56 protein-coding genes (2 of these 56 only partly in view) are annotated in these 57,671 nt (G+C 44.5%); 27 read left to right on the top strand and 29 right to left on the bottom strand.

Annotation, left to right across the window (positions count from 1 at the left end; all coding sequences use genetic code 11):
* From cpaB to MKY12_RS22195, 16 genes are all read right to left on the bottom strand, one after another.
* Positions 1-467 carry the 5' portion of a Flp pilus assembly protein CpaB gene (gene cpaB / locus MKY12_RS22270; RefSeq protein ID WP_339310850.1) on the bottom strand. It extends 283 nt beyond the left edge of the window, so 467 of the gene's 750 nt are visible here — the first part of the coding sequence; its start codon is at positions 465-467; its stop codon lies off the left edge, out of view.
* A 27-nt stretch (positions 468-494) separates the two neighbouring features.
* A complete protein-coding gene (locus MKY12_RS22265) occupies positions 495-935 on the bottom strand; it encodes an A24 family peptidase (RefSeq protein WP_339310848.1) in 441 nt (146 codons plus the stop codon).
* Positions 932-1,270, bottom strand: a complete 339-nt coding sequence (locus MKY12_RS22260; protein ID WP_339310847.1) for a hypothetical protein — start codon at positions 1,268-1,270, stop codon at positions 932-934. Before MKY12_RS22260 ends, MKY12_RS22265 begins: the two co-directional genes overlap by 4 nt.
* 10 nt (positions 1,271-1,280) lie before the next feature.
* On the bottom strand, positions 1,281-1,490 hold the full coding sequence (locus MKY12_RS22255) for a mercury transporter (RefSeq protein ID WP_339310846.1): 210 nt from the start codon (positions 1,488-1,490) through the stop codon (positions 1,281-1,283).
* A 4-nt stretch (positions 1,491-1,494) separates the two neighbouring features.
* Positions 1,495-2,331, bottom strand: a complete 837-nt coding sequence (locus tag MKY12_RS22250) for a conjugal transfer protein TrbL family protein (protein WP_211720557.1) — start codon at positions 2,329-2,331, stop codon at positions 1,495-1,497.
* Positions 2,332-2,385: 54 nt separating this feature from the next.
* On the bottom strand, positions 2,386-2,616 hold the full coding sequence (locus MKY12_RS22245) for a DUF6133 family protein (protein ID WP_339310845.1): 231 nt from the start codon (positions 2,614-2,616) through the stop codon (positions 2,386-2,388).
* 64 nt (positions 2,617-2,680) lie between these two features.
* A complete protein-coding gene (locus MKY12_RS22240; RefSeq protein ID WP_197074276.1) occupies positions 2,681-2,905 on the bottom strand; it encodes a hypothetical protein in 225 nt (74 codons plus the stop codon).
* 119 nt (positions 2,906-3,024) lie between these two features.
* Complete coding sequence (locus MKY12_RS22235; RefSeq protein ID WP_339314947.1) at positions 3,025-4,623, bottom strand: type IV secretory system conjugative DNA transfer family protein; 1,599 nt, start codon at positions 4,621-4,623, stop codon at positions 3,025-3,027.
* Positions 4,580-5,095 carry a hypothetical protein gene (locus MKY12_RS22230; RefSeq protein WP_339310843.1) on the bottom strand — a complete coding sequence of 172 codons (516 nt, stop codon included), beginning with the start codon at positions 5,093-5,095 and terminating at the stop codon, positions 4,580-4,582. Before MKY12_RS22230 ends, MKY12_RS22235 begins: the two co-directional genes overlap by 44 nt.
* Positions 5,092-5,931 carry a hypothetical protein gene (locus tag MKY12_RS22225; RefSeq protein ID WP_339310842.1) on the bottom strand — a complete coding sequence of 280 codons (840 nt, stop codon included), beginning with the start codon at positions 5,929-5,931 and terminating at the stop codon, positions 5,092-5,094. Before MKY12_RS22225 ends, MKY12_RS22230 begins: the two co-directional genes overlap by 4 nt.
* 33 nt (positions 5,932-5,964) lie before the next feature.
* Positions 5,965-6,672: a hypothetical protein gene (locus tag MKY12_RS22220; protein WP_339310841.1), complete on the bottom strand. Its 708-nt coding sequence runs from the start codon at positions 6,670-6,672 to the stop codon at positions 5,965-5,967.
* Between the two features lie 23 nt (positions 6,673-6,695).
* Positions 6,696-7,346: a hypothetical protein gene (locus MKY12_RS22215; RefSeq protein ID WP_339310840.1), complete on the bottom strand. Its 651-nt coding sequence runs from the start codon at positions 7,344-7,346 to the stop codon at positions 6,696-6,698.
* A gap of 189 nt (positions 7,347-7,535) precedes the next feature.
* Positions 7,536-8,771, bottom strand: coding sequence for a MobP3 family relaxase (gene mobP3, locus MKY12_RS22210; protein WP_339310838.1), 1,236 nt, complete (start codon positions 8,769-8,771; stop codon positions 7,536-7,538).
* A complete protein-coding gene (locus MKY12_RS22205) occupies positions 8,752-9,234 on the bottom strand; it encodes a hypothetical protein (protein ID WP_339310837.1) in 483 nt (160 codons plus the stop codon). Before MKY12_RS22205 ends, mobP3 begins: the two co-directional genes overlap by 20 nt.
* Before the next feature lie 36 nt (positions 9,235-9,270).
* The gene (locus tag MKY12_RS22200) at positions 9,271-9,444 is read right to left on the bottom strand and encodes a hypothetical protein (RefSeq protein WP_339310835.1); all 174 of its coding nucleotides are present in this window, start codon (positions 9,442-9,444) and stop codon (positions 9,271-9,273) included.
* A complete protein-coding gene (locus tag MKY12_RS22195; RefSeq protein ID WP_339310833.1) occupies positions 9,434-10,420 on the bottom strand; it encodes a DUF3991 domain-containing protein in 987 nt (328 codons plus the stop codon). Before MKY12_RS22195 ends, MKY12_RS22200 begins: the two co-directional genes overlap by 11 nt.
* 196 nt (positions 10,421-10,616) lie before the next feature.
* Between MKY12_RS22195 and MKY12_RS22190 the strand changes: the two genes are divergently transcribed.
* The 3 genes from MKY12_RS22190 to MKY12_RS22180 are packed head-to-tail and all read left to right on the top strand — an operon-like array spanning position 10,617 to position 15,357.
* Positions 10,617-12,641: an AAA family ATPase gene (locus MKY12_RS22190; RefSeq protein WP_339310831.1), complete on the top strand. Its 2,025-nt coding sequence runs from the start codon at positions 10,617-10,619 to the stop codon at positions 12,639-12,641.
* Complete coding sequence (locus MKY12_RS22185) at positions 12,634-14,577, top strand: ATP-dependent helicase (protein ID WP_339314945.1); 1,944 nt, start codon at positions 12,634-12,636, stop codon at positions 14,575-14,577. Before MKY12_RS22190 ends, MKY12_RS22185 begins: the two co-directional genes overlap by 8 nt.
* A gap of 36 nt (positions 14,578-14,613) precedes the next feature.
* Complete coding sequence (locus tag MKY12_RS22180; protein ID WP_339310830.1) at positions 14,614-15,357, top strand: hypothetical protein; 744 nt, start codon at positions 14,614-14,616, stop codon at positions 15,355-15,357.
* 262 nt (positions 15,358-15,619) lie between these two features.
* Here the strand turns inward: MKY12_RS22180 and MKY12_RS22175 are convergent, their stop codons facing one another.
* On the bottom strand, positions 15,620-17,116 hold the full coding sequence (locus tag MKY12_RS22175; protein ID WP_339310828.1) for a hypothetical protein: 1,497 nt from the start codon (positions 17,114-17,116) through the stop codon (positions 15,620-15,622).
* 5 nt (positions 17,117-17,121) lie between these two features.
* Positions 17,122-18,189, bottom strand: coding sequence for a nucleoid-associated protein (locus MKY12_RS22170; protein ID WP_339310827.1), 1,068 nt, complete (start codon positions 18,187-18,189; stop codon positions 17,122-17,124).
* Between the two features lie 97 nt (positions 18,190-18,286).
* Between MKY12_RS22170 and MKY12_RS22165 the strand changes: the two genes are divergently transcribed.
* Entirely contained in the window at positions 18,287-18,475 is a 189-nt protein-coding gene (locus tag MKY12_RS22165) for a hypothetical protein (RefSeq protein ID WP_339310826.1), read from the top strand.
* A 129-nt stretch (positions 18,476-18,604) separates the two neighbouring features.
* Here MKY12_RS22165 and MKY12_RS22160 read toward each other — a convergent pair whose 3' ends face one another.
* From MKY12_RS22160 to MKY12_RS22135, 6 genes are all read right to left on the bottom strand, one after another.
* Complete coding sequence (locus MKY12_RS22160; protein ID WP_339314944.1) at positions 18,605-21,085, bottom strand: SNF2-related protein; 2,481 nt, start codon at positions 21,083-21,085, stop codon at positions 18,605-18,607.
* Between the two features lie 3,032 nt (positions 21,086-24,117).
* Positions 24,118-24,492 carry a TnpV protein gene (locus tag MKY12_RS22155; protein ID WP_339310824.1) on the bottom strand — a complete coding sequence of 125 codons (375 nt, stop codon included), beginning with the start codon at positions 24,490-24,492 and terminating at the stop codon, positions 24,118-24,120.
* Between the two features lie 763 nt (positions 24,493-25,255).
* A complete protein-coding gene (locus MKY12_RS22150) occupies positions 25,256-25,684 on the bottom strand; it encodes a DUF6075 family protein (RefSeq protein ID WP_339310822.1) in 429 nt (142 codons plus the stop codon).
* Positions 25,681-26,718: a ParB N-terminal domain-containing protein gene (locus MKY12_RS22145; protein ID WP_339310821.1), complete on the bottom strand. Its 1,038-nt coding sequence runs from the start codon at positions 26,716-26,718 to the stop codon at positions 25,681-25,683. Before MKY12_RS22145 ends, MKY12_RS22150 begins: the two co-directional genes overlap by 4 nt.
* Positions 26,708-27,499, bottom strand: a complete 792-nt coding sequence (locus MKY12_RS22140) for a ParA family protein (protein ID WP_339310819.1) — start codon at positions 27,497-27,499, stop codon at positions 26,708-26,710. The genes MKY12_RS22145 and MKY12_RS22140 overlap by 11 nt, the downstream gene beginning before the upstream one ends.
* Before the next feature lie 465 nt (positions 27,500-27,964).
* Complete coding sequence (locus tag MKY12_RS22135) at positions 27,965-28,255, bottom strand: hypothetical protein (RefSeq protein ID WP_339310817.1); 291 nt, start codon at positions 28,253-28,255, stop codon at positions 27,965-27,967.
* Positions 28,256-28,400: 145 nt separating this feature from the next.
* Here MKY12_RS22135 and MKY12_RS22130 point away from each other — a divergent pair, with 145 nt between their 5' ends.
* From MKY12_RS22130 to MKY12_RS22105, 6 genes are all read left to right on the top strand, one after another.
* Positions 28,401-28,613, top strand: a complete 213-nt coding sequence (locus MKY12_RS22130) for a helix-turn-helix transcriptional regulator (protein WP_076154267.1) — start codon at positions 28,401-28,403, stop codon at positions 28,611-28,613.
* A 588-nt stretch (positions 28,614-29,201) separates the two neighbouring features.
* Complete coding sequence (locus tag MKY12_RS22125) at positions 29,202-30,158, top strand: hypothetical protein (RefSeq protein ID WP_339310815.1); 957 nt, start codon at positions 29,202-29,204, stop codon at positions 30,156-30,158.
* Between the two features lie 152 nt (positions 30,159-30,310).
* Complete coding sequence (locus MKY12_RS22120; protein ID WP_339310813.1) at positions 30,311-31,459, top strand: AAA family ATPase; 1,149 nt, start codon at positions 30,311-30,313, stop codon at positions 31,457-31,459.
* Positions 31,449-32,213: a hypothetical protein gene (locus tag MKY12_RS22115; protein ID WP_339310811.1), complete on the top strand. Its 765-nt coding sequence runs from the start codon at positions 31,449-31,451 to the stop codon at positions 32,211-32,213. The genes MKY12_RS22120 and MKY12_RS22115 overlap by 11 nt, the downstream gene beginning before the upstream one ends.
* Positions 32,214-32,675: 462 nt before the next feature.
* Positions 32,676-33,644, top strand: coding sequence for an AraC family transcriptional regulator (locus MKY12_RS22110; RefSeq protein ID WP_339310810.1), 969 nt, complete (start codon positions 32,676-32,678; stop codon positions 33,642-33,644).
* 271 nt (positions 33,645-33,915) lie between these two features.
* Positions 33,916-35,148 (top strand): YbfB/YjiJ family MFS transporter, encoded by a 1,233-nt coding sequence (locus MKY12_RS22105; RefSeq protein ID WP_339310808.1) that lies wholly within the window; start codon positions 33,916-33,918, stop codon positions 35,146-35,148.
* A 182-nt stretch (positions 35,149-35,330) separates the two neighbouring features.
* Here MKY12_RS22105 and MKY12_RS22100 read toward each other — a convergent pair whose 3' ends face one another.
* On the bottom strand, positions 35,331-36,791 hold the full coding sequence (locus tag MKY12_RS22100; protein WP_339310807.1) for an RICIN domain-containing protein: 1,461 nt from the start codon (positions 36,789-36,791) through the stop codon (positions 35,331-35,333).
* Positions 36,792-37,124: 333 nt separating this feature from the next.
* Here MKY12_RS22100 and MKY12_RS22095 point away from each other — a divergent pair, with 333 nt between their 5' ends.
* The 5 genes from MKY12_RS22095 (at position 37,125) to MKY12_RS22075 (ending at position 43,733) form a co-directional block, all read left to right on the top strand.
* A complete protein-coding gene (locus MKY12_RS22095) occupies positions 37,125-39,092 on the top strand; it encodes an AraC family transcriptional regulator (RefSeq protein WP_339310805.1) in 1,968 nt (655 codons plus the stop codon).
* A gap of 65 nt (positions 39,093-39,157) precedes the next feature.
* Entirely contained in the window at positions 39,158-40,135 is a 978-nt protein-coding gene (locus MKY12_RS22090; RefSeq protein ID WP_339310804.1) for an iron ABC transporter permease, read from the top strand.
* On the top strand, positions 40,132-41,145 hold the full coding sequence (locus MKY12_RS22085; protein ID WP_339310803.1) for an iron ABC transporter permease: 1,014 nt from the start codon (positions 40,132-40,134) through the stop codon (positions 41,143-41,145). The genes MKY12_RS22090 and MKY12_RS22085 overlap by 4 nt, the downstream gene beginning before the upstream one ends.
* A gap of 9 nt (positions 41,146-41,154) precedes the next feature.
* Positions 41,155-42,012, top strand: a complete 858-nt coding sequence (locus MKY12_RS22080; protein ID WP_339310801.1) for an ABC transporter ATP-binding protein — start codon at positions 41,155-41,157, stop codon at positions 42,010-42,012.
* Complete coding sequence (locus MKY12_RS22075) at positions 42,009-43,733, top strand: ABC transporter ATP-binding protein (RefSeq protein ID WP_339310800.1); 1,725 nt, start codon at positions 42,009-42,011, stop codon at positions 43,731-43,733. Before MKY12_RS22080 ends, MKY12_RS22075 begins: the two co-directional genes overlap by 4 nt.
* Before the next feature lie 98 nt (positions 43,734-43,831).
* On the opposite strand, the gene MKY12_RS22070 is transcribed toward MKY12_RS22075, so the two are convergent.
* The 3 genes from MKY12_RS22070 to MKY12_RS22060 form a co-directional block, all read right to left on the bottom strand.
* Positions 43,832-44,494, bottom strand: coding sequence for an aldo/keto reductase (locus MKY12_RS22070; RefSeq protein WP_339310798.1), 663 nt, complete (start codon positions 44,492-44,494; stop codon positions 43,832-43,834).
* 81 nt (positions 44,495-44,575) lie between these two features.
* On the bottom strand, positions 44,576-44,770 hold the full coding sequence (locus tag MKY12_RS22065; protein WP_083684602.1) for a YuzF family protein: 195 nt from the start codon (positions 44,768-44,770) through the stop codon (positions 44,576-44,578).
* Between the two features lie 123 nt (positions 44,771-44,893).
* A complete protein-coding gene (locus MKY12_RS22060; protein WP_036724156.1) occupies positions 44,894-45,187 on the bottom strand; it encodes a hypothetical protein in 294 nt (97 codons plus the stop codon).
* Between the two features lie 257 nt (positions 45,188-45,444).
* On the opposite strand from MKY12_RS22060, the gene MKY12_RS22055 reads away from it, so the two are divergent.
* The 6 genes from MKY12_RS22055 (at position 45,445) to MKY12_RS22030 (ending at position 51,538) form a co-directional block, all read left to right on the top strand.
* Positions 45,445-45,762, top strand: a complete 318-nt coding sequence (locus tag MKY12_RS22055; RefSeq protein WP_076076112.1) for a PadR family transcriptional regulator — start codon at positions 45,445-45,447, stop codon at positions 45,760-45,762.
* Positions 45,759-46,319 (top strand): DUF1700 domain-containing protein, encoded by a 561-nt coding sequence (locus tag MKY12_RS22050; protein ID WP_076076115.1) that lies wholly within the window; start codon positions 45,759-45,761, stop codon positions 46,317-46,319. Before MKY12_RS22055 ends, MKY12_RS22050 begins: the two co-directional genes overlap by 4 nt.
* Entirely contained in the window at positions 46,309-47,067 is a 759-nt protein-coding gene (locus tag MKY12_RS22045; RefSeq protein ID WP_076076117.1) for a DUF4097 family beta strand repeat-containing protein, read from the top strand. The genes MKY12_RS22050 and MKY12_RS22045 overlap by 11 nt, the downstream gene beginning before the upstream one ends.
* A gap of 57 nt (positions 47,068-47,124) precedes the next feature.
* Entirely contained in the window at positions 47,125-47,901 is a 777-nt protein-coding gene (locus MKY12_RS22040; RefSeq protein WP_339310796.1) for an ABC transporter ATP-binding protein, read from the top strand.
* A gap of 3 nt (positions 47,902-47,904) precedes the next feature.
* Positions 47,905-50,316: an FtsX-like permease family protein gene (locus MKY12_RS22035; protein WP_339310795.1), complete on the top strand. Its 2,412-nt coding sequence runs from the start codon at positions 47,905-47,907 to the stop codon at positions 50,314-50,316.
* A gap of 574 nt (positions 50,317-50,890) precedes the next feature.
* Entirely contained in the window at positions 50,891-51,538 is a 648-nt protein-coding gene (locus MKY12_RS22030; protein WP_339310793.1) for a hypothetical protein, read from the top strand.
* Between the two features lie 235 nt (positions 51,539-51,773).
* Here MKY12_RS22030 and MKY12_RS22025 read toward each other — a convergent pair whose 3' ends face one another.
* Complete coding sequence (locus MKY12_RS22025) at positions 51,774-52,085, bottom strand: DUF6809 family protein (protein ID WP_339310791.1); 312 nt, start codon at positions 52,083-52,085, stop codon at positions 51,774-51,776.
* A 137-nt stretch (positions 52,086-52,222) separates the two neighbouring features.
* Here MKY12_RS22025 and MKY12_RS22020 point away from each other — a divergent pair, with 137 nt between their 5' ends.
* From MKY12_RS22020 to MKY12_RS21995, 6 genes are all read left to right on the top strand, one after another.
* Entirely contained in the window at positions 52,223-52,603 is a 381-nt protein-coding gene (locus MKY12_RS22020; RefSeq protein ID WP_339310789.1) for a hypothetical protein, read from the top strand.
* A gap of 200 nt (positions 52,604-52,803) precedes the next feature.
* Complete coding sequence (locus MKY12_RS22015) at positions 52,804-54,615, top strand: ABC transporter ATP-binding protein (protein ID WP_339310787.1); 1,812 nt, start codon at positions 52,804-52,806, stop codon at positions 54,613-54,615.
* Positions 54,608-56,377, top strand: coding sequence for an ATP-binding cassette domain-containing protein (locus tag MKY12_RS22010; protein WP_339310785.1), 1,770 nt, complete (start codon positions 54,608-54,610; stop codon positions 56,375-56,377). The genes MKY12_RS22015 and MKY12_RS22010 overlap by 8 nt, the downstream gene beginning before the upstream one ends.
* Before the next feature lie 107 nt (positions 56,378-56,484).
* A complete protein-coding gene (locus MKY12_RS22005; protein WP_339310784.1) occupies positions 56,485-56,931 on the top strand; it encodes a hypothetical protein in 447 nt (148 codons plus the stop codon).
* Positions 56,928-57,377, top strand: a complete 450-nt coding sequence (locus MKY12_RS22000) for a macro domain-containing protein (RefSeq protein WP_339310783.1) — start codon at positions 56,928-56,930, stop codon at positions 57,375-57,377. The genes MKY12_RS22005 and MKY12_RS22000 overlap by 4 nt, the downstream gene beginning before the upstream one ends.
* A gap of 248 nt (positions 57,378-57,625) precedes the next feature.
* Positions 57,626-57,671 carry the start of a glyoxalase gene (locus tag MKY12_RS21995; RefSeq protein ID WP_339310781.1) on the top strand. The gene runs 329 nt beyond the window's last position, so 46 of the gene's 375 nt are visible here — the first part of the coding sequence; the start codon lies at positions 57,626-57,628; its stop codon lies off the right edge, out of view.

Genomic DNA, 57,671 nt, shown 5'->3' with positions numbered 1-57,671 from the left:
TCTGGAGGCATGGTAGTCGTACGCATTTCTCCGTAATCTGAAGCGATAAGGGTTACGATATCTCCAGGTTGAAGTTTCCCGGATAGGCCTGCTGCAAGGCTCTTAATTGTGACGGACATGGCTTGTTTGTGCCCATCCAGTCGATTGAGGTAAGCATCTAGTGGATCAGCAGATAACTTGGCAGGGAGCAAATAGTCGCCGCTTTTGAGATCCACCGCCGCATATTGTCCAACGACGCTCTCCGTCGCTTTGAGAACAGCTTCAGGCAAATGGAGCTTTCCTACCTCAACGGTTTCTACCTGTTCAGACTGAATTATCGAGCCTTTGGCAACATCCTTGGTAATACGGATGATTGGAGTGGTATCGCTGGCTGCACGGTTTAAGAGTGGTGCAATACCAAAACAAATGATGAGAGAGAGTAAAATACAAGCTGCTCCTAATACAGAACGATTTTTAAATCTGTGCATAAAAGACAAGACCTCCTGAGGAAGGGTTTAGAGTTGGAGCGTGATAAACGCAAAAAGACCGCCGGCAGATAAAAAGGGAGCCAGCGGCAGAGACGTTTGTTTAGCAGATTGATAACCGGATTTGATACTGATACCTGCAGCAGCTAAAAGAACAAATGTTAATCCAATAATGCTTTGAATTATGCCACCTACAGGACCTAGTACAAAGCCACAGGCCGCCATAAGTTTGATATCACCGCCTCCGAGCTTGCCTTTGGAGATTACAGCCGCAACAAGGTACGGTATGCCAGTAAGGAGCATCCCGGATAAGGAGAAAAGAGGAGAGAAGTGTATGAATCCTAGAGTGGTAATAACTACGGAAAGAGAATCAGGGATCTGGCGAGTTTTCACATCCTGAATGCTGGCATAAGTCAGGAGCAAGGTAAGAAGTAAACCTTTCAGAAGGATGATATTTAGGGACAGACTCAAAGTTGCTCCTCCTGCCACGGCCATTCAGGTAGAGTTCTGTAGGGGTATACCTTTTGGCTTTTGGCAAAGCGAACCATGAAGCGTACTTGATCGAGAACAGACAAATTATTTCGGTCTTTCGTGGTCATCATCACTGAGGCGGAAACACCGGTTAAGAAAGTAACTAAGGCCATCGGCACACTGCCATTGATCAGCCAAAGAAGTAACGCCAGAAGTACAGTGAGCAGTGAACCGATAAAAGTCTGACCTAATTGCTGTTTGCCAAAACCGGGAAACCACTCGGCTTCCGGTTTCACACCCATCGGAATATACAACGTTTGCGATTCTTGAGTCATCTCATGCCTCCTACTGGTAATAGAGCAGAATGATATCCTTCACCTGCCAGATGCTTTCGGCAAGAATGTAAAACAGTACCACGTTTCGGCTGCGCTTCTTGTATTTCGCCGCTTCCTCGTCAGCTCCAGCCAGACGTACCATGCAATACACCAAGCGACAGGCGCAGCCAAGTCGGATTAAGGCGATAAGAGCTTGTGCCAACTCCTCCAGTGTATCCATCCAGTCACCCGGCTTTCGTCATTTTGCGGGCCATCCCTACGAGTTTGACGGAGTGATAGATATTGTTTACAACCCCGCCACCGCCACCTGATGTAATTAAAAAATCGGAGAGGAAGCGTGGTGTCTTGATCGCGAGCATCATACAGGCTAGTCCCCAGAAGACATGGGATTGTAGCATCAGCCCTACACCTAATTTGGCTAAGGCAATTTGAATGACTACCGTCAGCATGGATTGCACAAATTTCTGGGTATACGCCCGGAACACACCTCGGTCATTATCCAGTAATCCTGCGCAGGCCAGAGGAATGCCAACACGAAGGATGAACATTTCGAGTCCGCGCATGAGAAACTGGAAATACAGGATGAAGAAACAAACCACGAAGACCAATCCGAATAGTGCGGTCACAAGTCCGAGTGAGCTGATACTGTTAACCCAAACCTGCCAGTTGTAGTCGGTCGATTGCCCGATGACGACCAGTAACTGATTGGTTAGCTCTTCGACCATTTGACCGATCCAGGTATAGATGGTGGGAAAACAAATGGCAACAGCCATTGCCCTGAAAAAATTGGTCAGTAGAAACAGAGGTTCTTCATCCGGATCCCCATCGGTCCAAAGTACATAAATCTCAAAGCCCTTTTTCAGAAATTTGAGAATCATCACTGCAACTCCAAAGCCAAACAAAATATCATATAAGCTTTCCAGTAGATTCGTGCCGGTTGTAAGGGTCATGTATTTCTCTGCATACAACGAGATGGGGAGGATATCTTTTAATAAGGTGTCCATGTAGATCAGCGCCCCGTTAAGCAGAGCAACGACGAGCAACAGTAAGATCTTTTCCATCTGTTCCTCCTTTCTAAGAGAAGCGGCGTGACCGCCGCTTCCTCTGAAGGCTACTTAACCTTTGTAGTTGAACATCTCCTTGATCCGCTGAGTAAGTGTGGGCAGGATGGTTCCTTCAAACAGCAGATACAAACCGCCTAGCACAAGTGCGCCGATCACAACGGCCATCAGGATCTTTACAGCCGTATCCACGAAACCTTCCCCGCTTCGGTTGCTAAGTACTCTCTTTGCATTCCTCCCCATGTGAGCAAATATTTTTGGTACAGCCTTCATCCATTTTTTCATTATTCATAACCTCCAGAATTCAATGTGAGCATAGAAAAGAGCCAGCTGTGGTCAGCAAGCTCTTTTACTTGTAGTAACCAATAATGATATTAAGGGTGGCTGCGCCGAGTACCGCACCAATGCAGGATACAACGGCAACAATGATACGGTTGTTCCACTTTTTGGTGTCCATCTCATCCGCAGCTGAGCGTCGGATACTAAAATAAACAATGAGCAAACCGGAAACAACCGGAGCCAGAATCATCAACCAAGTTGTAACATCACCAATTAATTTCTCGGTCCCGGTCACCAGCTTGCTACCTTTAATGTCGCCGGAAGCATAAACGGATGCGGATTCAACCCAATTGTAGTAAAGCGTAAATAGTACGGCTGCTGCAGTTCTTATAACCGAAGAGAAGCGGCCGGACCTTAATCGTCGTCTGAACCCGGAGGGAATAATCCGCTTTGAGCGGCTGCTTGTTGCCGTTGTTCGGCCATCTGCCGGGTGATATCTTTCTGATAGTAGATCCAAATGTTCCAAAGTTTCACCTCCTCATTCGTATTCGTTCGTACGATTCGCCGCATTTCTCGTTCTTCTCTCACTTTGCGATTGTGCTCCTTGTCTCCAAGGCCCATCATCGCGTTAAATGCCCAGGAGGATAAATCGGGAGAATACATCATTGCGGGATGAGAACGAGAAAGTACAATCTGATAAGGGCGTGAGACACGGTGCACCTCGTCTACCGTTAACAACTTGCGCTCAAGCAGGTTTAAGCTGTGTGAAGTGCTGGGCGTCGAATATTTGCCATGCGATGCAGAAAGTTGGTAACTGGACGTTGTATATGTCCCGAGCTTCTCGCTGACTTCCCGCAACGTCTCAAGATCGTCAGCCTGCAGGTATATCCAGGTCTGACAATTGGATTTGATCGTACTGGCTACATGGTCGTCGTATTTTTCTTTCAATTGTTCAAAACTTTGTAGAAATAGGTTAAAGCGCATTCCACGCCCTCCGCCGACCGTCAACTTATTTGTGAAATCGGCAATGGGCGTAAAGTTACCAAACTCATCAAGGATAAAATTGACCCGTTGTTTTAAGCGTCCTCCACGTTTGTCTGCTTCGGTAGTTAACAGTTCGTACAACTGGGATACCATAAGCGAAGCCACAGGATAAAAGGTTGTCTTCTCATCGGGGAGGATAATAAAAAGCGCCTGTTTCTTATTGCCGATGTCGGCTAAAGAAAAGTCGCTTTTGTGTGTGATGGCATAAATGGATTTGGAGGTGAAGAGGCGCAATGTGGTCAACGCTGAGGTATAGAAACTACCTTTGGTGCGGGAGGGAGCAATGTCGGAGATGCTGAGCAGAGCCCGAGCAGGATGGTTCTGAGACAACCGCTTAATGTACTCCTGCATCGGTGTTTTGTTGCCGATTTGTTTGTTCATCTCCGCTAGAAACCAGTAGACATTGGTCATATTTTGAAACTCCGGGCGCTTGACGTTATCCCACACGACACTGAGGATCGAGGCGGCGATGACCGACATTTCTCCGTTGGTCCAGATTTTTTCACCCTGAGCTTTGCCTACCAGCACGTTCGTCATGTCCCAAGCGAGCATTTCTGCTTGCTCTTGGTCTCCAGCCAGCGTCGCGTCAATGATAGGCTGAAGCAGATTGTAATGGTGGCTCTTTTCAGGATGGCGGAAATCGAGAGCAAATACTTCGTAACCCAGCTTCTCCAGCAGGACGCTACTATAATGAAATAGCTCTGCTTTCGGATCAGAGATTACCAATGACTCTCCGGCTAATGCCAAGAGTCCGATGGATTGAAGGACCACTGTTCGAGATTTCCCGCTGCGCGTCGCGCCGATACAGAGAGAATGAACATCGTCCCCTATAAAGAAAAGACGCTCCTGGTTTCGTGCTTGTTGTAATCCTAGGACAATACCACCCGATTGGATCAGAGGTGGTGCTGCAGTTGGGCGAGGATGGTTAATCGCGGTGTTCACTTTCGGAATAGACTTCGGATGAAGCATTCTCACGGTGAAAGTCCTCCTTCAGATCGGTTTGTCGGAAATGCAGGTCGTCGTAACCGGATTGAATCAAATAGCGAATATAGGGATGATGCAGATCGAGCAATTCGCAGTCGAAGGCATGAGCCCATTCCTCTTCTAACAGCCAACGTGCAGAACCATGCTGATTTTGTCCCACCACTACAGGTGTTTCAATCCCGGGGGCGATTTGCTTAAGTTTGCTCTGATATGGCCGGTTATTGGAGACGAAAAAGAGAGCGGACAGGAGTAGAGTAAATCCTTGAAGACAAAGAAAAAGCAGAAAGTGAACTCTGCTAGAAATAAGACTACCCAGGCTTGCATTTAGGGAGGGGACGGTGAGGGTTGAAGTTGAACCGGATAAGTCACCATGCAGGGCCGTAGAGAAGAAGAGATTAAAGATGGAACCGATGGTTATTAAAAGCGTGCAAAGCAGCAGCTTTTGTTTCGTTTTCACCACTCTGGCTCTTCTGTGGGTTCAAAAAAATTATCAGGTCGTTCTCTCAGGGAGATAGAATCTTGATGGAATTGTGGGAATTCTTCGTATTGTTCCGTAACAGGGAAACGCGCTTCCTGATCCAGCTGTATTTGTAGAAAAAGTGATCTTGGTGCCGGCTGATCATAAATACGGCCCCATTCTTCAACATGAAGATTATGCATCGTTACATAGACGGGATGATCCTCACATAAGGTGTGCACCAAACTATCCTCGTTAATAATTTGTTCCAGTACAGCGGGGTGAGAAGCGGACAATTCATAAACCGGAATGGAGCAAGCATCTAGTGGATAAAAGAGATAGTTTTCTTGACCAGCTGCTACTTCCTGTGCCATCTCCGACAGACAGTGCTTTGCGATCGTTTGATGTACCGCGAGTGCCCACTCTCCGTCATGATTCACCATGGAGATCCCATTGTAGAACTCTTGGCTCTCCGTAATGTCTCCCCAAGGTGTAGTTGCTGGTGGGGGCATTCCACCAAAATACTCCGGAGCAAAAAACTCTCCATCCTGGGCCAGTTTTTCTGGCGAGCCGCACCATTCTTTAAATTCCGGATCTGTAATTGCATCTTTTTTGAGTAGTTCATAAGCAGGAATGATACTTTTAGCGTCGTCGAAATAAATATGATCACCTTGTGACTCTCCAGCTTGCAACGCTTCTTCACTGAGTACTTCTTTGGCATAATCAGCATCCACAACAATGCCGCTATTGTGTTCGGCCATCATGCCGTACACATGCAGGCCAATTTCCGCGCAGGTTAAAATATTACCCCATATCGAGCTTTCGGGCTGAGGCATGGACTCACTTCCTTCTATAACAAAGATGAGTTGTTACCGAGCATCTTCGGTAATTTCGAGCGTCTCCGAGTTACCGTCAAAGTCATGACTAAATTCATGTTCGTAGTTCAGGTGGATTTCACGATCTTTAAGCTCGGGCAGTAGTTCCTCCAATCGGTCGATCAGGATCTGGACCTGTTCGAATTGCTCCATAGTCTTGTCGTTGGGACTGATGAGGAATTTGACCATCTCATCATGAATGAGGATAAGCTCATTTTCGCTGAATAGTTTCTTACCATCTACCAGACCGCTGCGGACGGCAAAGTTCTCCATCGCCTCATTTCTGTCATAAAAATATTGGCGTTGTACCGGTATTCCATTCTCTGGAGCGAGACGGTAGGTCGAAAATACATATTCGAATAGAGGATGATGTTTGCAAGCTAGAATGACATCCCCGTATTCACTAAGCTTGTAGACACCGTTTGTGATCTTCTCATCCTTATCGGTGTATGGCTTTTCGGTACAAACGCCCAGCTGCAAAGCTGTTTTCCGTGCTAGGTCCGAAATGCTACTCATAAGCCGATCTGGGACAGTAACAAAAGGATTGCGGTCAATGCTGTCCATCCGAGTATAGAAGGCGATGATCTGATCCTTCAGATACAAATCTGCTAAATAGTCCGCAGATGTGGAACGCCGAACCTCAATCCCTTGCTGGGATAGGGCAGCAAAGAAGCTTTTATAAAATTCGCTTTTACTTTTCATTTGAGGCACACCTTTCAAGAAGGCTACTGTTCGTGATCCACTTCGGCTCGTATTTGAGGATAGAGGAGACTGGGAGAAGGGGGAGCCAATGACTCGATTTTCTGTAGAAGATGGTCAACGGATTGTTTTTCGTTATACCCTAATGTGGAATCATTGATGCTGCGATAGAGAAGAGCGGCGTAAAGAGAAGTGAGCTGATCGCTATCAAACAATCTATCCTTGTCGAGGAATCCACTTCGCATTAGAAAATCGTCTTTTGCCTTCTCATATTCATTGCGATAAAAATAATGCCCCATAGCAAATCCAGTCCGCTCGTTATTCATCTCCCACGTAACAAAGCGAAACTCACCGTCCCCATCGTAGCGGCCGGCTAACACATGATGGTTATATTCCAGCATGCTGCGGTAACTGTTTAAACTGGAGATTTCAAGTTGGGCAGCATTATGATAGGTGCTCTCTATTTCCCATACCTTTCCGACAATGTTTGGAATCTGATGAGCGAGTGCAGCTTCGGAATTAGCTGGATAATGAATTTCACCATTATCATGAATAAATGCGATAGGGTCATTCTTTTGAAGAACGGAGAGAATGGAGGACGATTCACGCTGGATATTCAAACCCAAACGGGAGAGTTCTGCTTCCAGCACCTCTTTCATTCGATTATTGATCTCCACTGGCGGATTGCTCCTTGAGCTGAGATGGACTCTCTTGTGAAGGAATTACTTGAGGTTGTTGATTCGGTTTGTCTTCTGAAGATGGTCGATGTTTCCGTGGAGTTTGACGCATCAGTTTCTCAAACGATTGCAGCTTTCCATTGGTAAAAAACATTTGATCATTCCCTTCGATGTGGTTGGAGACTCACACTACCTATCGAATCCTTTATCCTTATTCCGTAGGAGCCATTCTTTCTTAGCCTGCTTCGATAAGTCAACTCCCATTAGCTTGCTTTTGTCGTCGTAATCCATTTGGGCATTCATCGCCAAGCCTTCCATCAGGTTAAGCAGCTCAAGCACTAATTGCTCTGTCATGGCATACTGCCAATTAGCTTGTTTGATATTAAAGCTGGCATCCTTCTCTAGCTGGATGATGGTGCGAACCGTGGAGAGGATGCGGTTGGCGATACGTTTCTCTGCTTCAGCCTGATACTTAGCACGCTGCCTGTTCAAATGATCTGGATTAGAATCATAAAGCATAGCCAGGTTCATTTTGGCCTCAACGTAATCATCTACCATCTGAGCCAGATAACGATTCTCTTGCAAGATGTTCTGTACAAACTTATCCAGCAGTGTTTTCGATTCAGGAGGTAACAGCTTGTACGCAAGTCTTCCTGATTTTGGCATTTGTTGACGCAATTGAAAAAGCTGTTCAGCCAACTTCTTGACAGAAGAGGGCTCCACCAAATGATGTTTAGGAAAGTGGAGAAGAGAGTCTTCATCGTCAATTTCGAACCTCTGCTGGAATGCTCGAAATGCTTTTGGGTTCAACTGCTTCAGATAGTTCTCAAATTCAGATACCAATTGATCGGTAATTTCGGATACTCCAGATTTGGCCTGATCCCGAATGGCAATAAATTGTTTGATTTTATAAGCGAACGTGTCTTTAATCAGCTGTTTGCGAATGCGGTTGGGGACTTCGGGGGAAGTGTAGTTCTTCATGATTTCTTGTTTCTTGTCCCAGAACACTACATGAAGATGGGGGTGATCTATTTCGTTATGAAAGGCGGCAGCCCAGCTGAGGTTCTCTGTTTTAATCTGATTTTGGGCTGCAAGTGTGGCAATGTGCTGTTCGATATACTGCTGCCATGCCGTGAAGTTTGATAGTCCTAGTTCCATTGCAGTTTCTCTGCGGAAAGAAATAATGCCACGAAACATGTTTTTGCCTTGCTGCGAAATATCTCGGACAGTTCGCGCCACTTCTTGCCAGGAGTCAAATATCTGCATCTCGCCGGGCTTTAGTTTTCCGAATAGACCATGGTATTTCGCATCATGCCGAACTGCACCGGGGCGGGTGGCGATATAACCAATATGACAGTAATTGCTGACTGTAGTTTTGGGCTTATTGGGATGGAAGAAACGTTGCTTATAGATCAGAGCCGACATCGGTATCGCCTCCGCGCAGTCGCTCCGCATCCTGCTCAAAACCATCTCCGGAGAGGAAAAGCTTCTCCACATCTGTGAGCTTCATCTTCATGTATTCCACCGCAAGCTGCCGAGCCTTCTTCTCAATCTCTCGGAAAGTAGTGTAACGATTCACATCGATTAAATCCGCAATGATAGCAATGGTGGAGTAATAAGAAGCGGCGGACATGATGAGGTCTTTGCTAGCCAGTCCAGCTAACCGATTGCTCAAACCATTGATGGCAATGGTGATCTCCTGGCGGATAATAGTAGTGATGAAATCAATCTCTTCGGTATAGGCATCTACAGACATCCCCTTTTGAATAAAGGCACGTACGATATCTGCCATACTGAGATGCTTGGTAGCTGCATACTTTTTCAATGCTTCATATTGTTTCTTTGGGAGCTTGACAGTGATCTGTATGGTTTTCTCAGCTTGTGCCATGGCATCTCCTTCCCTTTGGGGTACTCTTAAGCGACATTAGTTTGCCGGGTGAAAATCACTAAAAATGTCGGTGGAAGCTCTGCTTCCACGCTGTTTTCTCGCAAAATGACATTTTGCTATTCCTGCCTTTACACCACCACCATCGGGCGGTGCCCTCTGGTAGTGGGACGGCAGTTCTCTTATCCAATGAGAAAAAAGTCTAAAGTTCATAATCACAATCCTCCTCATGAATAGGTGATTTCGCTTTGAGTGGGGCATGACGCATAGAAACCAGATCTATATTGAAATCCTTATTATGTGGTGTCTGGATACTGGTCTGATATCCTAACTCATCATACGTATGGGCAAATTTAAAGGCAGCCTCTTGTCCCCAATTGGGAGCCGGGCTGCCATCTCGATAAGTGGCGTTATAATCATTGTCTAAGCAGAAGATGATTTCATGAATAGTGTGTTGGGATAGGAAGCGCTCTAAGGCATTATCTGATAAACACCCGAGGGAAATTCGATGATCTGCTCGCCAGTCCAGCCCGTTCAGCTTGGTGAGTGTGGCATGGCTCATGGCGTCGATGGGGCTTTCACATACGTAAACCCGCGAACTGTTGTTACTACCAGGAATGAGAAAGGGGTAGCTTTTATCTGAATGTATTCGATCCTGCTTAAAAGGGCGATTAGGGTTGCAACCTCTCATCGAACAGTACTTAGGAATTCCATCAGGATCGTATCCGATGAAAACACAGTTTCCGGTTTTGGATTGCTGGTAAAGCTTTTTATCGTGCATGAGTTGGGACATGATTTCGGAGTCAATTCCTCGAACGTGTACGAGATACCAAGCGACTCGCCTATAGTTGGATGCCTTGTCTGGAAGGGTGAGTTGGCCGGCTGTTTGAGGAGAATGGAGCAGAGGAGTGAAGCGTGGGATTTCGCTCTCCAGTAGAAAAGCTATAGCTTCTTTGAAATTCATATTCCAGAATTGCATTACAAAGTCAATTGGGCAGCCGTGGGTATCAGTGGAAAAGTGATAGTACTTATTGCTGTCTTTGAAAAAGTAAAGACCGCCGCTGTGCTTTGCATGAAGAGCGCGGCGGCCACCATTTTCGAGGATGTAGCCATTGGACCTGGCAAATTCGATTAGGTTAGTATTGTTCGCTTTATCAATTTCTAATTTGGAAAGAGTATATTGTTTCATGCCTATCCTCCTATATAGATAAAATCCATAAAGAAACGTTACAAACTTCATTAAATAAATTATAGAAAAAGGAATAACTAGGAAATTGTCGAAAATAGTATTTAAGTCTTGCGAATTTGGGATGAAAGTCACGAATTTGTAAATTCTCTAATTATTAAAAGGCTAATATAGAACAATACTGAGGGGGATAAATATATTGCAAATATCTAAGTTGAGTTTAAAAAATTTCAGGAGTTTTGGCTATGAAGGAACAACAATAACCTTTAATAAAATATCTGGCTTTGTAGGAGAAAACTCTTCAGGTAAAACTGCATTAATAAATGGCTTAGTAAAGCTTTTTGGAGTATCTTCACATGATCGCACAATAGAAAAATCAGATTTTCATATTCCAGTTCATACTACAATCGAATCGATAAAGGAACATTGGCTATCAATTGAAGCTAGAATAGACTTTCCTGAATTATTAGATAGCTCACTAGATAGTCAAAGTAAAAATAGTTTACCACCATTTTTTAATCAACTCGTTGTACGTTCAACGGGAGAGGCACCTTATTTACGGGTGAGATTAACTGCTAAATGGACCGTAGGCAATACACCAGAAGGAGAAATTGAACAAAAGCTGCACTTCGTTACTGTAGCCGAAGGAATAGATGAATCTGATGAGGATCTTATACCTGTTACTCCACATCAACGTTCAGCAATACAGGTTATCTACGTACCAGCAGTAAGGGAACCATCAATGCAACTCAAAAATGCTTCGGGTACAATTCTTTGGAGAATCTTAAACAACATTTCTTGGCCAGAAGATATTGACAATACCATAAAGACAAAAATGGAACCTGTTAATGAATTATTCGATGAGATAGATGGGGTTGCTCAAATCAGAAGTGTTATCGGAGATGAATGGAAGAAATACCACAAGGATGTTCGATATCAAGATGCAAAGTTACACTTCAATAGCTCAACTTTAGCTTCAATATTAAAAAAGATTGAGGTGTCATTTTCTCCAACTCACGATTTAGGTGAATATAGCGTCGATAAATTAGGGGATGGACTTAGGTCTCTGTTCTATTTATCTTTGGTTTCATCATTGTTGGAAGCCGAGGTGAAAATCACTGGAAAGTCGAATGCCTCTCTGACCCTTCTTGCTGTTGAAGAACCAGAGAATCATATCTCTCCACACTTACTCGGTAGAGTTATGGAGAATTTAAAGGATATTTCAAAAAAAGAAAATGCACAAGTTGTATTAACATCACATAGTGCTTCAATAATCAAGCGAGTTGATCCAGAAGATTTAGCCCACCTGAGAATTGATAAAACTAGCTTCACGACTATTGTTAAGAAGATTGTCCTACCTAGTAAAACATCAGAAGCATACACTTATATTAAAGAAGCCGTGAGAGCCTATCCTGAATTATATTTTTCGAGATTAGTTATTTTAGGCGAAGGTGATTCGGAAGAAATTGTTATACCGAGAATATTGGAGATTAACGAAATATATCCTGATGATTATGGAATATCGATAGTACCACTTGGAGGAAGACATGTTAATCACATGTGGAAACTGCTCAATGAGTTAGATATTCCCCATATAACATTATTGGACTTGGATCGCGAGAGGGGGGGCGGTGGTTGGAGTAGAATTAAATATGCCATCAATCAGCTATTGTTAAATGGGCGAGATCGTGAAGATTTATTAAAGGTATTTTATCCAGAAGGTAATAATGAATGGAGAGAACAGATTCTTACTGATGCTGAACTTGAAGGCTTTGACGGATATTCTATGGAACCTGATTGGTTGAAATCAATGAATGATTTATGGATATCAAGATTAATGGAAGATAAGTACAATGTGTTCTATTCAGCACCGCTTGATTTGGACTTTCTTATGCTGGAAACATTCCCGGAGCCATATAAAAAAACAGTTCCTAGAGGCCCGAGTATCCCCAATCGGACCGATAATCCCGAGGGTTACAGCAAGAAAATAAAAGGTGGCATTATTGCAGCATTAAAAAATGAAAAAGCAACGGGCTACACTTATACAGAAAAACAGCATGAACTTATGGTTTGGTATAACACGTTATTTCTTGGGAGAAGTAAGCCAAGCACTCATATTGAAGCCCTATTGAAAATAGATAATGATGATTTGCAGATATTTATGCCTGAAGTTTTTACCAAGCTTGTTGAGAGAGTCAAGGAATTACTTGAAAGGAATGGATAAACTCATGTTGTATATTAGTCCGGAAAACTGGAGTCCAGCAGATGGATTTACATTAGAACCGGCTGCAGAAATAGCAGTTAAAGCTGAGATGAATAATCTTATTTTGGCTGGTCCGGGTGCGGGGAAAACGGAGCTACTTGCTCAACGCGCATGTTATCTACTTCAAACAAATTTATGTCCATCACCTCAAAAAATATTGGCAATTAGTTTTAAAACAGACGCAGCAGAAAACTTGAAAAAAAGGGTGGAGTTAAGGTGTGGTAAGGAACTGGCGTCGAGATTCGAATCAAGAACATTTGATTCATTTGCTAAACAACTACTCGACCGCTTTAGATTAGGAATCCCAGAAGCCTATCGACCAGGGAAAGATTACAACATAGCATTTTCCCAAAGAGAAATACAAGATATAGTCACTGGCTACATAAAAGAGCGACATCCCAATCGTCCTAATTGGCGACACGAAATTAATTTTAATATTTTATTTAGACGCTTGTCTGAGGATAGATTGCCTGTTTATGAAGATGGGGAAGACATCTATACTTGGATTTTAGTGAGGATTTGGGATATTCTAGCTCATGGAAGAGAAGGACTTTCAAGCACATTGACATTCCCTATGATTTCAAAACTTGCCGATTATTTACTGCAACATAATCTTTTAATTAAAAAGGCGCTTCAGATGACTTATAGTCATGTTTTTCTAGATGAATTCCAAGACACAACCTATCTCCAATACGAGTTAGTTAAGACGACCTTTTTAGGAACTTCTTCAATACTGACAAGTGTAGGAGACGATAAACAGCGAATCATGGGCTGGGCTGGGGCACTTTCGGATTCTTTTGAACAGTTCAAATGTGACTTTAATGCAGGTCAAATTGAACTGACCCAAAACCACAGGTCTGCACCCAGACTTATCGAAATTCAGAATGTTTTGGCAAAAATAATAAATGAAAATTCGACTGACGCTAGAGTTTCAAGCTCACACAGTGAGCAAGAAGGGAAATGTGAAGTTTGGAATTTTCAGACTCATATTGATGAAGCTATTTTTGTAGCTTCAAGTATCGTGAAAAGAATCCAGCATGGGGATATAACTCCTCGAGACATTTGTATACTTGTAAAGCAACAAGAACATGTATATGCAAGAGCAGTAATTGAAGAACTTGGACGACAAGGCGTTCACGCTAGAATTGAAAAAGAATACCAAGATTTGCTTGCGGAAGAATGTGTGCAACTAATCATTGATTTTTTTAAACTGGCAACAATGGAAAAAACTCGTGAGTCATGGTTAAGGGTATCAGAATTGTTAACTTATGTGCATGGGTATGATTTAGAACTAGACCATAAAAAAATACTAGGTATAGAATTAGAACTTAATGAACACATTTCACAAATGAAAAGCGATTTAAATGAATTATCTACCGATGTGGAACTTTGTGAGCTAAGAATTGGTGAGATTGTTGAGGGGGTTTTATCTTTTATAGGAATTGAAAAGCTATTTCGATTATATCCCAAATACTCGAAAGGATCATTTTTTAATAAATTAATTAAAGATACTATCAAGAAATTAGCCGATGCATATGAAAAATATTTAGATTGGAGCAATTCCATAGCTGATATTCTAGGACTTTTCAGTGTACCTATTATGACAATTCATAAGAGTAAAGGTTTGGAATATGACACAGTCATATTCTTAGGATTAGAAGATGATGCTTTTTGGACTTTTAGAACACAGAGACTTGCTGATATGTGTACATTTTTTGTTGCATTATCGAGAGCGAAGACACAATGCTTCTTTACATTTAGTAACTCAAGAGAAACATTACGTTATGGGGATATTCAAGTGAGGACTCAATCCAGTGTAAACATTTCATCGTTATACCAATTATTGAAAGATGCAAATGTTGATGTTAGAGAAATTACAGATATTAATGATATTTAATTACATTGAAAAATTGTGGGAGGAGGAAAGAGCAATATGAAAATCTTTGGAATTGACTTATCTATTATTATCATTGCTGTGATAACAGCTTATATAGGCTACCAATTTAACCATCGCGCCAAAAAAAGAGAAGTTTTCCTGAAGGAACTGAGCAATAGTTATAATGAAGTCTATTTTCCGATGTTTGAGCTGCTATCAGTCATTAATAAAACAGAAGATAAAAATCGGAAACTAGAGTTAACTGATTCTTTTATGGAGGAGTATTCTGGAACTAATTCAAAGATTCGTTTTATAGGTTCTACATTCATACTGGAATACTTTTATAAACTAAGAGAAGCCTTTTTCACCTACAAAAACGAAATTAACAGAACAAACGAGCGTGAGTTGTTGGAAAAAGTAAAAGGGCTCTATCTAAGTATTGAGGATGAGTATTGGAATGCTCATGATATTATCTATGAAGATTATAAGCAGTTTGTTAGCGATACATTTAATAATCCATTTTTTGTTGTTTTGGCAAATATTTTTAGGATCTTTTATCATTTATCAGTGTTTATACTCTGGATTAGTGCATTGGTTCTCTATTTTACTATTTCTCATTTGATTATCCCTATTGAATGGGTTCCTGAATGGTGGAGCATTGGCTTTGCATTATTATCATTACTTTTAGCAATCGTGGTGTTTGGTTTCATGTTGATGTTTAAAGAGATGGTAATGAAAAGAAATAGAAGAGAAAGTAAAGTTGTGAAAAACCTGAAGGAAAAGATAAAAAGGTTGTTCTGAACAAGTCGATAGAATCGTCGTTGTTGGTAAATGAGTAGAGGGGTTTATTGGTTGTTCTTGAAAAGTTAGGCGACTATTTTAAAAGTTTCCTTTAGTAAAAGTGTCTGCGAATTCGTTTGGTCTCCTTGGTTACGGAAAAATGTATGGAGCTTAGTCTTAATAATTTCCATCTACCTCCTACCTCCGCATCAGTAAAATCAGATGTGTGAAAAAGTGAAATGTAAATAATAAGAGAAGCATTCATTAATGAAAAATGCTTCTCTTATGTAATGCCATTTATTATAAAAATTATCATTTGATGGATGATAGAAAAAATCTTACTAATTACACCATGTAACATTAATCCAAAAGTAATCGCAGCCAAGCTAATTCCTATGCTCGGCCAAACAGTCCAATGAAGGTATCTCCTGAATATTTTTGTTTGCATAATAATACTGTTTCCTGTGATTTTATCTATACGGTCTTCAAAGAAGATTTTTTTGTAATCTGTAACTCGTTTATTATAAATTTCAATAATGGCTTTTTTATTGGCGTTAGCGAGTGTACTGTAATATATAGTAAGTGCAATTGAGAAAAAACTGTAAATATAAAGCACCCAAGGAATATATGCTTGATTCTCTGGTTTATTAAATCCAATAGCTGCAGTAATAGCAGTAGCAAGTAAGCCGAACAAATTCTTTGTTACAATATCAGTCAAACCCGATATTTGTTTGCTAATTTCATTAGAAGTTGTTCTAATAAAATCCTCTACTTGCTTTCTTTCGTCTAAATAAGACTTTACGCTTTTTTGAATGTAAACCCGGTAATTCTCTTTAACCATTTCAAATATCTCAGATGCATTTTTTAGGAGTGGCTCTAAATTTAGATTGATTTCTTCCTTGATATGCAAATTTATTATATTCTGGATCAAACCTATTTTGTCAGCTGTTTTCTCACTGTATGCCCAGTTGTAGAGGGAGAAAATTTTATCGATTTGTTCTTTTTCGCTTGAATCAGGAACGATCAGTTTAAATTTAGTTTGTTTAAGTCCAGAATACGTTGATTCGTACAATTTATCTTCGTCTAAATAATCTGTATTCAATGCTGTAAATGCAACACATATCGAAGCAGCTTTTTTGTTCAAAAATCTACTTAATATATTTGAATTATTCTCATAAAAGTAAAATACATCAGGCGGAAGAAAACTTGTTTCCCTGTACCAGCGGACATTCTCATTCCGTTCTTTAATCCTGTCTTTAATTATTTTATATTGTTTCTCAGGTTCATTAAAAGAATTGCTTAAAGCATTTATATCACCAATTGTGATGAAATTGTTTGAAAAGGCTGTCGAATAATTTGGATCGTCGTAAATAATAATAAAGGTCAATTGATTAGGATTACTGAAAACAAACCGTTCAAGGGCAGAGAGGCTAAGGTTTTGCAAATTATTTAACAGTATATTTGCTTGCGAATAGACGATAACATTATGTTCATCAAGAATAGTTGAAGAGATGATTTTAGATTTCTTTAATTCTATTTTTATTTCGACTTCATCATCACAAAGATCAATCGTATTCGCTAATAAATGGCTTTCTGAGGGTAAAGAAAGTATATGTTCATCGTCAATATACAAAGAAAAGTCCGTCGTCCACACAACTGCAAATTCTGATGCTAGTCTTTCAATAAGCACCTTTTGAACCTGGTTTGAATAAACAACATTATTAAGGGTTTCATCTCGATGAAAAAAATCTTTTCTTTTTAAGAATTCTAACCATTCCATATTGATCAGTCCATTTTATTTATTTTCAGTCCTTTAATCGTAATATCCGCTACTTCTTCACCAGATGCGTTGAAGCGGGGGGTGAATATAAACTTGTCGGGATCTGCATAGATTGCAGGATCAATTTCAAGCTTTATTCCATCAAGTGTTATTCTTCTTTTCTTTGCGTATACTTGAGCTACATCTTGCGATTTTACAAACTCTAAACGCCTGACACCATTTCGTTCGAACTCCGTAATAAGGGAGTCCATAAATAGTTTCCGCTCTTCTTCTGGGAGGTCTTCACTAAATTGTGATTCTGCAAATTGTCTAAGGTTTATATTTTCAGTGTTTACTACCAGATTGATTGCATTATCAACAATAGAGCGCTTTTTTTCGGGAGTTATCGAAGATGTTTTAACAAATTCTTTTACACCTTTGATAAAACCATTTGTGTTCAGTTTAGAATCATCAATAAGTTCAACATTAAGAAAGCTTTTTTGGAAGAATAAAGATATATCGCTTTTGTCTGTCTTGTTTTTCTGTCTATCTAAAATAATCAATTCATACTCGTCATTTGTCCGCTTAATAAAGGCCGCTTTTTGGAGCTTTGTCCCCAATTGTGGCCAACCACTTCCTAGCTTTTTTATACCAATATATCTTCCTTGTGGAGTATCTGTTGATTCTGAGATATAGTTATCCTTGTAGTCCAACTTCAGTAAACAGAGATACTCAACATCGTTGCAATTAGCCAGACAAATTGCAATATCCGCAGCGGATATGGACTTATTAGTCATTGCTGAAAATAGCAGCCTAGCCAATATTTTCGAACCATCGACAAACAAATATTCAGGATCATCAAGTACTCTGTAGCATTCAGATAATACCTGGTTAATATCTTTGTCCAAGAAATTTGCGTATCGTATTCTCCCGTCTTCAAATCCACTTTTAGTATGAGTTTCTAACAGTGCTTTTAATTCATCATCCATCTGCAAAGAAAGGTCAGACAAATCGAGTCCAGTGCTATTCTCCTTTTGGTTATCAAGACGATGGATTATGGCGGAATGTACCTGAAGCTTTTCAACCTTTAGCATTACTCATGCTCTCCCCTTAGATAGCAACTTGCGCCGCGAATAATTTCAGTTTATTGAAGTACAATAAAGAATATGAAAGGACGGTGACCTAATACGTATGAAACAATTCAAAGTATTTATTGAACATGAAGATACATGGCATTACTTTGGAACATTTAAGGCAGAGAACGGTGAAATGGCGTTAGAACTTGCCCGATCCTCAAAACGAGAACTTATTGATCAGTATTCATTTACAGAAGAAGAACTTCAATTTTTAAACATGGAGGTTGAGGAGCTTCCTTCTTAAATAATATACCAGAATTTTCTACATGGTACTATCATTATTTGGTTCTAAAGACATGTATCAGTACCCACGGAGAGAGCCATTACAAAAGAATTTATTGGAAGCCAGGACTATATGTTAGTTGGTTTTCAACTAGATTTCAGGTTCCAATTCCTTCTCCGGCCCCCGATCCCGATCCATAGCCCCAGTTTGTTCCTCCATAACGATCTCCTGTCCTTTCAATTCCTTAAACTCCAGCGCCGAATTGATCTCAGATTGCCGTGTGACCAGTTGTTGCAGTTTCTGCTCTCCCTCAAATGGCTTTCCTAATTCTTTTTGTGCTGCAGCGAGCTGATTCAACGTCTCCTCCTGATTCTGTATTGTAGCTTGAAGCAATGAAGGCAACTTCTCGATCAGGTTTTCGAGACGAGAGATATTTCCCAGTGCTGAACCCCCAAGCTCTGCGGAGTGTGTTTCTGCTCCTTGGACCCGTATATGGACGTTATCATAAATTGAACGGAACAAGGAGAGTGGAAAACCACGATACTGACCAATTACTTTAGATGGTTGATCCCTCTCGGTTAGTTTGGCTAACAGAAGAAGTACTTCTCCGGCTTGCGTTCTTTCTTCATAGTTCATTCCATCTAGTTGAATCAAGAAGTCCAGTGGGCGATTTTGCTCAGCTACTTGAATATCCGTCTGGAGTTTTTCCATTTTCTCCTTACACACCCCAAGCATTAAAGGATACTGCTTATGGATACGCTGATCTAACATCACCTGTTCATTTTGCCAATTAGCCTTCAAGAGCTTGAGGCGGGCGACATCATTATCCACCTGCATTTTTTCGGCAAGCATGGGATTACCGGTAGCCACTGCCTTGACTTCGGCAGCAGATAGAACTGTTTCATCCGTATCTTCACAGGAACGGGAGATGCTTTTGCCGGTCATTACCTGAGAGATATAGCGCAGCTTCTGCTCCTGAATTTGCCACAAGTACGAGTCAAAAGTTCCTTTTGTGACATAACGGAAAATCTGAACAACAGGATTACGATTGCCCTGACGCAGGATGCGGCCGTCTCGCTGGATAATGTCGGAGGGTCGCCAAGGACAATCGGTATGATGTGCAGCAATGAGACGATCCTGAATGTTGGTTCCGGTCCCAAGCTTAGAGGTGGAACCGAGCAGAACCCGGACTTCGCCGCGGCGCACCCGTTCGAACAATTCCTCCCGCTGAGCATCCGTCTTGGCATCATGGATAAAGGCGATTTCATCCTCAGGTACGCCGCGAAGTGTCAATTGACTCTTCACCTCATCGTACACGTTAAAGATACCAGGCTTGGGTGTTCCGCTATCGCAGAACACGACCTGGGTCAATTTTTCAGTCTCTGTTTTCTGCCAAATTTCGTAGAGGTTATGGATGCAGCGATTTAATTTGGAGTCGGAATCAACGGGAGCGTCTTCATGAACTAACCTGGGATCAATGGACATTAGCTTGGCTTCATGTGTAAGCTTAAGCATGTTATCCTCGGAAGCGTCCACATCATTGTTTCGGATCTGCTCGGCACGCACCACAAACTCGTCCATTAGCTGCTGCTGAAACGGAGAACACTCACTGATAATAACGGTAGCTTTGTCACCTTCAAGTTTGGGTGTGGGTAATTGCAGCATATCAGCGGTTTGAATATCCGCCACCAAGCGAAATAGATTCATTAGTTCCGGCAGGTTATGAAACTTGGCAAAGCGGGACTTCATCCGGTAGCCGCTGCCTTCTGGTGTGATTTCCAGGGAGGATACCACTTCACCAAAGGTCGCCGCCCAGTTATCAAAAAAGTTGAGACCCAGCTTTTGCAGCAAATGAGGCTGAAGAAAACGCTGCATCACGTACATTTCCGACATACTGTTGCTGATCGGTGTACCTGTTGCAAAGACCACGCCACGTCCACTGTTCATTTCCTGTAGATACTGGCATTTGAGTAGCATATCGGTGGCCCGCTGGCTACTGGTTTTGCCGATTCCAGCTACATTTCTCATTTTCGTGAATGTAAAACAGTTTTTATAGGCATGAGCCTCATCTACAAATAGCATATCTACACCTATTTGCTCAAAGGTGAGCAGATCATCCTTTTTGCCTTCATTCGCCAGACGCTCTAAACGGGATTTCAGATTATTTTCAAACACCACCATCTGCTTGATGCTCCAGTTGTCTCCCTTTTCCTTTTTCACCTGGTCAATGGTTTGAGACACATTGCGAATTTCATCTTGTAGGAGCTGCGCCTGACGTTCACTGGAAATGGGGATCTTCTCAAACTGGCTATGTCCGATAATAACTGCATCGTAGTTTCCCATGGCAATGCGTGAGACAAAGCGTTGACGATTGGCCAAGGCAAAATCCCTTTTCGTAGTCACGAGAATGTTCGCTGCAGGGAAGAACCGCAAAAACTCATTCGCCCACTGCTCCGTGAGGTGATTAGGTACACAGTACATTGGTTTTTGAATTGCTCCGATGCGCTTCAACATCATGCCGGCAGTAATCATTGCGGCGGTTTTGCCTGCGCCGACTTCATGGGCCATAAGTGCCGTACCGGAGTAAAGAATTCGGGCCACCACATCTTTTTGATGCTTTCGGAGATGCATTTCCTCATTCATCCCTGCGAATACGAGATGATCACCGTTGTAATGGCGAGGACGAATATTGTTGAACTTATCGTTATAAATCGCTAGCAGATTGTCAGTGCGGTCCTTATTCCTGAATAACCAGGAAGCAAAGGCTTCCTTCATCTGCTGCTGCTTAGCACGGGCAATCATCGTTTCCTTAGCATTCACGACATACTTGATTTGTTCGTTGCCACTAGAGTCCACAAAGCTAAAAGGATCGCGGATGGTGATACTTTGCAGGTTCAGGCTGGATTCGTAAATCTCATAAGCGCTGGCGCGATGTGTTCCATAGGTTTGGTTCGCTTTAATGGAATCACGCTCCAGTGATTTGCCTGATACACGCCATAGGTTGGTGAATTCTAGATAATCTACATCGACAGTTTGCATGGTCTGCAGCACCTTAGCGGTGCCGAAGGTTTCATACATGAATTCCCGGTAATACCGTACCGGAATCCATGGACTGCCAATGCGAAAATCAATTTCGCCGGGAAGCAGAGGGGCGGGCTGAACAGCGGTTAGTGCAGATACGTTGCGCTGAAACAGATCTGGGAGCTCTTTCGCTTTAAGGATGGCGTAGGCTAACTTGTCCTTAACGTTACCGGATAGGTAATCCTCATCCAGCTCCCAACCTTCTTCTTCATCACCTGTATAGTTCTGTGGGTTTAAAAAGATACGCTCGCCCAATTCCTCACGGATTTCGGCTGTCGTTGTACGGCACAAATGAGCCATGTAGGGCAAGTCAATGCTCAGCCGCTGATTCAGACAGATTTGCAATGCTTCAATCGCAGACTCTGCGTGATCGGGGAGATTGTTGGAACGGATGGTAGGGCGAAAAAAGATAGCTGCTTTACTCCATGTTTTCTCTGGATTCAGGTCTTCGATGGAACGGAGTAGCGGCAGTTGATCGTCGTCGGCAAAAGCGGCTGTATTGGCTCGATCATTAATATAACCGCAGGAATGGACAAAGCGGTCATATGCACTGTTTAATGTGTGCTGAGCTGCTGTCAGTTCAGTTTCTTCATAACCATATTCACGGGACTGAAGTGAAATTACTTCCAGCAGCGCAGTTCGGATTTCGCATAATCCTTTAATGCGTTCTGCTTTTTTTCCTTTAATGTTTTGGGGTAACAACTCACCCATTTCGCAATAATAGATCTGTCCTTGTTCGATGATATAGGTAAATTTTTTGGTGCCCGCTGGTGCTTCTAAGCGCTTCGGTTCATCCGTGTCTATAAGCACCGATGGTTTTGACTCACTCACTGAAGGTGGAAGAGAAGGGATGACAGCATGCAATCTTTCCAGCGCGTGCTCCAGTACGTCGTATAATTGTTGGTTTTCATCCGGCACGCAAGCCGTTTGCTCGACCCCGTACATCCCACGATCCCAAATCATCCGACCCAACAATTGGTCAGGGTTACTGAGGTAATAGCGATTTATAGGGACTCCATCTGACGTTGTCCCGATGAACACCCACTCTGGCATGTCTTCTTTATTCAGTAAAAGCGGCTGCTCCCGTTTTTGCAAAAAGACAATATCCGTGGTCACGGTAGCTCCAGCCAAAGCTTGAAAGGTCGTATTAGGCAGGCGAGCAGCACCGATAAGGTCCGCTTTTTGGGCCAGGATTTCTCGAACCGAAGAATCCTGTTTGTCCATCGTTCCCTTGCTGACGATGAAGGCGAGAATACCACCGGGTTTCAACAGGTCTAGAGCTTTAATGAAAAAGTAATCGTGTATTAAATGATTGCTTTGATAGTGCTGGTCAAAGATGCGAATATTGTTGAACGGAATATTGGAAAATACCGCATCAAAACGAGTATTTCTCCAATCTACTGTTTCGAAGCCCTGAAGGTGAACTGTGGCTTGAGGGTACAACTGTCGAGAAATTCTGCCGGTCAGTTGATCCAATTCCACCCCGTGAAGCTCGGCTTGATTCCATTCCGGCGGCAGTATAGAGAAGAAATTGCCTGTACCCATGGACGGCTCTAACAGCTTGCGTCCAATTCCATCTGTTAGCCCAAACCGCTGTAAGGTTGTATAAATCGGTTGAATAATCGATTGTTCGGTGTAAAAGGCAGTAATTGTAGAATTACGTGCTGCGTCGTACTCTTCATTATCAAGTAATTGTTTCAACTCGGTATATTCACCCTCCCACCCAGATGCCGTAGGGTGGAAAGCACTCGCTAATCCACCCCAGCCCACATAACCGGCCAGGATCTGTTGTTCTTCCGCTGTAGCCTGACGCTGGTCGGCTTCAAGATGTTTAAGCAAGCGGATTGCTTCTACATTTCGCTTATACTTGCTTTTGGGTCCGGACACATAGGGAGAGGCATCCGGATTAAAGCGATAGTTGACAGCGTGGATAGGATCGGCGATAGAAGAGGGCTCTGAGTTAAAGGTATCTTCCTCAATAGCTTCTACCTTAGCTTCTGTAGGAGGTGTTGGAACAGTAGCTGCATCTTCTTCAGACAGTTTAGGCAAGATTTTATCTGACTCCATAGAGTTGATGTCTAGTTCCTGTTTTTCTTCATGGGATTGTTGTTCGGCAAAGTCGAATAAAGTCCACTCAGGTTCTTCCAGCGGGAAGGGGGAGAATTGTTCATCATAACGTCCTTCTCCAATCAGCCTTAAAATCATAGCTGCTACCCTATTCCAGGTAAGTCCTTCTCGATGGGTGCCATCGGCTTCCTTCCATTCCAATTCCATTCCTTTGCTATTCGTCATATATCCCTTCAGGTCATTGTCAAAGCTGCCCCATGCGCCTCCAATTCCATAGATTACTTTGAGCGTCGGGACAAGAGCGGCCGGTTTAACGGGATGCTGCTCGGTCACGAATTGGTAGATGCGTGATTTAATCACTGATTTCCCCCGATCACTACGCAACAAGTACTCCAGCATTTCCTCGGCAGTATGTTTTTCTGCACCGTCGTTAATTTCAGGCGTAAAAAAAGAACCGCTGGCTGGCGGCTCCGGGGAAGAGGGTTGCTTAAGAATTGCGGGAGATGAAGGTGCGGTTATCTCGGTCTCAGCACGATTTCGTTCAGCACCAGTTCCTCTGCTGTGGATTTGATCTGATTCAGATGGCGCGTTCGTACTAGGGTATCCTCGGTCTGCGGCATCGGCTGGAGTCGAAGCAGTTGCTCGCTCAACTGCTCCAACCGTTCCAGTGCTTCCTGTTCGACTTGGTGTATTTTCTCCATCAGACTGCCTTGCATTTGAAGAATTAGGAAGCGCTGCGGGTGATGGTTGCGCAGATGGTTCAGCGCCATCCGCCCATACTTGCCTAGCGGCTGCTGGTTCGCTTCCGGATTGCCCGAGATTTGCAGGTCGGGATACAGCAGACCGTCGATCTCGTGATAGGTTAGACTCGGATGTTCCTTCTTGTTCATAAAAGGTACTCCTTTCGTTTTCCATGATTTTAATATAGCGGGCAATATCGTTAAGCAAGCTGCGGGCGATGTCATTTACCTGATAGCCCAAACGAGCGACAAGAGGAAGAGTATCCAAATGCGTAATGGTGGCGAAATCAATTCCATTAGGCTCCGGCAGCCGGCAGCGGCGGTGGATAAGATAGCGAACGCTGTCCATTATTAGATCAGCCATATGTTGCTCTAAGCCATGCAGGGGGAGTGTACCAAGAAAGTGATTCTCGACATCATGCTCGAAGTCTTGCAGCAGCTCATTCCAAGCAGAACCAACAGATGCTTTGGTCAGATCGAAGATGGCATTGGTAAGGTCCATGGTGTCATATGAAGTCAAGCGTCCTGCTAATTCAACTTGGTCAATTTGTTCCAGATTCCAGAGTGCAGGAGCCGATCTCCCTGTAGTTTGAGTGATATCAAACAGGTGATTCAGCACAGGACTCCCCAGCTGAAAATCGCAAACGGCAATGCTCTTTTCACCCTTGTTCACATAACGACCTATCTGATTCCAAAGAGGGAGAGGAGCCAGCATGGTGGCAGTTGGTTTCTGAGCATAGATCAGCAGACTATTATCAAAGGAGTATTTATAGATTCCAGCAGCGAATTCCAAATAATCCATCCAATTTTTCGGTGAGTGTGAAATTTGTGATACAGCAGATGTATAGATTGCCTGGAGCATATCAACACGAGCCACGATGGTTATCCTCCCTTCCTGTGGATCGTGTGACTTTTATTGTTCCAACTCATCATAGATATCTTTGTCTGGCACAAAGGGAAGCCAATCTCGTTTAATATCCACGGCATAGGCTGGATAGCGAAGCTTGATCCCTTCAAAGAAATATGGCATGAGTCCATTATCGAACAGATAATAGGGGCTGAAAGAGTGGGTCTCTTCTTCATGTTTTCCCGTATAGCCCGAATAAAGGTTAAATGCGAGGCGGGAAAGACGCACCGTTGTTCCTGTCTGCCAGCCGTTGTTTAAGCCCTCTAGCCTAATGCTGTCTTCTCTGAAATCATAAAGATCATTAATGTGACGGCGAGTATCTTCTGTAAGGCCTAATAGATAAAACAGAGCGGATCGGTAAGGATCGTGTTGACGCTCAGCACGAATGACATTACCTTCATAAAACTGTTCATGAGCCAGATCTTTGAATATCATTTAATTTCCTCCTCTTCAATTTGTTGTTCAGGCTCTGACTGGAGCGAAAAATATAAGGTTAAAGCTTTATCGATGATTTCCTCAACTTCTGCGGCTTTACTCTCAGGAGAGAAATATTTGGCATATACTTTATGCTTTAGCTTGAATGGAGCAGGAACCATATTTTTTGGCTTCCGGCTAGACACACCGGAAAGGATCGCTGATGCGGCTTGCTCAGTTAAATTACGGTTTTCTGATTTCGCTCGAAGCAGCTCGGATTTTTTCATATCTACTTTGTAACCCTGTACATGTATTAAGGATTCCACGGTTTGTTGTTCTTCCCGCTTCAGATAAGAGAGATCGACGGCCGGGCGAAGCTTGATTTCACCTTGATCTACTCTTTCCATGAGTTCTGGTAGAAGGTGATTCAAGCGCAAATATCGTTTGATATTGGTTGGGCTCATATCGTTTTTCTCAGAAACTTCATCCACACTCCAAGTTCGCTGTCCCACTGGGACAGTGGACTCAGAATCCTTTGTGTTATAAGGGGGCTCGCCGTTTTCAAGCTGAGTTATTTTACTCTGCTTCTGCTTAGCCTCCTTGCAAGCTTCAAGTTGCATCTGCAGGGCACGGGCGAGCTCACTGGGCAACATATCCTGAATGGAACGTTGATTGAAATTGGTGTCCACCACGATAATTACAGCTTCTGCTTCCGTCAAATGTTCTTTAATAATGGAAGGGATATAAAGTAACCCTGCGGCTTTAGCGGCATTGACGCGATTATGCCCAGAGAGGATTTCATAGGAGTCTTGTTCCATTGGACGGACTATAACCGGAATTAGAACACCGTTCTCCAAGACACTTTCGATTAGGTCATCCAGTTTTTTGCCCTCATAGAGCTTAAATGGATGTTTATAAAAGGGAATAAGGCTGGAGAGTAGAAGAGAAGTGACTCCTGAATTTTCAGGGGATGATGTCGTAAGGTTGGGTCCTTGAGACAAAAGTAAAAGCTCATCAATGCTTGAAAGTTTAGGCGTAGGTCGCTTATTGCTCAACTTGCATCAGCTCCTTTGCTAAACTGCAATAAGCTGTGGCTACCTTCGACTTAGGATTGAATTCAATAATACTTTGACTGTAGAAATTCGCCTCTCCGACTTTTACGGAAAGAGGGATCTGAACATCAAAGATGCGGACGGTTTCCTGGTAATATGCTTTTACCAACCTAAAGGCTTCTTTATATAAATTGGTTCGAGTATCACACATGGTCATTAAAATACCTGCAATGTTAATCCGCGGATTAATTCGTTTCTTTACCTTAATGATAATTTTCAGAAGCTGAGTTAGGCCTGTCGCTGACCACAATTGAGGGTTTACTGGAATCAACACACTATCGCTGGCCGCCAGGGCATTTATCGTTAGTAGACCAAGAGAGGGATTTGTGTCTATAATGATATAGTCGTATCTTTGCTTCATGGATTCGAGCAATGTGGTGAGAGTTTTTTCCCCACCCATTTCATCTCTTAAATTAATCTCAGCAACGGATAGTTCAATGTTGCTTGGGATGAGGTCTATATTGCCATGATTATGAATGTATTCTTCAGGAGCCGGCAGTGGTTCGTCGCTCATGAGGGCATTCATAATATTGAACATTGAAAACTTAAGCTGATCTGGATTCTCAATTCCAAAGCACATGCTTAGATTGCCTTGTGGGTCGAAATCAACCAGCAGCACTTTTCTATTTTCATAGGACAAGGCGCACGCCAGATTGTAGGCGGTGGTAGTCTTGCCTGTGCCACCTTTCTGATTGGCAATGGTGATAACGGTTGTTTGTCTCATTATGAAAACCTCCCCGGAGGTTTGCTCCGAACATATTGTCAATGGTAGGGAGCGGGCTGGTTCTCTCATTTTTCTCTCCGAGTTCTCTCGCAGTTCTCTCCAAAGGCTAAATTTGCTCTTTCTGTTGCTTGTTGCCGGAAACCCTTGTGGCTCTAAGGAAAACACGAAAAACCGCAAAAACCCTTGATTCTACAAGGTTTTTTGCGGATTGTAGGTTCCCTTATATTCCACTGCAGGGGGTTAAAGTCCAAATGACTTCTGGGACTTAAAATCCTGCGAAGGGTGACCTTCGTACGGGTTCGACCCCCGTCCTCGGCATAAATAGCAATAGAGAAAGGCGCATTCTGCTGAATGCGTCTTTTCTATACATACTGATATCGAAAACAAGAGTACAGGATAAAAACAGAATTTAGGATAGAAACAGAGTTCACGATAGAGACAGGAAATTGTGCAATTAAGATAGAATTATGCAGGAGAGGAACTCCGCAGCTCATTGAAGAGATAGAGCGCAACCTTGAAGCCTTGCAGGTAGATGGAGCGCTCAGTAATGACTTGAAGAGAGAACTGCGTGTCTTCATACTGGAAAGCAGAATCCTGCTGGTCCTCGGGTAGGGCGTTCCTAAGCTGGTGGAAGTACTGATCACTTTCTTGCAGCAGCATTTTATATGTAGGATCTATATCCAGCAGTTCCCGGTACATCGCTTCCAGCCGGATACGAATCAAGGCATCGGTTAGAGCTTCTAAAGATTTATACACAGCATACACCTCCCTGTCGTTAACCTTATAAGGTTATTATATAACCCTATGATTCATATTGTAAAGTTAAAAATTAACTCTATAAGGATAATGAAAAATGGAGCATAACTATACATACATAATAACTAGAGGGGAGCTACGCCTCATGTTGAGAAGCAACTTAAGAATCCTAATGGCCAAACACCGGATCGACGACATCACCGAGCTAATGGAGAAATCAGGCCTGAGCCGGAATTCGATTAACAAACTGTATCGGGAGACCGACTTGGAGACTGTTAAGCTGGAGACGCTGGTCAGGTTATGTGATACGTTTCAGTGTAAGCTGTCGGAGTTGGTGGAGTATGTTCCGGGGGAGTAGGGAGTAATTAGGGAGTAAGTAAGTGGAAGAGTGCCTTTGTGGGTACTCTTTTTTTATTGGGCATTCAAAGTTATTCAATGGAGTAGTGAGATGGTAAAATTAAGGGATTTCCTTCAAAGTATTTTCTGATTATCTTATAAATATTAAATCTTAGGGTTTTCTACATATTCACAAAATTCTCTTAAATAGAATTCGTGTTTGGAAGGTTTTAGTAACATTTTGGCGAATTATGTATCTTAATATAGTTCTAAAGTCTATGGTCGGACTTTCTAGTCACTTTAAATTAATTTAGATTTTAGAATAAAGTATCTCGATGATAAGAAATTAAATACAATTGATTCTTAAAACGGGAAAGTAATTAGTAGCACTGAATTTTGTATTATCTGTTAGACAATATTGAATTCCATGATGCTATGTCAGAAATGGGTATAATCCTTCGCATATTAGTAAGAACTTTTATCAAATCAAAACAACTGAAACAAAGGAGGACACTGAGGTTTCTATTTTAAAATCAAAAAAAATCCTATTAGATATACCATCAATTTTTTAACGACGCTAATGAAATAAATTACTGAATTGAGGTTGAATATGGGAACGAAGATGTCGGAAGCTTATTACACGGAAGAAAATAAAGTTATTAAAATTAATTATGCCAATAAAGCCATGAACGGATCTTTAAAGTGCAAAACAGAAAAATGTCGAGTTCCAGTAATCTTTGTAGATGCCCATAAGAAAAAGTACGCGGATAAGACAGTCGTTGTAAATGCTTATTTTCGCCTTGAATCTAGTGAGAAGAATTCCCATGACATAGATTGTAAGTACAACACAAAGGGTCAAGTTAAAGTTATCGCCAGAGAGTCGGATGATAGTATTATTAAGGCTATTGAAGAAGGGAAATATAACTTTCGTCTTAACATAATTGATGAGGCATTGAGAGCGCTAAATAGTTCAAAAAAAGATGAGATTGAAAATGAAGAAACATCTTATGCTTTAAAGCGTCCTTCTAAGGTCTATGTCAATAAAGGTAAGTTGAATTCTTATTTTTCTACGATGCAACGAATAATGGAGCTTCGTTCCTTAACTGAGACTAATGATGAACTTAGAGAATTGATAGAATTACAATATGATAAGCAAAAAATTAAATGGAGTAAATTTTATTTTGAGTCCGACGATTTGAGTAGATGTTATACATATATTAAAAGAAATGATGTGACCCATCCAATGTGCATTGAGGGAGCGTTGAAAGGAATTGTGCCTCCGAACGAGAATTTTAAATTTCATGTTTTGAAATTAAGATCGCCCTGGGTAGAGCCTGATGGAAGTGGCGTTATCAATTTACCAACTGTAGAGTTAATTATCAATAACAACAAAGTGCTTGAATATATACAGTCTAATGCAAGTTTAGGAAATGTAGCGGTGTATTCTAAATTCCGCATAAACGAATCAAAAATATACGTTAAACAAGTTCAGAATGGAATGGAAAAGTTTAGATATTTAAATATTAAAGGGAACCTGTACCATCCGAAACAGATTTTGTTGTATTAAATTTTGTGAGCACTTATTGAAGGTTGCAGTATAAGCAAACATGTCTATTTACAAAATCTAAGTTTCCATTGATTAGATACTTGCATCAGCTTGTATCTGTTAAAAATTCGGGTCTAAATCAAACATTATAAAATAAGATTGTAGGTGTGCTCTTGAGCAGAATAGTTTTAAAGAAAATTCAAATCAATAATAAAACTGTAATAGAATTTAACGAAAAGCAAAATTACATTATTGGGGCTAATGCTACTGGTAAAACAACTTTGTTTAACTTAATTCAATATATTTTAGGTCTGAAGAGTAACTCCTCAAGATTAGCAAATGTTCGATTTATAGAAAGCCCGCAGTTGGAATGTAGATTTGGTAATAAGTTTGTCAAGATTTCAAGAAAAATGGATTCAAGTACAATAATATTTGAAGGAGATATCCAAAAAAAGGCTAGAGCTATGTCTGTGGAGTTAAATGAGATTTACACTGAACTGCTGGATATTAAATTTATTTCGCAATTTAATGAGCGCGCATCACTTGATATTCTTAGCTATAGTTTTTTTTCAGGTCTGGATTTTAAAGGGAGCAGTTTAGAGAGAAGAGATACTTACAACAAAATTATTGGCTTTAATTCCGAATATTTAAATCAAATTGAACGTGATATTAAAACCATTGAAGAAGAGGTTACTCTTGAGAGCCAGGGTTTGAAGTTTGTAGAGCAGTATAAAAAAGAGGTCGAGGAATCTATCGGTCATTTTGTTGATATTCCTAATTTAAATAAAATAAATGATGTTCTAAAATACGAATATTTAAAAATTAAGGAGCGGTCCATAAAAAATTATGACTTGCTGCAAAATTCAAATTCAGTTTACAAACAGGAAAAAAGAATTAGTGAAGAATATATTAACGAAAAAATGATTGACTTGGAGTCGTTTTTTTACGAGACACTAAAGCGTTTTGACTTGTCAAACAAGAATCTTCATAATATCTCATTTAAAGAAATTCTGAAACAGAAGAATTTTAATTTTCTTTCATTTGGTGAAAGGAATATTATTCATCTTGTATTACGCTTAACATTCTGTCGTTCTTTACATAACTCAGAATTTAATAATGGAGTAGGTTTGTTAGTGACAGACGAAGTGTTGTCGATGCATGAATACCACTCATCGAGCGAAATTAATAATAAAATTTCTGATATTGTTAACGAGGGGGAGCTTCAATTTATTAGCTTTGGTCAAACTAATAACTTTATCCCAAGAGAACTTATTGTATTTGAGATGCCTTATAGACAAGGGGGAGGCATCTTTGAAGGATAAGAGTAAACTTTCAATAATAGTTCCAATAATAAGTGCTGGGATTTCACTACTTGTTTTACTATTTGGAAATAATATTTACGATAGATTGAGTAAAACTACTAATGTAAGAATTGAATCAAGTAAAACGGCTCAATTTATACCAGATGGATTACTAAGTGTTACGAATGCATATTTTACAACCAATAAAGCAATAGTAAATTCATTTAGAATAATTAAGATTAAGAATGTTGGAAGCCCATCAAGAAATTTAAGAATTCAATTAAATTTAGATGGTGATATCTATGATTATAAGATTGAAAGTACTGAGTCAATTACAGATAGTAAAGTAAGTGCAAATTCAATTATTAACATTAGCATGGACAGATTATCGCAGAATGCTATTGTGTATTTACAGGTATGGTTTCGTGATGATAATAAGAATTTACAGGCCTCATATTCTGATGATATCTCAAGCAAGAATATTCCAATCAATGAAGTTGTTAGCACAACTACTCGAACTATTATAATGACAGTTGTAGCCATAATAATGTTACAATCTATTTTATATTTACTTATGAATTATTTCAGAAAAATGAAGCTTGAAAGAAAAACACGAGAGAAAACTGAACTTGTTGACTGGGTAGTATCAGAGATAGTAGAAAACTTATCAGAAGAAAATAATCTAACTGATGAAAGTAACAATGAGAATCTAAGTACATCTGATAAGGATAAAGCTAAGGAGAGATTACGTGAATTGATTAAAAAGAATACATAGGTAATTGCATATTAACATAATTTCTAAAAATGAACTCATCGCTAAAGTTTTGTCCTAATTGAGGATTCAGTCATTAAATCTGAATTTAAATATCCAACTAAACTATCATTTAAAGATTGAGTCGAATATACTTTACGAAAAGGTTTTTGATGTGTACGTGAGTACCGTACGGGTCCAACCCCCGTCCTCGGCATATATAGTAGTAGTGAAAGACGCATTCAATTGAATGCGTCTTTTTTATACATACAGGTTAGAAACAGCGTACAGGATAAAAAACAGGAAAATGTACAGTTGGGCAGGCCTGCAGTATTAGAGCAGATTGCCAGCGAAATATTGGCTAGTAAGTAAGATGCGGTTGATTCGTACATCACTACGCGATTCTGAATGGGAGTTCGAAAAAAAGATAATTATTCTTTACAATGAGAATGATTATCATATAGAGAACACATGGAGTGCTTAATTATGAACAATTCGATTCAATATAATTTCAATCATTTCTTTGACAAGCTTGAAGGAGGTCATCAAGCCGGAAGTTCAAGCTATATGCTTCATCCTACGACAGGAATAGGACAGATTCTTCGGTTGCACCCACGCTCTGAGTTGGAGATGGTTATGTCAGACTATAAGCTGTACCAGGACCATGATATACGCCTAGATTCACTCGTGCCAATGGTAGAGTTTGGGTATTGTTATGAGGGTAGCAGGGAGATAAGTGTACCTGGCGCTCGTCAGGAGTTCATGCCTGCCAATTGGAGTTTGCAACTGATTAATACCTCGGAAGCGAGATTGGAGCTAGGCCAAGCACAATCTTTTCGAATGTTGGGCATCGGGATGTCTGTCGGCGTGTTTCATCATTTTATGACCTCCATCGGGGGAGTGCAAAAGGCTGACTTTAACAGCCTTCTTGGAGGAAAGTCGTATCGGTTGCTTCAGGAGAAGCCGCCAGCCTCCGCCAGTGCTTCGCTTCACCACATTGCAGCAAGCCTAAGAGATGGAACGATGAATAATATTGAGCTGGAGTATACGGTGTTAGAACTCCTGGAACTGGCGCTCCGCACTTTTCTTGAAGGAAAAGAGGAACGGATAGGGCTTAGCCAAGAGACCCAGTTGCGCGTCGGCGAAGCGCGCCGAATAATCCTGGAGCAGATGGATAATCCTCCATCATTGTTGCAGCTGTCGCGTATGGTCGGTTTGAATGATTACAAGCTCAAGGTGGGCTTCAAGGAAATGTATGGCAACACCATCTTTGGATACCTGCGAGAGAAGAGGATGGAGCAGGCTTTAAAGCTACTTCAAGCCGGCAAGTCCAACGTCATTGAAGTGTCTTGCGCAGTGGGCTACTCGAATCCAAGCCATTTTGCCGAGGCGTTCCGCAAGAAATTCGGAGTAAATCCCAGCGCATTGCTACGTGAAAATTCTTCCCGGATATAACATGGTAATGACAGGCTTTTATTTAGAACAGACTGTCAACTTACCGGTTAACTCTCTCTCTTCACAAACAACTGAACTTGCCAGGCACAGAAAAAGCCCTTCAGAACCTACTGAAGGGCTTTTTCATGAAATCGGATGGTTAAATTACAGAGAATCTCATGGATTCCGTGAAACGGGGATTTTAATCCACCTTGGGGTAGAGGGTGCCGTCAGAAAAACCTTACTATAGTAATAATTATTTTCATATTTTCACAGAAGGGAGAGTGCCTAGGTGCGCTCGAAATACAGTTCTGATTCCAATTTCAATTCAGCCCCTCTCCCATCCTTCTGGCCGTTTGTACTGACCGGGATGTTGATGATTGTGACCACGACAGGGTTTGCGCGAATGGCCTACGGGCTAGTTTTGCCTTATATGCAGGCCGGACTCGGATTGTCAATTTCACAGGGAGGGATGCTTGGCACGATCATGTTTCTAGGTTACCTGGCATCGGTCGGGTTATCGGGTATACTCGCTGTCCGCTGGGGTAGCAAAGCTGTTCTTATGGCAGGAGGCGGTGCTGTTGTCATCAGCATGTTTGGCCTTTCCGGATCATATTCGTTCATTTGGGTGGCTCTGTTCATGTTCCTGGCCGGAGGGGGCAGTGCACTGGTGTTCACTCCGCTCATTTCCCTCATGCTGGGCCAGTTCCCGGACAAGAAGGGAATCGTCCTCGGGATGTTGCTAAGTGGTGCAGGTATCGGGATGCTGTTAAGCGGATTTTTAGTACCCTTACTAATCGCTCAATTCCCCGTTCTAGGCTGGCGTGCGGTCTGGTTAGGGTTCGGTATCATCTCACTTGTTGTGCTAATCGCGGCTTTATTGATCCTGAGAAACCCCGAGATTGTAGGGAGCGTGAAGGAGACAGACAAACCGAAGTGGTTAAAAAATAAATCATTGATGCAGGTGGCTGTACTCTATTTTCTAGTGGGTATAGCATATCTTGTCCCCAATCTATATCAATCTGGTTTCATGCTGGCTGAAGGGATTTCGGACCGCGCTGCCGGTCTGGTGTACGCCATAGCTGGCATCTTCAGCATTGCAGGCGGCCCTGTCTGGGGCAGTCTGTCCGACCGATTTGGTGTAAACCGGATGTTTATACTGGTTTGGGCTTGCGCCGCGGCAGGGGATATCATCCCGCTTCTAAATCACAGTATTCCGGGGTTCGTCTTATCATCAGTACTTTGGGGCTCCAGTATTGGTGGTCTGGTTACATTAATTCAGCTGAAGGCTGCGAAACAAGTCAATCCCCGGTATGTTCCAACTGCCATCGGATTTATCTCAATATTCTATGCGGTAGGTCAAATGCTGGGTCCGGGAATGACAGGGTGGATGATTGATCATCTCGGTGGCTACGGAGTGGCTTATGGATTCGGAGCGGTAGTCTACGGCTTTGGGTTAGCCGCCAGCCTGATCTCTGGGCGCAAACAGAAATTGCTGGAGCAGAGCAAAAAGATAAAGCAGTAACAGCGAGTCCACAGAAGGCTTTTCCAAAAGAAGAGGCTGTCCCAAAAGCCATGTAATGGCTTCTGTGACGCCTCCTTTTTTTGAGAAAGATCAACGTGTGGACTTGAATGGACGCTCAGTGAACGCTACCACGCGATCAATCATAGTGACCACAACGCTGGAGAAGGAAGCAGTACCATTTATTAATTGGCCACGACGATTTGCCATTGTTGATTCAAGCCGTTGTTGTCACTCCATTGAATCACATTGGCACCGTCGGTGAGTGCGCCGGAGGAGACGTCTATCAATTTGCCGGTAGCGCGGTTCTTCAGCTTGAAGAAGCCGCCGCCCGCATCTATCAGCTGCCAGTGCTGGCTGGTCCAACCCCCGTCTGACCACTGTTCGATGACTGTTCCATCGGTCGTAGTGCCATTCTCAGGGCCAAGAATTAATCCGCTGTTGGTGTTCTTAAGCTTATAGTACCCGTCGCCAGCGTCGATCAGCGTCCAACGTTCACCCGGTAAGTTAGTATCGGTCCATTGTTCGGCATCTGCACCATTTGCTGTTGCACTCGCTCTAATGTTCAAAGCCTTTTCGCTTTTGCGGTTAATCAGCTCATACGTGAGGCTGCTGTCTACCGTGAAAGGAGTTCCTGCGACCGTTCCTGCTGCACTGTCGATGTTAAGCTGCGGGTACCATGACATGGAGAGGGTGGTCGATGAAGGGAATGTCAACGGCAGCCATACGTATTTGGATTCATTGGCGGGACGCTCCCAGGCTCCGGCCCAGCGGTCACCCATATATAGATAGGACGTGGATGAGCTACCCTCAACAGGAATGATATAGGCGGCTTGTGACTCGGAAGCGCGTGAATCTCCGAAATTGGAGAGGGCGCTCCAGGTTCCGCTTATGCTGGAAGCGGTTGCGTATTTCTGCTGGTTAGGAGTCCAGCCTGTTGCGCCGGAAGTGATCAGGAAATAGGTAGAGCCCCGCTTGAACATAGCAGGAGCTTCACGGTATGAGCCTGCCCACAGGGTCTGGACCAATGATTCCACGCCCAGAAAATCCGGAGTCAGACGATAAATGTTAAGATCGGCATTCACCCTTGTGGCTGATATCAGATAAGCGGTGCCGTTATCGTTATATACCGTCATATCACGGGAATCGTAGTTAAGAGGCCTGAAGCTGCCTTGATACGTATATGGACCTTCGATATTGGAGGCTGAGGCAACAGCGACTTTAGCTTCTCCGTAATCTACCCCGTTTTCTTTATGCGCCCATAGCACATATTTTCCGGTTGCCGCATTATAAAGAAGCTTGGGGCGTTCGATATTGGCGGTTGCAAGCTCTGGGGCGCTGCTCTTGGATAGTATATTCACGCGGAATTCCCAGTTCTTCAGGTCTGTTGAACGGTAAAGTGATACATAGTTCGTTCCATCCCGGTTCTCCCCAACCCAATAATAATAGCTGCCAGACTTGATCATTCCACCGCCATGCGCATTAACCGGATTGCCTGAAGTATCCTTGAACTGAATCCCGTTAAGGAGACTGAGCGGAGCGGCATAGCTCTTGGAGCCAAATCCTCCATAGGACAGGACAATCAGCAGAAGGGACAGAAACAGAATTAAGGGTGCTTTAGCTCTTTTCCATTCATTCACATGCATTCGAGTAATCCTCCTTCATTTCATTCATTATTTAGTTAAACGCTTACAAAAAACAAACAGAATGTCCTCCTTTCTCTCCAAACATTACCAGTAATACAAATTACGATCAATTTAAACATTTGGATATTTGTAGACAAAATGGATATTTCTTTTGTAACAATTCGCCAGACCTACCTGAGATGCTTTGGAATCCAAAGCATAACGTCCGTTGTCTGCTCCCCCAATGTCACTTAATGATGATATACTTACCTTGAGTATTATGATAATGATAATCAAAATCATTTTAGGGACGGTATATCAATTGGGACAAGTGAGATGAGGGAGCGCGGATTGATGCAAGAAGAAGCAGAAGCAAGGCAGATATTTACACCAGAGATGATCGATACGATGGCCCGCATTTGGACACGTTCAATCATTACATTAATAGATGTACGCTTTCAGAATATAGCGTCCGCCTACCCTTTGGAGCAGTATAAAATGCCTAGCAGCATGTTTATCTATGCCTGTGGAGGGGAAGCGCAAATTCAACTGAATGAAACCACATTCGGAATGGAACGCTTCGGTCTAGTTCATGGCGGGAAGGGGAGCCAACTCAGTATTTGGCCGAAAAGGGAGAGTGTGAAGACCTTTATGGTCTTTTATAAAGCGGAATCCCCTCTTTTCCACAAGAAGCACCTGCAGCGATTACTGGAGCAAGTCAATCCATTTGTTCAACAGTTTGGTTATACACCAAGTAATCCCATTTTGCTGCTCGACTGGTTTCAACAAATGTTGAATGACTGGAACCGCGGTAAGGCGATGGATCAGCTTCAGGCCAAGGGGTTTCTATATCAATTGATCCATAGGGTGTATAGAGATTTTGAGGGGGGCGAGATTCGCTATCTCCAGCCCTTTCCAGCCAGCTCTGCCAAAATATATCTAGATAAACATTACCGGGAGCCGATTATGTTCCAGGATATTGCCGCTATGTTTGGGATCAGTGGCGGGCAATTAACACGGTTGTTCAAAAAGAAGGAAGGGATGAGCTTACAGGAGTACCTCATTCAGAGAAGAATTGAAGCTGCCTGTCATGACTTGAAGTATACAGAGGCAACCATTAAAGAGATAGCAACAGGATCTGGATTTGCTGATGAGAAGAACCTGTTTCGGATGTTTAAGAAGTATTACAAGATGACGCCGAGTGATTACCGGAAAATAAACGCACCATCCATGCAGGTTGATGGTATTGATAATGATTCTCATCTTCATTACAATGAGAGGGAACTGGCGAGTCTAGTCAAGTCTTATAGAGATGGGGAATCAAGCATGTTTGGACAAGTACGAAGTAAAGAAATGATCTTTGTGGCGGCGATGAGCCTGATGCTGTTGCTGACGGCATGTACGTCGGGGACGCCAGCGAATAATAGGGGAACGGTGAATCCGTCTGCGGAGACCGGGCAGACGACACAACCGGAAGTACAGGAGACGAAGGCTTCAGAAGCAGTCTCGCAGACCAGAACGATATCTACAGTAAAGGGTGATGTTGAGGTGCCTGGCAACCCTCAGCGTGTTGTAGTCGATTATCTGGTTGGTGATGTGGTAGCTTTGGGTGTAACTCCTCTTGGTGTGGCGAGAGCGACAAAGGGCGAGAGAGAGGCGGTGTATTCTAACGAGATTAAAGATTCAATTAACATAAAAATGGAGCCGGAAGATGTCATGGCTCTTGAGCCTGATCTGATCATATTAGCATGGGGTGAAGAGAATTATGAGGATTTATCCAAAATTGCCCCGACCATTTATGTCCCTTATGGTGATATGACTACAGAAGAGCGTATCCATTTTATTGGCAATGTTCTGAATAAGCCGACAGAGGCTGAGGCTGTTTTGAGTGCTTATGCTAACAAAATCGAAGAAGCGAAGCTATCCCTTAAGAATGCCGGCCTTGCAGACGTGACGATTACGATGGGAGAATTCGGTGATAAAACGAACTCCATCGCTGGAGCCAAGCATGCGGTTGGCGAGCTTGTGTATAATCAGCTTCAAATGAAGGCACCGTCAAAGGTTCAATCTGATATTATTGACGCAGATAAATATTGGGGACAAATCTCTATGGAGGTCTTGCCCGCTTACATGGGGGATTATTTGATCGCCTTAGGAGATACGGAAGTTCCTGCTGATCATGCGGTTTGGAAATCACTACCCGCTGTGCAGCATCATCGGATCGTAACGGTAGGTTCATCGCTATCTTGGTCCACGGATATAATGACTTCCAGTGCGTTGATTGATCATATTGTCAATCAATTGCTGGCATTAGCTAAATAAGGGGATCTGGAAATACGATGAAAAACAAGCCTGAACAAAATCGCCGTGGGGCGGTGAACTTCACCATGTACATGGTGGTAGGGCTTGGATTAACGGTTCTCATGTCAGCGGCGTCGATTAGCTTTGGCGCCGCTGATATGAGGTTAGCGACTGCATGGGAGGCTATTTTCCGATTTGATCCAACGCTCACTGAACATCAAATTATTCAAACCCTACGTCTTCCGCGTACCGTAGCCGATCTGATCGTCGGATGTAGCCTTGCGGTTTGTGGTGCGATCATGCAGGGGACAACCCGCAATCCGCTGGCCGACTCCGGGCTGATGGGGATCAGCTCCGGGGCAGCATTCGCGATTGCGCTGTGCCTGGCCTTTCTACCGGGGTATTCGTATGGGCAGATGATGCTGTTTGCTTGTCTGGGAGCAGCGCTCGCGACCGGGATCACGTACTTCATCGCGTCACTGGGCAAGCGCGGGATGACACCTCAGCGGCTGGTGCTGGCAGGGCTGTCCATCTCCATGCTGTTTGGCGCACTCAGTCAGTATTTGGCGATCAATTACAACCTGGGCCGGGCATTGGCATTCTGGACGGCAGGCAGTACAGCGGGGGCCAAGTGGGGGGAACTACTGATTATCTCCCCCTTATTTGTTGGTGGTATACTGCTGGCGCTGGCGCTGGCTCCTTCCGTTACACTGCTCAGTCTGGGAGAAGATGTGGCAAGTGGACTCGGTATCCGCAGCGGACTGGTCAAGGGGCTATCGACGATTATCGTGCTCGTGCTGACTGGATTGGCTGTTGTCGTGGTTGGCCCAATCGGTTTTGTGGGTCTGATTACCCCGCATATTGTGAGATATATGGTCGGTGTCGACTATCGGTACATTATTCCGGCGGCTGCGCTATATGGCGCGTTGCTGACCGTATCGGCCGATCTGGCTGGCCGTTTGATCAATAGGCCGTTCGAAACACCGATTGGCATTATTTTTTCCATCATTGGTGTGCCGTACTTTCTCTTCCTCGCCCGCAGGCAAAGGAGGGAATTCGAATGATCAAGCAGCGTTATACGGTGCAACGGGGTATCCTCGTCAATGTAGTGCTTTTAGTGCTCATCCTTATGTTTGCTGTCATTAGCATGAATTCCGGCAAGATGAATCTTTCACCACAGGAAGTGCTGAACGTTCTCCTTGGTAACGGCACCGGTAAGCAAAATCTGATCCTGTTCGATTTTCGAATGCCACGAATCGTACTGTCGATCTTGGTAGGTCTGGGAATGGGAGCGGCTGGGGTCGTGATGCAGAGTTTGCTGCGCAACGACATGGCTAGTCCGGGGACACTGGGGATTAGTTCAGGATCAGGTTTGTTTGTCCTGTTCTTCGTAGTATTCATCGCATCAGCAGGAAAAAGTTCCTTCATTGCCCTGCCGCTGCTGGCCTTTGTTGGCGGCCTGCTGGCGGCGGGATTGATCTTCTTATTATCTTATCACCGCGGGCGAAACCTCTCGCCAATCGGCCTGATCTTAACCGGGGTCGCACTCGGAAGTGGGTATGGGGCGCTGACCACCTTCCTGACACTCAAGCTGGATGATTCGCAGATGGACTTCATGCTGAATTGGCTGGCGGGGAGCTTGTGGGGTGCTGATTGGCGCTATATTGCTGTACTGGCCCCATGGGTCTTGATTTTAATCGGCTATATTTTCTACAAGTCCCGGATGCTGAATACCCTCCATCTGGGCTATCAGACGGCAGAAGGGCTGGGTCTTTCTGTGAAGCGGCAGTTTGTGGGGTTGTCGATCGCTGCTGTTGCTTTATCCTCTGGCGCTGTGGCTGTTGGCGGAAGCTTCTTCTTCGTTGGCTTGATCGCTCCGCATATGGCAAGAAAACTGGTCGGGCCCGATCACAAATTGCTCATTCCGGCTGCCAGCCTGACCGGCGGATTAGTCGTGGTGCTGGCAGACACGATTACGCGCACGGTTAACCTGGGGGGAGATGTGCCGACGGGAATCGTCATTACGGTCATCAGTGTTCCGTACTTTCTTTATTTACTAGCGAAGGCCAATTAGGAGGACGTCATGGAAAGTATTACAGCAGAGCAAATTGATATTGCCTATAATGACACGCTTATCGTCAAAGAACTGGATTTGCAGATTCCGCGTGGACAGATCACCTCGATTATTGGTCCCAATGGATGCGGCAAATCAACTGTACTCAAGGCAGTCGGCCGGCTGCTCAAGACGAATAATGGTACGGTCTATCTGAATGGTGCCGATATCCGCACACTGTCCACCAAGGAAGTCGCCAAGCAGATGGCGATTCTGCCGCAGACGCCAACCGCACCGAGCGGTTTGACGGTCGGTCAGTTAGTCGCCTATGGACGTTTTCCTCATCAACGGGGTTTCGGCAAGCTCTCCAAAGAGGATAAGCAAGTAGTCACCTGGGCGCTATCGGTTACACAGCTTACTGCGTTTGAGCATCGTGAGGTCGATACGCTATCTGGCGGTCAGCGTCAGCGCGTATGGATTGCGATGGCGCTCACCCAGCAGACCGATCTGATCCTGCTGGATGAACCCACCACCTATCTGGACCTGGCCCATCAGCTCGAAGTACTGGAACTGCTCTATGAACTGAATCGCAGTCAGCACGTGACGATTGTGATGGTGCTGCATGACCTGAATCTGGCAGCACGCTTCTCCGACTATATGGTGGCGATTCGTGAAGGCCAGGTGGTGGAGCATGGCTCGCCAGAGCGTGTAATGACGGTACAGACGCTGCGTGAGGTGTTTGCCATTGATGCCGAGATTATGCTGGAACCGCGAACAGGGCGGCCGGTGTATGTGACGTACGAGCTATTGCGTGATAAGCGTAGAGACCAAGAAGTAGATCAAGGATTCCCAGAGGCTAAGGGGCGGAAGGAGGCGATTGCCACATGAGAACCGCATGGCGTGTCCTGCTGGGCGCACGGAAATACTGGTTGCAGTTAGGGATTGGATTTGCCGGTGTCGTGATGGCCACAATGGCCGGGTTTTATCTGCCCTGGGCGCTTCGGTCGTTGACCCAATTGGCTACCGAAGGCAGCAGCCAGTTTGCCGCGGAAGCGCTGAAGATTGGTTTGATGCTGCTTGGAGCCACCTGTCTGCAAGCCATCGGAACATCACTGGCCGGCTATATGAACCATTATGCGGCACTTCATTATGTAGCAGATTTAAGAACAAGATTGTATAGCAAATATCAGCAGATGAGCTTGCGCTATTTCCACCGAAGCCGGACGGGTGACTTGACCGGGCGCGTTGTGAATGATGCGATGGAGGCGGAAATTTTCATTGCCCATGCTATTCCTGACTTTATCATCAACGCACTTACCTTTATCGGAGTAGGCATTCTTCTCTTGACGATCAATGTGAAGCTGGCACTGATCAGTCTGATCACAATTCCGTTACTGCTTGCGATTACGATATGGCAGAGCAAGCATTTGTCGCCGCTGTGGGGAGAGAATTCCAAAACGCGGGGAGAAATCTCCGGCAAGGTGCAGGAGAACTTGGCGGGCATGAAGGAAATCCAAATTTTTAATCGGCAGGAGGAGGAGCAGGGCAACGTATCTCGTCTGGCTATGAAACATACGAAGACCTATTTGCGCGCCAGTCTGTTCTATGAAACGTCTGTGCCGTTGTTAGCCTTTGTCACTGCGCTGGGTACTGTGTTTGTCGTGATTCTAGGCGGCAGATTAATGGCAACAGGCGAGGTCAGCATTGCTGATATCATCGGATTCATCGCCTACCTGGGTATGTTCTATCAGCCGGTAAAGTCCTTCTCCAATCTGGTGGAGATGACCGGGCGAGCCGCCGCAGGTCTTAAACGGGTATACGATGTGCTTGAAGAAGAGGAGGATATACAGGAGAAGCGAGACGCAGTCAGCTTACCGCGTGTACAAGGACAGATATCTTTTCAAGATGTCACCTTCGTATATCAGGAGGGTGCGCCTGTACTAGAACGGCTGAACCTGACTATTGATCCCGGAAAGACGGTCGCGCTTGTAGGTACAACCGGTGTAGGAAAGACGACATTGGCCAGTCTCGTTAACCGATTCTACGACCCTCAGGCCGGTTCGATTCGAGTGGATGGTATTGATATTCGGGATGTGACGCTCTCCAGCCTGCGTGACAATATCTCGATGGTGCTGCAGGACACCTTCCTGTTTGACGGCTCCGTGTATGACAATATCGCTTATGGATGGGCGGACGCAACCGGGAAAGATGTGATGGCCGCAGCGAAAGCGGCGAAAGCGCATGATTTCATAGCACAGATGGAGCAAGGCTACGATACGGTGATTGGTGAACGCGGTGTACGGCTGTCAGGAGGGCAGAAACAGCGGATTTCGATCGCACGGGCGATTCTGCGCAATGCACCGATCCTCATTCTGGATGAAGCGACATCAGCGCTGGATACCAAGACCGAGCAAGAGATCCAGCAGGCGCTGGACGAAATATCGAAGGATCGCACAACACTGGTGATTGCCCATCGGCTATCCACGGTCCGTCATGCCGACCAGATCGTCGTGCTGGAGGGCACAGAGATTGCCGAGATGGGCACGCATGAGGAACTGCTGCGTAGCGGCGGCATTTATGCACGATTGTATGCGACGCAAGCTTCTTGAATTTAGTCCGATCGGTATTCAAGGGTCGGGACCCCTAATTAAAGAGACCGGAGCAAGAGGCCCATGCAACCCCCCATGGGCCTCTTACTCCATTCAATTCACTTCCCCCCACCCGGAAGCACAACCTCATGCCCAACAGTTGCGGCCATGCGGGCAATCGACTTCGGATCGGAATTTCTAACATTTACGTCGATACGGGGGGTGTATGCAGCTTCCAGCCTTGCCGCTTCTTCGTCGGATAGCTTGATCGAGAGGGCTTTGATGGCATCGTCAATGTGACTGGTTTTGAGGGCTCCTACGATTGGGGCGGCAACGACGGGATTGCGGTACAGCCAGGCAAGCGAGATTTCGGCACGGCTAACCCCGCGTTCCTCTGCCACTTGGCCTATGGCCTCCACAATTTTTTGGTCGGATGCGGCAGTTGCCTGATAATATTGGGCAGCACCGGATTCGGTCTCGGAGCGGGCCGTTTGTGCACCCCAAGGCCGGGCCAGGACTCCACGGGACAGCGGACTGAAGACCATGGTCTGAATCCCTTCGTCGGCACAGAGCGGGAGCATCTCGTTCTCTTCCTCACGGGCGATCAGGTTGTAGTTGTGTTGCATGGAGATGAAGCGGGCCCAACCGTGCTCTTTCTGGAGATGCAGGGCCTTTGCGAACTGCCAAGTTCTCCTGCTGACGCTTTCCTCGCTGGTTCCGTGCGAATACAAATTAGAGGTATCGAAGAAGTTGATTCCTGCCTCAAGCGCATGTCTGATCACAAGTCGGCTGCCTTCCTCGCCCAGCGCCCAGCTAGGGTAACACTGAGGGGATCTCTACTATCGTAGCTCCTTCACAGAAATCTATTCTGGCATGATCCAGACAATCTCGCAGATTCGTACGAAAAACTTCCGGCCCCTGGTATCCAATACAACGTGGTCTGGCTTAACTTCTACTAAGCAGCCGCTAATCCCTCCGCGAGTGGTTTCGAGCACTACCTGTTTACCTTTTACAGACATTAAGGTTTCGACTACGTAGGGATCAATAGGATAGACCATGATGGCTTGCGGCATTTGTTGCTGCATGGGATACATTTGATTATTCAGTACTTTGTTAGCCCCCAAATGGTTATACATCATCCTATGCTAATGCCCATGCAGTAACGAATTCCCTAATCATTATTAAATAAAAAATGGAAGCAAGTACAAAGCTGTAATGGCACCAAAGGGGATCGGTCTTGGATAAAAGCGGCGGCGCGGGTAGAAGCCCGGATAGTATCCGAATTGTCTGTAGGTTGTAGCGTTAGCAGGCATTCCGTTCATCTGGCCCACCATTTCATTGGTGGGGATGGCAAGTGTGACGTAGTTCTGATCGATGTGAGCAACAAACCCGTCGTGAGACTGACCATCACTTGTAGTAATACCAACATATTTATTCATACAATTCCAGGCAACTTGTTGATAATTCGTTTCCATGGGGTAACCTCCTCAAATACTATCTCGTCAACAGTCTATGGACTATAACCCATATCCAACACGGCATATGCCTATAGCTTAAAAAATTCATAATGAATTAAGCCTAATTGTAACGAGAGATAAATGATGAGAATAGATATGAACGCAATCATAACTATTACCTCCAGCTACCTTGCATTAAACAGTAGCAGATGGTAATCTTTGTATTAGTAACTACTGTGTATTGCACAGTACTAAATAAAGCGTGGTGATGAGTAATGAATGTTCAGTTCAAGAAGGGTGTGCTGGAGCTTTGTGTTCTTGTTTTAACCTCACAGAAAGACCGTTACGGATATGAGCTGGTGGAACAGATCTCGCACAAATTCGCCATAGCCGAGGGCACCATCTATCCGTTATTAAGAAGACTGGCTGCGGAAGGGTTATTTTCCACCTATTTATCTGAATCGGGTGAGGGGCCGCCCCGGAAGTACTATAAGATTACCGATGAGGGAAGGAGAGTCATGAGCGGGATGATTGAGGAGTGGAATGCTTTTGCCATAGGAGTGCAGGAGATTATTGGGGGTGGATCGGAGTGAATAAAGAGGCCTATCTGGGTGAGTTGGCACGGTATCTGAAGCTGCTTCCTCCTGAGGAGTGTGCTGAACTTATGGGGGAATTCAGGGAGCATTTCGAGTGTGCCCAATTAAGCGGGCGGTCGGAAGCAGAGGTGATCTCCAAGCTGGGCCATCCCCGGTTGATCGCCCGTGAATTACTGACCCAGTCACAGATTGAAAAAGCGGACAAATTCCCAACGCTCTTAAGTGTAACGAAAGCGGTTATGGGCACGGTAAGCTTAGGATTATTCAACTTATTTATTGTTCTGCTGCCCTTTGTCACCTCACTAACTGTGATTGCCGGAGTATTCGTCTTTGCCATTTGCTTGCTTATTTCTCCGATTCTTTTAATTCTTCAGTATCAGTCAGTTACGCTGTCTATCAATAGCATATTTCTGATGCTGGGCATGGTTGGCGGGGGACTGCTAGTTGCCATTGGAACATTCAAGCTCACCCGGCTGTATTACCATCTTGTGATCCGGTACCTGAAATATAATCTGACAGTCATCAAAAAGGATGTGACCTCTTTTGAAGCATAGATCCCGGAACCTAACCAGACTTGCCCTGCTCCTGATTGCTGCCGGAGTCATAGGGAATGTAGTACTGTATCTGTTAGGCAATTCACCCTTCAATGTGTATGAGCTATCGATTGAACAACCTGTCCGGATGGACCAGACCACCAGCGTTCTTATTCAAACAGAGACGGGGACAATTGATGTGGTTCCCATTCAGGGAGATGAAATCAAGGCTACCTTGGGTGGAAAGACGACAAAGGCATTAATGAAGGATTACAAGCTGGACATCACTCAGGATGGGGGACAAACCAGCATTAAGGTTGTTCAGGATAACCAGTTCCGCTTTTTTGACATCTATACGGACCTTAAGCTCACGGTAGGGATTCCTGAGATCCAACTAGAGCAGCTGAAGGTTGTGACAGACACCGGAAATATTGACATAGGCCCCATCCTGGCAAAGGAATATCGGGCGATAAGCGACACGGGTTCTATCAAGCTGGATATAGAGGAGGGGATCATTCATGCGGAGACGGATACTGGTGAAATCACGGCCTCGCTTGAGCGCATCCGTCAAGATATCCATGCTACCTCAGATACTGGAGATATCACCATCCAGACAGTTGAAGCGCCTAAGGCACTCCGCACTCAATTCTCTGCGGATTCTGGAACCGTACAGGTGACGCTGCCGGGTTATAAGGATGGTTATATCGGTGAGGGTGGGCCACTCGTCAAGCTGATTTCAGACACTGGTAATCTTAAGATCGAACAGTAACAGCAATAAGGCGAAGGTCAGGAAGAAGAATAGGATGATTTTAGGAGGCGGCCTTGGGTGATAACCAAAAATCCTAGCAAAGAGGTTCTAATCAAGACTGTTGATTTATGCAAAGTATACTCCTCAGGCAATGAACAATTTCTCGCAGCCAAAAGCATTAATCTTGAAGTATACCAAGGTGACTTTACGGTGATTATGGGCAGTTCGGGCTCGGGGAAGTCTACGCTGCTCTACCTCCTCAGCGGTCTGGACGGGATTACTTCCGGAGAAGTGATGTTCAAGGGACAGCGAATCGATGCATACACAGAGAAAGAGCTAACGGATTTCCGGTCCAACAAAATCGGCTATGTGTATCAATCGATCAATCTGGTTCCTGATTTCACTTTGCTGGAGAATGTGGCTTTCCCGGGGTACGTGGCTGGCCGCAGCAAAAGCGAGGTGAACGAGCAGGCATTAAGCCTGCTGCACCAGATGGGGATCGGGGCACAAGCCGGACGCCTGCCGTCCCAGGTATCTGGAGGACAACAGCAGAGAGCGGCGATTGCCAGGGCGCTCATCAATTCGCCGGAGGTGATTTTTGCGGATGAGCCTACAGGGGCATTAAGCCAGGAGCAGGGCGCAGTGATTCTGGATCTGTTGACGGAGATGAACCAGAATGATCAATCGATCGTTATGGTGACGCATGATATCCAGGCTGCGTGCAGGGCAGACCGGTTAATCCTGGTCAAAGACGGCACTATCGATGGGATTCTGGAGCTAGGCAAATATGCACCGGATCAGTTGAAAGCGAGAGAAAACCAAATTTTCATGTTCATGTCAGGGGAGGAGAGGTAGCGGATGTATGCGGTATGGAAACTATGCTGGACGAACCTGAAGCATAAAAAAGTGCAAAACAGCTTCATTGCAATCATCATCATGCTGGCAGCCCTGCTCCTCTCAACGGCCGTATCCGTTCTGAACAACACCAACCGGATGTATGAGAGTATGCATGACCAGTCCCGTGGCGCGCATCAAATATTGCAGCTGGAGAATGGCATCCATGATCCGGTTCAGGTACATACATGGTGGGAAGAGCAGTCAGGGGTAACGGTCTCGGATTTGATGCGCTACCGCTATCTGTCCAGTATGTCGCACGCTGGAGAAGAGATCCCGAATGTGGACTTGTTCATGATGGATGCGCCCGAAGGGCCTTTTCCCGTGGACCGGCTGCAGTTCGTCGAAGGAGCAGAACAGAGCTCACCGGAAGCAGGAACTGTCTGGATTCCCACCTCGCTGGCTTATCCCAATGATATTCATGTGGGCGATTCGGTTGAGTTCAAGACAGATGAAGGGACCATCCGGTTGAACGTTGCGGCCGTCGTTGTGGATATTTCCTACTGTTCGCCTTTTGCTACAAGCGGGAGAATCTGGCTGAATCATGAGGATTATAACACGCATATGACCCTGCTGCCAGGCGGCGATAAGTATATGACCGGACTAAGATTTGAGGATTACAGCCAACATAGGACCTACTGGGATAGATTCGAGCAGTCTCTCGGGACCCCCTACCTGGAGTCTGTTAAAGACTTCGAGAGCTTGTCTTCCTATTATATGATAGCGAATCAGGTGATTAGCTTCGTGATGATTTTTCTGGCTGCTGTCATGATCTGTGTAGCCTTGTACACCTTGGGATTCACGATTGCCGATGCTATCCTCTCTAACTACCGAACGATTGGGATTATCAAATCTGTCGGATTATCTTCCCGTAAAGTCGTTATGGCTTATGTTGCACAATATACCTTCCTGGCGCTCGTATCGGTCATTCCGGGGATTCTGGTCAGCAATCTTCTCTCCGGTACCATTGTTGCCAGTTCCATGGCTTATCTCAATACAGGATCAGCAGGGATGAACGATGTATTCTCAGGTACAGGTCTGTGGACTGGCGCGGCTGTCGTTGTGGTTATTCTTCTCTCGGCCCTGCTGTTCGCGAATAAGGCGCGTCATGTGGAGCCGGCCCAAGCTGTTCGTTACGGCATGTCTGAGAAGGAGTACTCCCACCAATCCGTGGGCAATGGAACATGGAAAAGAAAGCTTCTGCAGCTGGGCGCTCTTCCCACCTCGATGATTATCGGGCTAAGAAGCGTCACCAAAAATATCCGGGGTTCGCTGCTGATTGTGCTGATCTCGGCGTTGTCCACCGCTGTACTCGTCTTCGGATTTCTGTTCATATACAGCATTGCTTCCATCCATGGAACCATTGCCAAGTGGGGATATGATTCAGCCGATCTGTCCATAAGAATCGATAATCCGGCTAAAATGACTTTTAAACAGCTGCAAGAAGAAGTCCTCTCTGATCCAAGGGTGAAGGATTACTCGCGGTACGGGGATGCCAATGCGGTTGTGCCGGTTCCCCAGAAGGATGGGGCTGCCATGAAGCAGGATACGATGGGGATCTTACTGACGGTGGCGGATGGGAGCTATGATGAAATAGGCTATGAGAATGTGGAGGGACAGAATCCTGTGTCTGCCAATGAAATCTCGGTTGGGGTAAATGTGGCAAGAACGCTGGGCATTCAAGCAGGGGATTCACTGGACATTTATATTGAAGGGGCAAAACATACGCTGACCGTCACCGGAATCTACCAGGCGATCGCGAACATGTCCAATTCGGGGCGGATTACCGCCGACGTCATCAGAACTAGTAATCCGGGCTATGGAAGTGCGATGAGCACAACCTTTATTAATCTGAATGCGGGCACTCCAGTTGATTCATTCGTAAATGAATTGCAAGAGCGGTATGGAAGTGTACTTGGGATCGCCAGTCAGGCTTCGTTAGTGGATGAGGTATTCTCGCAGGCGATCAAAATCATCGTTCTGCCAATGTCCGTTATGGCGCTGATGTTTATCGTCATTACGTTCGTGATCATCTACAGCATCTGCCGGATTAACATGAAGAAAGAGAGCCGTACCTACGGCATTTACAAGTCCATCGGCATGACCTCCCGCCAGATCCGACTGTCGGAAACCACCGGCATCCTGGTCGTATCGGGGATCGGTGCGCTGGTAGGAATTCCTATAGGTTTGTTAGGTCTCCCTCCGCTGCTTAACGTGATCCTAGCCGACTACGGGATTGTTAAAGTTCCGCTAATCATGAACGGTGGAGGCATCGCCTCGATGATCCCTCTAAGTATCATCGCCGCAGGTCTGGGCAGCTGGGCAGCTTCCAAGTCTATTCAAAGTGCGTCGCCGCGGGTGTTGGTGGTGGATTGAAAGAAGTGTGTTATTGCAGTATTGCAAGATTTAAAAGAGCCGGGCGATCAGTCCGAAAACATCCTGCTGCATTCCCAGCATCGCTCATCTATTTTGGGATAGTACAATTTTTTGTGAAGGATTTATTAGCCGCCACGTCCTAATATGGAGGCAAAAATACATCCGCAAATATAATTCGATCTGTTGGGTTTTCAAGTTCAATACGATCTGGCAGGGAAGGTACAGGGAGGCTTAGCTTTACAAAAAAATGAGAAAAATGATATAAATTTGGATACATTTAGATTATTTGTGCGTCTATATAGTAGGTCTGTAATTTTCAACAAAAAATTAAAGGAGGAAGAACATCGTTAAATCAATGATGGTCGCAATATCGTTAATGGCAGCAACGGCAAGCGCTGATACGGGAACCGCCCACATTAAAATAGGTTCTATATCAGGTGGGGCAAGCAACAAATCACTTTGAGAATGCACCTGCACACTCTGGTGACCATTGGATTAAATCAGGTGCATATTATCTAACTTCACCTACAAGTACTCATTTATCTCACGTAAGAACAAAATGGGGGTGGTAAGCATGAAGAAAACTATGTTATGGACAACCGTTGCTTCCTTAGGAATCGGGATAGGAATAGTCTCATATTCAACTAGCTCTTCTGAAGATAATCAGAACAATCCTACTGTAATAAGTAAGAATGTTCAAAGCAAAGTTGATTTAACCGCTAAAAAATTGGCTCTATCTGTAGTAAGTACAGATAAAATCGAAGCTGACCATATAATTTTCATAAATGCCGATGATGCAGAATCTCAATCAGATGCTGTAGTTAGAGTCATTGCAACTGGTGAGAGCAAAAATGTCATTGAAAACTTTGATTGGGGGCCAACTGGCAGAACAGAAACTAAGGTTAAAGTAGTCCAGTTATATAAAGATTCACCAAAACAGGAAATCGGTTCAGAGCTTGTAACCTTCGAACCTTCCTATGTGATTGAAGGTAAAGAAGGTAACATTAGAATGAATTATGAAGATTACACATTAATGCAAGAAGGTAATGAATATGTTTTATTTCTAAAGTGGAATGAAAAACAGGGTGCATATTGGGTTAATTCTCTGGAACAAGGTAAATTTGAATTGTCCGGAGCGGATATGGCAGAAAAAACAATGCAAGCTACGAATGATCAATATAGCGAACTGAAGAAAAGTGTACTGGAAAAATATACACAATGATATTACTGAAAAGCAGGTCACGATAAAGGAGCTGCTTTTTTCAGGTCTACTGGAAGTAATTCATTACTAAGTTAATATTTAAAAGTCCCATTCATATTCCACAATCTGATCGATTTTTATAACATTCGCTGGCTCAATCTCTTCTAACTCCCCGAATTTACGCCATAGGAAGGGATTAAAATTCATCAGAACATTGCAATAGCTATGAAACACGCAGAATTCATTCTGTTTATTACTAAGTCTTATCACCCACACTAATTAACCTACTACCAAGCTCCTCCTCCCCGGTTAAAATCTCAACCATAATCCCTGCCCCAAGGCGGAAGCCGTACTTGAAACTTGATGCTAACTCCATGCCGTGAGTTTGACCGTATAAGTCTAACAGCGCTTCTAACTCGTCGAATTCTTCCGCTGAGTGGCGGTCCTTCCAAAGCTCTATGATGTCAGATACTCTTTTTCTTAAAATAGAGTACTGTGGGTCATCTGGGATGATATTTTCATCGGGATGTAAGTTGCCGTGATACAGGCTCTCTAGGATACTTTCCACTTGCTCATCTCCTTCATCGGTAAGTACTTTGTGTTTAACAATAAAAGATATAAACTGTTAAATCCACGTAGTATACTCTACAGAACGATGGAATTGTTTTCTGAATCTTTCAACATCAATTTTTAACGGAGGTGCCAATGAAAAAAAGAAACTTAATCCTTTCATTCATTCTTCTATTTGTTATTGCCTACATCTCGTTTGGTGCATGGATATCGCATGATACCAAGATCATATTAGAAGAAGCGATGAAGAAGGACGCTGATATGAATTACATGAGTCCTTCGGTATACAGCAAAATAAATCCTGTTGAACGTGGGATGACATCTGATGGTTTTGAGTATAATTCAAGCGCTCATCAAATCGGTTTTGTATTGCCGCTGCATTACTTCGCAGAGTCAAAAGTATATGTAACTCAGAAATATGAAGATGATAATTTTGCATTCAAAGAACCTGTTCAGCTAACGCTGAAATTGAAAGCCGGGAAGTGGTACGCGACAAAGGTAAGTATTCAGCCCTAGCGGGAATAGCATACTCGGCTCTAATAAAATGACTGCTGCCCACCCCGGCACAGTCATTTTTATTTTCCCTCACCCAACCCCTATAATCTGACAGGTTATTCCTCCCGGATGGAAATGATACTATGAATTAGGGCACGCTTTGCGAGTCTTTCCTATTGTGATTCGTCCCTACCATAATTCATTCCAAACAAGGAGACCACATGCTAACTTCAAGAAAATATAGAGTATTCGATCTGATCGGGATTCCGCTTAGGGTGATTCCGGTGCAGACGGTGGCGGCGGTGGGGTATATGCTGGTGGATGCCTTGATGCCTGCGTATCAGACGCTGGTGATGGCTTATTTCATTAATACGGCGACCCATATTGTGAATGGCCGGGCGGAGTATTCGTTAATCTACAGGCCGCTTGCGCTGATTATGGGTTATGTGATCGTTACTCATCTGCTTCCCAGCCTGATGCAGCTGGTTGAGCTGACGGGGCGCAATCGGCTGAATGTGCGGCTAAAGCGGGAGATGGTGCTCAAGCGGGCGCGGCTTGCGTACCAGCATATTGAGAATAAAGAGACTTCGGAGTTAATCCATAGGGTGTGCGGAGATCCGGTGGGTCATTTCATGAGCGGGTTCAACAATATGATGAGTGGACTGAATCTGCTGATTGGGACCGCTTCGCTGCTTGTGATTGTGATGTCGTCCACGTTCATTACAGGGATTGTGATTGTGCTGGTTGCGGTGCCTTTGTTCTATATTGCCATGAAGACGGGCAAGGCGAATTATGTGCTGGGGATGGATGCGCAGCGGATACGGAGGAGGAGTGCAGAACTGGCGCATATTTTGACTAGCCGGGAGGATGCGGAGGAACGCACGTTATTCGGGTATGGTCCGGCGCTCAGGGATCGGTACGGCAAGCTGTATGATCAGACGTACGCGGTGGAGAAGAAGATACAGATCCGAAGCTTCCTTCATCTGAAAAGCGGCTCGATCATCGCTCTGCTGATCGGCATTATTATAGTGGCCTTGCTGTTGCCTGCGCTGCACTTGGGCGAGCTATCGATTGGCCTGTTCATTTCGCTGGTGACCACGATCTTCAGCCTCGTGCAGAGGATGTCCTGGCAGTTAGCCGAGACGATGCAGGAGCATGCACGGATGAAGGAGTATCTGAAGGATTTCTCAGCTTTTGCCGGGCTCAGTGAGAAGAAGGATGCCGCTGCTCTACCTGTGGAGATAGACGGCTTCGTCTTTCAATCGCTGGAATTCAGGCAGGTGAGCTTCCGCTACCCGGATACGGAGAGATACATATTGAATCAATGCTCGTTCACCATGGTTAGCGGGAAGAGCTATGCCATTGTCGGTGAGAACGGAGCCGGTAAGTCTACTCTGATCAAACTACTTACCGGAATGTACGATAACTATGAGGGCGAAATCTTCATTAATAAGAAGAATCTGCGGGAATACAGCTACCCGGAGCTGAAAAGCATCATCGGGGTGGTCTTCCAGAATTACGCCAGGTACACGCTGACGATCCAAGATAATGTCCGGCTGGGGAATATCCTGAGGAAGGATGAAGAGCGAATCCGTCATAGCATAAGCAAGATGAATCTGAGCGGAATGGTCCAGGGGCTGGAATACGGTCTCGATACTTACGTCGGCAAAATCAAAGAGAAAAGTCTGGACCTTTCCGGCGGGCAGTGGCAAAGGTTGGCGATAGCCAGACTGTTGTATTCCAGCTCAGCTATCCATATTATGGACGAGCCTACCGCTGCCCTGGACCCCATCGAAGAGAGCCGGCTATATGAAATGTTCAGCAGCATCCGCGCAGACCGGTTCACTATTTACATCACCCACAGGCTGGGCGCTGCGAGAATCTCGGATGAGATCCTGGTGGTGCGTAACGGGCGGATTGCGGAGCAGGGCTCCCATGAGCAATTGCTGGAAATCCCGTATGGGATATACGGGAAGATGTTCGCCAGCCAGAAGTCGTGGTATGAAGCAGAGAGTAAGGTGCAGCATGGATAGAATACAGGGGCAGGGGTTCCTGAGGAACGGGGTCAGATGCCTGCGGCTTTTATTCCAGGTGAATCCCGGGAGGTCTTATACGTACATCGGAATTGCCTTGCTCCAGGCGGTCTCCTGGGTGCTGCAGGTGTTATTTATGCAGAGATTTCTGGATGCGGCTGCTGCCTATGCTACAGATCGAATAGACTTCAAAATGGTTCTCTTTTCCTTGGGCGTACTGGCGCTTATGTATCTGTTCTATCATGTCATGGACGGACTCGGGAACTGTTATGAGGAGATTTACGGGCTAAGCGTGGGCAAGCACCTGAATCAGATGATTTTTAAGAGAGTAGATTCGTTACAGGTCTCTGAATTCGAGGACACGAAGCGGCTGGATTATATCCACAAGGCTGTGAACGGGAGCGGCAAGCTGATCTGGATCGGAACAACTTTACTGGACATCCTGTTCTACTATACGACTTATTTCGTGTTCATCGGGTGGTATCTGTTCACGCTCAAGCCAGTGCTTGCGCTAAGTATCGTCGTCGTATTCGTTCCGGTGATGCTCTCTCAATTGGTGCTGATGTCAGCATTCAAGAATCTGGAGGCGGCATCTGCCCCGATCCGGCGGGAAAGTGACTACTATGAACTGTGCTTGACGGACAAAGCGTATCTCTCGGAGACCCGGCTGCTGGGGGCGGCTGCATTTTTCGAGAATTTGTATACGTCTGCCCTGCAACGGTTGAACACTATTGTACTTCGGACGCAGGTACGCAAGCATCTCGTTCAGCTCATACTGAATGTAGTGACGGTTATGGGCTACGGCCTGATTGTGTATATGCTGTTTGTGTCTGTGATGAAGCAGGAGATTTCGATTGGAGCTTTTGCGGCGGTGCTGGCTTCGATTGGCAGTCTGTACCGGTTCATGAACAAGCTGATCACCGAGAGAATCGCCTGGGCTACGGAGAATATCGGGTCTACTGAGAATTTTCTGGATTTCATCGACGAACCTGTTCATGCGACTAATAACCTGCCAAGGCCCGCAGACAGTGATATTGAGCTAAAAGCTGTCCGGTTCCGCTATCCGCTGGCAACCCGAAATGCGGTTGAGGAGATCGACCTGATCATCCCCAATAAGCAGACGATGGCAATTGTAGGCGAGAATGGAAGCGGGAAGACCACGCTGTGCCGCATCATTATGGGCTTATACCTGCCTACGGCAGGGGAAGTATGGTACGGGAACGTGGAGGCCTCACGGACTACCTATGAGCGAACTTCGGCTGTTTTTCAACATTATCGCAAGTATAATGAGACCTTCCGGGAGAATGTGCGGATCAGCCAATATTCTAAACTAGCAGATGATTCCGCAGTAGTATCCGTGTGCGAGGAGGCCGGGGTGCTTTTATCCGGTGAAGGGGTTAAGGAAGGGCTGGATACGATGCTGGGACGGGAGTTCGGCGGCACCGATCTGTCCGGCGGTCAATGGCAGCGTGTGGCGATTGCGCGTGGATTGTTCCGGGACAGCGACCTGATGATTCTGGATGAACCCACGGCGGCCATCGATCCCCTGGAGGAGACCCGTCTGTATAACGACTTCGCCGCCTTGTGCCGGGATAAAACCGCAATCCTGGTCTCGCATAGACTAGGCTCCGTGAAGCTGGCGGACCGAATCCTCGTGATGAAGGACGGAAGGATCGTACAGGACGGCACGCATGAGCAGCTAATGAGCATGGAGGGGGAGTACCGGACGATGTATGAGGCGCAGCGGAAGTGGTATGTGTAGGTAAAGTGTGTATTATAAGAGTATAGTTTCAACGTATACCTAAGAGTGTTACCCACTTTAAGAATGGACAGGGGATTCAGCCTGAGCTGTTCCGGGAGCAGTATGCATTGAAGGATGTTGAGCTTACTTCTAGCGCAGGTTCCTATTATTGGGGGTATTACTGTCATCTTATAACGGATGTCGAATGGATCAAGTTAACTAAGAGCAAGCAGGAGGAGCCGGTACATCAAGCGGTAAAAGGTACTCCCGAGTACAATCAGCTGGTGAAGCGGGACTGGTACTGGCTGGACTTCAAATATTTGAAGCTGCATGGCAATCATGTGTTTTGGACTGATGTGCAGCATATTCAGCAATATCCTGAATACTTACCGTTCTTTCCTGAAGGCCAGACCTTTAAACAAATACAGAATATCATTCACTTTTATTGCAACACTGAAGTGCCGATAGATTACGAACCAGTTTATATGAAGGAAGCGGAAGTAGATAACTTTGTGCTGGAGACAGTGGACAAGCTCCGGGACATTATGGAATTTGATAAGAGGAGAGAACCATGACCATCCAAATCGTAAACGGCGATCTATTAGAAGCTAATGAAGATATTCTAGGGCACCAGGTAAATTGTCAGGGGGTGATGGGGTCGGGGATTGCGAAGATTTTGCGGGACCGCTATCCGAATTTATATCCTGAGTATAAAAAATACTGTGACTCTTACACGCCTGACGAGCTGCTCGGACACTGCCAGCTGGTGCAGACGGGCGCGAAGTACACGGCGAATCTGTTCGGCCAGCTTAACTATGGAAGAAGCAAAATCCGGTATACCGATTATGCTGCGCTGGAGCAAGCGTTAACCACTCTGAAGATAGAAGCACAAGCCAAGGGTCTGTCTGTGGCGCTTCCGTACAACATTGGCTGCGGGCTGGCGAATGGGGAGTGGAGTGTGGTGGAGGAGATGATCGGGAAGGTTTTTGCAGACTATGAGGTAACTTTATATAAGATTTAAATTATCTGTGCACTATACTTCTGCTATCTATAAGCTTTAAGTTATGAAGCAGTCCGCCTTAGAGGGGGCTGTTTTTTTACAAGAGAATTTATATGTTTTGGGGTCCCCGCAAAGTACCTGAGTCATCATCGAAGCTTAAGCCCCACTTTGTGGGGTTATTTTATAGATTTATATTGTGAATTACTATAATATATAACTATATTATGAAATCAAGTTTCAATAGATGAAACTGCTAAGGAGGAAGATGGATGACCTACAATTATTATGGTCTAGACCATGTACAACTGGCAGCCC

The organism is Paenibacillus sp. FSL M7-0896 (genome assembly GCF_037975415.1).
Taxonomy (GTDB): Bacteria; Bacillota; Bacilli; order Paenibacillales; family Paenibacillaceae; genus Paenibacillus_AQ; species Paenibacillus_AQ silagei.
This window is presented reverse-complemented; position numbering and strand designations above follow the sequence as displayed.

Coding starts and splice junctions, on each gene's coding strand:
- MKY12_RS22160 (WP_339314944.1), bottom strand. CDS start 21,085: ATGCATCTCCGAAAGCATCAAAAAGATGTGGTGGCCCGAATTCTTTAC.
- MKY12_RS22200 (WP_339310835.1), bottom strand. CDS start 9,444: ATGAACTTTAGACTTTTTTCTCATTGGATAAGAGAACTGCCGTCCCAC.
- MKY12_RS22225 (WP_339310842.1), bottom strand. CDS start 5,931: ATGCCTCAGCCCGAAAGCTCGATATGGGGTAATATTTTAACCTGCGCG.
- MKY12_RS22080 (WP_339310801.1), top strand. CDS start 41,155: ATGGAAAGTATTACAGCAGAGCAAATTGATATTGCCTATAATGACACG.
- MKY12_RS22260 (WP_339310847.1), bottom strand. CDS start 1,270: ATGACTCAAGAATCGCAAACGTTGTATATTCCGATGGGTGTGAAACCG.
- MKY12_RS22000 (WP_339310783.1), top strand. CDS start 56,928: ATGACCATCCAAATCGTAAACGGCGATCTATTAGAAGCTAATGAAGAT.
- MKY12_RS22075 (WP_339310800.1), top strand. CDS start 42,009: ATGAGAACCGCATGGCGTGTCCTGCTGGGCGCACGGAAATACTGGTTG.
- MKY12_RS22015 (WP_339310787.1), top strand. CDS start 52,804: ATGCTAACTTCAAGAAAATATAGAGTATTCGATCTGATCGGGATTCCG.
- MKY12_RS22140 (WP_339310819.1), bottom strand. CDS start 27,499: ATGAGACAAACAACCGTTATCACCATTGCCAATCAGAAAGGTGGCACA.
- MKY12_RS22155 (WP_339310824.1), bottom strand. CDS start 24,492: ATGAACAAGAAGGAACATCCGAGTCTAACCTATCACGAGATCGACGGT.
- MKY12_RS22255 (WP_339310846.1), bottom strand. CDS start 1,490: ATGGATACACTGGAGGAGTTGGCACAAGCTCTTATCGCCTTAATCCGA.
- MKY12_RS22090 (WP_339310804.1), top strand. CDS start 39,158: ATGTACATGGTGGTAGGGCTTGGATTAACGGTTCTCATGTCAGCGGCG.
- MKY12_RS22220 (WP_339310841.1), bottom strand. CDS start 6,672: ATGAAAAGTAAAAGCGAATTTTATAAAAGCTTCTTTGCTGCCCTATCC.
- MKY12_RS22060 (WP_036724156.1), bottom strand. CDS start 45,187: ATGGAAACGAATTATCAACAAGTTGCCTGGAATTGTATGAATAAATAT.
- MKY12_RS22020 (WP_339310789.1), top strand. CDS start 52,223: ATGAAAAAAAGAAACTTAATCCTTTCATTCATTCTTCTATTTGTTATT.
- mobP3 (WP_339310838.1), bottom strand. CDS start 8,771: ATGTCGGCTCTGATCTATAAGCAACGTTTCTTCCATCCCAATAAGCCC.
- MKY12_RS22085 (WP_339310803.1), top strand. CDS start 40,132: ATGATCAAGCAGCGTTATACGGTGCAACGGGGTATCCTCGTCAATGTA.
- MKY12_RS22205 (WP_339310837.1), bottom strand. CDS start 9,234: ATGGCACAAGCTGAGAAAACCATACAGATCACTGTCAAGCTCCCAAAG.
- MKY12_RS22170 (WP_339310827.1), bottom strand. CDS start 18,189: ATGCTAAAGGTTGAAAAGCTTCAGGTACATTCCGCCATAATCCATCGT.
- MKY12_RS22030 (WP_339310793.1), top strand. CDS start 50,891: ATGAAGAAAACTATGTTATGGACAACCGTTGCTTCCTTAGGAATCGGG.
- MKY12_RS22110 (WP_339310810.1), top strand. CDS start 32,676: ATGAACAATTCGATTCAATATAATTTCAATCATTTCTTTGACAAGCTT.
- MKY12_RS22130 (WP_076154267.1), top strand. CDS start 28,401: ATGTTGAGAAGCAACTTAAGAATCCTAATGGCCAAACACCGGATCGAC.
- MKY12_RS22165 (WP_339310826.1), top strand. CDS start 18,287: ATGAAACAATTCAAAGTATTTATTGAACATGAAGATACATGGCATTAC.
- MKY12_RS22185 (WP_339314945.1), top strand. CDS start 12,634: ATGGATAAACTCATGTTGTATATTAGTCCGGAAAACTGGAGTCCAGCA.
- MKY12_RS22125 (WP_339310815.1), top strand. CDS start 29,202: ATGGGAACGAAGATGTCGGAAGCTTATTACACGGAAGAAAATAAAGTT.
- MKY12_RS22235 (WP_339314947.1), bottom strand. CDS start 4,623: ATGCTTCATCCGAAGTCTATTCCGAAAGTGAACACCGCGATTAACCAT.
- MKY12_RS22250 (WP_211720557.1), bottom strand. CDS start 2,331: ATGGAAAAGATCTTACTGTTGCTCGTCGTTGCTCTGCTTAACGGGGCG.
- MKY12_RS22010 (WP_339310785.1), top strand. CDS start 54,608: ATGGATAGAATACAGGGGCAGGGGTTCCTGAGGAACGGGGTCAGATGC.
- MKY12_RS22180 (WP_339310830.1), top strand. CDS start 14,614: ATGAAAATCTTTGGAATTGACTTATCTATTATTATCATTGCTGTGATA.
- MKY12_RS22035 (WP_339310795.1), top strand. CDS start 47,905: ATGTATGCGGTATGGAAACTATGCTGGACGAACCTGAAGCATAAAAAA.
- MKY12_RS22100 (WP_339310807.1), bottom strand. CDS start 36,791: ATGCATGTGAATGAATGGAAAAGAGCTAAAGCACCCTTAATTCTGTTT.
- MKY12_RS22150 (WP_339310822.1), bottom strand. CDS start 25,684: ATGATATTCAAAGATCTGGCTCATGAACAGTTTTATGAAGGTAATGTC.
- MKY12_RS22175 (WP_339310828.1), bottom strand. CDS start 17,116: ATGGAATGGTTAGAATTCTTAAAAAGAAAAGATTTTTTTCATCGAGAT.
- MKY12_RS22195 (WP_339310833.1), bottom strand. CDS start 10,420: ATGAAACAATATACTCTTTCCAAATTAGAAATTGATAAAGCGAACAAT.
- MKY12_RS22055 (WP_076076112.1), top strand. CDS start 45,445: ATGAATGTTCAGTTCAAGAAGGGTGTGCTGGAGCTTTGTGTTCTTGTT.
- MKY12_RS22095 (WP_339310805.1), top strand. CDS start 37,125: ATGCAAGAAGAAGCAGAAGCAAGGCAGATATTTACACCAGAGATGATC.
- MKY12_RS22245 (WP_339310845.1), bottom strand. CDS start 2,616: ATGAAAAAATGGATGAAGGCTGTACCAAAAATATTTGCTCACATGGGG.
- MKY12_RS22065 (WP_083684602.1), bottom strand. CDS start 44,770: ATGGTCTATCCTATTGATCCCTACGTAGTCGAAACCTTAATGTCTGTA.